The following is a 55,407-nucleotide window of genomic DNA, read 5'->3' as shown; positions in this document are numbered from 1 at the left end:
TAACCCAGAGGTCGCAGGTTCAAATCCTGTCCCCGCTACTGAAGATCTGAGGCCGGAATCCGAAAGGGTTCCGGCCTCAGGTGTTTTCAGGTCCTCTCAGGGGTTTCCGTGGCCCACCGCCTCCTCGTACAAGGCGCGGTTCACCGTCTTCGACTCCGGCAGCGGGGTGCCCTCCGTCACACCCTGGGCGTCGTATGCCGACTGGAGGCGGGTCGTCGTGCCCTCGCGGATCTCCCAGTCCATGCGGAGGGACGGGGTCGAGCTGAGGATCTGCTCGTCTGCCTTGAGGAGTTCGGCCAGGTATGCGACGAAGGTCGCGTTCTGTTTGTAGTCCGGCGGGAAGTACGTGTTCAGCGTCCGGATGTACGCACGGAGGAGTGCCACCCCCGCGTCCACGTCGTCGGCCAGCAGCGTGCGGCCGTACAGCATGCCGCCCAAGGGCTCGCCCAGCGGCTGGCCGCCCAGGAAGGCGTAGCCAGGCTCGCCGTCCACCTTGCGCCAGACCGGGTCCAGGAGCCAGGCCGAGTCGACACCGCCGTTCTGGAGAGCCGTGAGGACGTCGGCCGAGCCCAGTTGCTGGTACTGGATGTCGGCCAGGCCACCGTCGTGGGTTTCCAGGGCCTTTTCCATGGGGTACGCGATGACCGAGCCCTTGCCGATCATCGTGCCGAGCTTGCGGCCGGCCATCGGGGCCCGGCCCGCGGTTTCGCCGTTCCGCAGCTTCACCCACAGGCCGCTCTTCGACTTCGGGTCGGGTGAGAAGTTCCCCGCGACCCACTTGATGTCGAAGCCGCCCTTGATGCCGTTCATGACGGCCGCCTCGGGGGCCGCCCACAGGGCGTCCATGTCGCCCTTGGCGAGGAGGGGGAGGGCGTCCGGGGTGGGGAGGACCTTGAGAGTGACGTCCAGGCCCTCCTTCTTGAACTCGCCCTTGTCGAGGGCCACTTGGAGAGGGGCCACGTACTCCGCGCTCAGTGTGCCCGTCGCGATCGTCAGTTCGCGGGGCTCGGAGAGGGGCAGTGGAGCCGGGGCGCCGGGGGAGCAGCGGGCCGGGGTGCGAGTGGGGGACAGGTCCGCCGGGTTCGTCCAGGAGCGGGCGTCGCAGCCGGCCACCGGGCGGACCGTGCGTTTCTCCGCCGCCGCCTTCGACGTCGTATCGCCGTCCTGGGGTGACGAGCAGGCCGCCGACGTCAGGAGGGCGGCCGCTACGGCGTATCCGAGGCTTCTTCTCATGACTGGCCCCTTCCTCGGTCCCTCGGGGCCCAGGGGGTGAGCACGCGGCCCAGCAGGCGGACCAGTTCGGAGAAGATCACCCCTAGGGCGGCCACGCAGACGATGCCCACGAACATCACGTCGTTCTGGAACAGGGCGCGCGAGTCGAAGATCAGGTGGCCCAGACCGTTCGTCGCGGCGATCTGTTCCGAGGCGACGATCACCAGGACCGCCACGCCCGCGGCTATCCGCGCGCCCACCAGGACCTGCGGCAGCGACGCCGGCAGCAGCACGTGGTGGAACATCTGCCACGGTGAGGCGCCGAAGACCCGGCCCGCGTCCCGGTGGCCGTCGGGGACGGACATCACCGCCGACATCGTCGAGATCCAGACGAAGAAGAAGACCGTCGCCGCCACCAGCGCCACCTGCGGGCCCTCGCCCAGGCCGAACATGTTCAGGAAGATCGGCAGCAGGGCCAGTTTCGGTACGACGTACAGGGCGTCCAGGAGCGGTTCCAGGGCCGCTCGTACCAGGGACAGGGAGCCCATCAGGAGGCCCAGGGCGTAGCCCGTCGCCGTGCCGATCGCGTAGCCCGCCAGGACGCGTTTCAGCGTGGCCCACACGTCCGGCCACAGGTCGCCCGCCGCCGCCCGGTCCCAGCCGTCGGCGAGGATCGTGGAGGGGGCCGGGTAGACACGGTCGTCGATCCAGGCCCGGGTCGCGGCCAGTTGCCAGAGGAGGACCAGGGCAACGGGGACCGCTGCCGCGAGGGTCAGCTCCAGGGCTCGGCGGCGGCGGTGGTGGGTGCGGGCGGGGTGGAGTTCCTGGGGGCCCGGGCGCCGGATCAGGAGGGTCTCGGGCGGGGGTTCGGAGAGGGTGGTCATGCTGGTGCCGCCTCCTTCCTGAGCAGGTCCCACAACTCGCTCTTCAGGGACGTGAACGCGGGGGTGGCGCGGATGTCGCCGGTGCGTGGGCGGGGGAACGGCGGGTGGTGTTCGGCGATGATGCGGCCCGGGCGGGCGGACATCACGAGGACCCGGTCGCCGAGGACGATCGCCTCTTCCAGGCTGTGGGTGATGAACAGGGTGGTCGTGCGGGTCGTCTGGGTGAGGTCCAGCAGCTCGTCCTGGAGGATCGTGCGGAGCTGGGCGTCCAGGGCCGCGAACGGCTCGTCCATCAGGAGGAGTTCGGGTTCCACCGCCAGGGCTCTGGCTATCGCCACCCGTTGACGCATGCCGCCCGAGAGGGTCGCCGGGTAGGCGTGGGCGAAGTCGGACAGGCCCATGCGGGCCAGCCACTCGTCGGCGCGGGCGTTCGCCGAGCGGCGGGGGACGCGTTGGATGTCCAGGCCGAAGCGGACGTTCGCGCGGACCGTCTTCCAGTCGTAGATGCCGTAGTCCTGGAAGATCATCGCCGCTGGGCGCGCCACGCGGCGGAGCCGCATATCAGGCCGCAGCGACGTACGGATCTCCAGGGTGCCCGTGCTGGGGCGGAGCAGGCCCGCCGCTATGCGCAGGAGCGTGGACTTGCCGCAGCCCGAGGGGCCTACCAGGCAGACGAACTCGCCCGGGGCGACGCTGAGATCCAGGGGGCCGAGGGCGTCGACCGTGTGGGGGGTTCGGCCGAAGACGCGGGTCAGGTCGTGGGCCTTGAGTTTCGGGTACGGCTCTCCAGGTGCCGGTGCTGGCTCTCCCACGGGGCTCCTCGCGGAGTGCGGAACGGACGGACTGGTGGGTGCCGTTGACCATATGACGGTCTGTCAGATTCAGGAAGCCCGCAGACAGCACGAAGCCCCGGCGCCCATGCAAGAGGGGCCGGGGCTAGGGGGAACGCTTACGCCGCCGCACAGTTCGGGCAGACGCCGCGGTATGTCACCTCGACGTCCGAGACCGTGAAGCCGAAGCGCTCGCTGTCGGGGAGGTCGGCCAGCGGGTTGCCCGTCGGGTGGACGTCGCGGATCGCGCCGCACTGGGCGCAGACCAGGTGGTGGTGCGGAGTGTGGGCGTTCGGGTCGTAGCGCTTCGCGCGCTTGTCCGTGGCGACCTCGAGCACCTCGCCGAGGGAGACCAGCTCACCCAGCGTGTTGTAGACGGTCGCCCGGGAGATCTCGGGCAGCTTGGCGACAGCCCGCGAGTGGACCTCGTCGGCCGTCAGGTGGACGTGCTCGCCGTCGAGGACCTCGGCCACGACGCGCCGCTGCGCGGTCATCCGCCATCCGCGCCCGCGCAGCCGTTCCAGAAGGTCACTCATACGCACCAGCCTAACAGCAAGGGCGACCAGGTCGCGACCAGGTGTTAGATTGGAGCTCTGCTTGACTTAGATGAAGTCTAATATAGGAATGTCGCAGGAGGCGCACGTGGCGGGCTTCATCGCCAAGGTCTCGCGCGATGACATCGCCGAGCGCGCGATCGGCAACTTCCGCCAGGCGGGCGAAGACTTCGGCAAGCGGCTGGGAGGCCGCCGTCCAGGCCCTGCGTGGCTGAATCAGCACTGGATCGCTTGTCGTTGCGGCGGGCCGGACTCCCTCGTCGAGGTCATCAAGGCCATCGAGGGGGTTCGGCCCGCCGGTCTGTTCAGGCGGGCGCGTGCTGACGCATCGGGGCCCAGCAGCGGATGATGTCGCGGACCGAGACGATGCCGACCGGCTCGTCGTGGTCGAGGACGATGAGATGACGGAAGCCGCCGTGCGCCATGGCGTGGGCCGCCTCCTCCAGGGTCCAGGTCGGGGCGGCGAACACGACGTCCGTGGTGGTGTGGGCGTGGGCACGCTCCGTGTCCGGGCTCTGGCCCAGGCCTACGGAGTTGAGGATGTCGCGTTCGGTGAGGATGCCGATGCCGCCGGCGTCGGGGTCGAGGACGACGGCCGCGCCGATTCGGCGGGCGGACATCAGGGCGGCGGACTGGCGGAGGGTGTGGTCGGGGCCGATGGTGAGGACCACCGTGCTCATGGCGTCGCGGACGAGCATGGGATGGAGCCACCTCCTGTAGTAACCCCACCGTTTGTTCATTGTTTCACAAATTCACAAGTGGGGGCACTCTCAGAGTGGCAGGCAAAGAGGTGGCCAACAAGGGGGCGCTCAGTAGCGTTGGTTGAGATACCCCAGGAACTCGTCGTGCAGCAGGCCGTTCGACGCGGCCGCGTTGCCGCTGTGCGGGCCCGGGCGGCCGTCGAGGCCGGTGAAGGTGCCGCCGGCCTCGGTGACGACGATCGCGGTGGCGGCCATGTCCCACAGGGAGAGTTCCGGTTCGGCGCAGAGGTCCACCGAGCCCTCGGCGACCATCATGTACGGCCAGAAGTCGCCGTACGCGCGCGTGCGCCACACCTCGCGGGTCAGGTCCAGGAAGCCGCCGAGGCGGCCCTGGTCGTCCCAGCCGGTGAGCGAGGAGTACGCGAAGGAGGCGTCCGTCAGCTTCGAGACGCCGGAGACGTGCAGGCGGGTCGCGGAGGACAGGCTGCGGCCGGTGAAGGCGCCGTGGCCCTTCGCGGCCCACCAGCGGCGGCTCAGGGCAGGGGCGGAGACGACGCCGACGACGGGCTGGTAGCCGCCCTCGCCCGCCTCCATCAGGGAGATCAGGGTGGCCCAGACGGGGACGCCGCGGACGTAGTTCTTGGTGCCGTCGATCGGGTCGATGACCCAGCGGCGGGGGCCGGTGCCCTCGATGCCGTACTCCTCGCCGAGGATCGCGTCTCTCGGGCGGGCGCGCTGGAGCTGGCCGCGGATGAGTTCCTCGGCGGCCTTGTCCGCCTCGCTCACCGGGGTCATGTCCGGCTTCGTCTCGACCTTGAGGTCGAGGGCCTTGAAGCGGGCCATGGTGACCGCGTCGGCGTTGTCCGCGAGGACGTGGGCGAGGCGGAGGTCGTCGAGGTAGTCGGGCATGTAGGGAACGGTATCTGTCGTGGTTGGGGTGGGGCTACCGGGCCTCGGGATCAAGAGTGTGCGGGGTTGGTGTCGGGGCGGGGTGGGGCGCGCGGCCCGGCGCTGACGGGGTGCCGCCTGCTTTGGGACGGGCGCCGCCCCAAGCGGCACGATTGCCCGCGGCCGGGCGGGTGTGGGGGCGTACGGCTTCAGCGATGCGGCTGCTCGCAACTGGGCGCCCTCCGTGGCCCGGCTGCCCGCAGGCTGACGGCTGTCTGCGGTCGCGGCGGTGCGGATGCCCGGCGCTTGATGGTGGCGTCCCGCGAAGTGGTGTGGCGGCGCGGAGTCCGTGACCAGGCAGGTCAGCGCAGCTGCGTGCCCGGTGCCGCGCGGGATTGGGGCGTAGCCGCCTGTGAGTGGCGCGGACGGCTGGGCGGAGGGCCGGCCGGCGCCTTCCCCCGGCGAGCCGAGCGGAGCCGCGCGGTCCGCATGACCACACCACGCCACGGGACACCACCCGCTTGATGGCCGGCTGCCTGCGGCCTCGCGGCCGTGCCCCCGCGCATCCCTGTCGAAAGGCGCCCCTGTGTGCCCTCGCGAACCCTTGACAGTGCTCGCGCACGCGTCAAATCTGGGCGCAGAGCCGCTCGCCCAGGGAGGCGATGATGCCTGCAGCGCGGGAGTCCCTGCTGGATGCCGCTTATACGGCGCTGGCGCGTCGGCCTTGGTCTGCCGTGCGGATGGTGGATGTCGCCGCGGCGGCCGGGGTGTCCCGGCAGACGCTGTACAACGAGTTCGGGAGCAAGGAGGGGCTGGCCAGGGCGCTGGTCAGGAGAGCGGCCGACGGTTATCTCGCCGGCGTGGAGCGGGCGCTCGGCACGCACAGTGATCCCCGGGAGCGGCTCACCGCCACCGCCGAGTGGACCGCCTCGACCGCCCGCGAGAACGCCCTCGTGCGGGCCATGCTCACCGGCTGCTGGAGCGAGCGCCTGCCCTCACCGACGCTGTCCGCCGTACCGTCCTCCTCGGCGGTGCCGGCGCAGCGGCGGGCGGACGGGCCGTTGCCGTCGCCGGGCGACTTCGTGGCCATCGTGCGGGACCGTGCCGTGACCGCGCTGTCCGGGCCGGGGGCCAACAAGTCCGACAGCGCCGATCTCGCGCGCTCGTGCGAACTCGTCGTACGGCTCGCCCTGTCCTGTGTCGCGGCCCCGCCCGGCGAGGATGGCGTCGCCGATCTCGTACGGGGCGCACTGCACCGCCAGTTGGTGAACTGAGCCCTCAGTGCGCGGAGCCGGAGAGCTGCAGCCCGACGACCCCCACGATCACCAGGCTGATCGAGACGATCTTCAGCGTCGAGACGAGGTCGCCGAGGAAGATCATCCCGTAGATCGCGGTGCCCGCGGCGCCGATCCCCGTCCACACGGCGTACGCCGGGCCCACGTCCAGCTTCCTCAGGGCCAGGGTCAGCAGGCCGAAGCTGCCGAGCGCGAAGACGCAGAAGGCGATGGTGGGCCAGAGTCTCGTGAAACCGTGCGACAGCTTCAGAGAGACCGCGAAGCCGGTTTCGAGCAACCCCGCCATGATGACCAGCAGCCACGCCATGTGCTGTCCTCCCGCATCCCCACGTTCAGTGACCGCTTCGTCTGGCTTTGTTCGGGCCTGGATCCGGCTCGGTGCGATTATGCCCTTACCGGACCCGCACGAAGGCAAACAAGGCGGAGGTCAGTCGCCTTCCCTGCGCTCCCGTGTGGCCAGCAGCCGGCGCAGGGAGTAGAGCCGCGCCGGGTCCGCGTGACCTTCGGCCACCCACTCGTCGAGCGCGCAGTCGGGCTCGTCATGACTGCACGCACGCGGACAGCCTTCGGTTCCCGGTTCCAGGTCCGGGAACGCGTGGATCACCCGGGACGGATCCACATGGTGCAGGCCGAAGGACCGCACGCCCGGGGTGTCGACGACCCAGCTGTCCGGCTCCGCCAGGGGGAGCGCCAGGGCCGACGTGGTGGTGTGGCGGCCGCGGCCCGTCACCGCGTTCACATGGCCGGTCACCCGGCGGCGGTCCTTCGGCACCAGCGCGTTCACCAAGGTCGTCTTGCCGACACCCGAGTGGCCGACGAACGCCGTGATCTTGCCGTCGAGTTGTTCGCGTACGCGGTCCGCCGCGTCGCCGTTCTCCAGCTCCTCACGGCTGGTGACGACGTACGGGATGTCCAGGTGGCCGTACAGCTCCAGCATCTTGTCGGGCTGGGCGAGGTCCGACTTCGTCAGCACCAGCAGTGGGGTGAGGCCGCCGTCGAACGCCGCCACCAGACAGCGGTCGATCAGGCGCGGGCGCGGCTCGGGGTCGGCGAGGGCCGTGACGATCGCCAGCTGGTCGGCGTTGGCGACCACCACGCGCTCGAACGGGTCGTCGTCGTCCGCGGTGCGGCGGAGCACCGACTTCCGCTCCGCGATGCGGACGATCCGGGCGAGGGTGTCCTTGTCGCCGGACAGATCGCCGACGATGGCCACCCGGTCGCCCACGACCGCCGCCTTGCGGCCCAGCTCGCGGGCCTTCATCGCCATCACGATCCGCTCGTCGACGAGGCAGGTGAGGCGGCCGCGGTCGACGGTGAGGACCATGCCCTCGGCGGCGTCCTCGTGCTTGGGCCGGATGTTCGTCCGGGGCCGGTTGCCCTTGCGGTTCGGGCGGGAGCGGATGTCGTCCTCGTCGGTGTGCTTGCCGTAGCGGCGCATGACTGTATCCCCGTGTCTCTACGCCTCGAGCATCCCGGTCCACAGAGCGGGGAAGTCCGGGAGGGTCTTCGCCGTCGTCGCCACGTTCTCGATCTGCACGCCCTCGACCGCGAGGCCGATGATCGCGCCGGCCGTCGCCATACGGTGGTCCTCGTACGTGTGGAAGACGCCGCTGTGCAGTGCGCGCGGGCGGATGTGCAGGCCGTCGGCGGTCTCGGTGACGTCACCGCCGAGTTCGTTGATCTCCTTGGTGAGCGCGGCCAGCCGGTCCGTCTCGTGCAGGCGTAGATGGGAGACGCCGCGGAGCGTGGACGGAGAGTCGGCCAGGGCGGCCACCGCCGCGATGCCGGGGGTCAGCTCGCCGACCTCGCTCAGGTCCACGTCGATGCCGTGGATCGCACCCGAACCGGTGAATTCCAGGCCGTAGTCGGTCAGTTCGCAGGAACCGCCCATCTCGGTGAAGATCTCGCGCAGCCGGTCACCGGGCTGGGTGGTACGGGCCGGCCAGTCCGGGATCAGCACCTTGCCGCTGGTCACCAGGGCCGCCGCCAGGAACGGCTGGGCGTTGGACAGGTCCGGCTCGATCGTCAGGTCCCGGCCCAGCAGGGCGCCCGGCGTCACCCGCCAGACGTTCGGCTCACCGCCCGACTCCGGGGTGTCCACCTGGGCGCCGACCGCGCGCAGCATGTCGACGGTCATCCGGATGTGCGGCATGGAGGGCAGCGCGGAGCCCACGTGGCGGACCTCGACGCCCTGGTTGAAGCGCGGGCCGGAGAGCAGCAGGGCGCTCACGAACTGGGACGAGGACGAGGCGTCGATCTCCACCGGGCCGCCGTCGAGAGCGCCGCCGCCGTGGACCGTCAGCGGCAGCGCACCCCGGCCGTCGTCGTCGATGCGGGCACCCAGGACGCGCAGCGCGTCGATCACGCCGTGCAGGGGACGCTCGTACGACCTCGGGTCGCCGTCGAAGCGGATGGGGCCGTCGGCGAGCGCGGCGACGGGCGGCAGGAAGCGCATCACCGTGCCGGCGTTGCCGACATCGACGGTGGCGGGGCCCCGCAGGCCCGTGGGGAGTACACGCCAGGCCTCGCCGGTGCCGTCGGGGCCGACGCCCTCCTCGATGGCCACACCCATCGCGCGCAGGGCGCCGGCCATCAGGAGGGTGTCGCGGGAGCGGAGGGGGCGGCGCAGCCAGCCGGGCTCGGAGGCGAGGGCTGCGAGGACCAGGGCTCGGTTGGTGACCGACTTGGACCCGGGCACGTGGACCGTCGCGTCGACGGCTCCGCTCGCGTGCGGGGCGGGCCAGAGGGCGGTGTCTGCGGCGGGGTTCGGGGCCATGGGTTCCACTGTATAAGGAGGCTGTGTTTCGGGTGCGGGCCCGTTGTGGCTGGTCGCGCCCACGCGGCGGAGCCGCACGTCGATACGGTCCCGCGACCCTGAAGGGGCGTGATTCAGACCTCCAGCAACCAGCGACCGCCGCCTATCAACGAGCACAGGCTCACCGCGTGAAACAGGAACAGCCACATCCCCGCCGGCACATGCGTCAGCCTTGACAACTGGTCCGCGTCCGAATCGCCCGCCCCTCCCCGCGACCGCTTCGCCTGGAGTTCGAACGCCGGGCGTACCCCGCCGACCAACAGGAACCACACCACCGCGTACGCGAACGCCGCCTGTACCTGGGGGCCGGTCAGCCAGGACACCACCACGAACGTGCCGCCGGTGAGGACCACCGTCAGGGCGCCGTACGCGTTGCGGATCATCACCAGCATCGCCACCAGCAGCGCCGTCGCCAGCCACAGCAGCGCGGTGATGTGGCCGGCGGCCAGCAGGGCGGCGCCGCCCAGGCCGAGGAGCGGGGGAGCGGTGTAACCGGCGGCGGCGGTGAGGATCATGCCGAGGCCGTGCGGCTTGCCGCGGCTCACGGTGAGACCGCTGGTGTCCGAGTGGAGGCGTATGCCGGTGAGCTGGCGGCCGGTGAGCAGCGCGATCAGGCCGTGGCCGCCCTCGTGGGCGATGGTGATGGCGTTGCGGGAGATGCGCCACACGGTGGGCGGGGCGACGACGGCGAGGGAGGCGACGAGGGTCGCGATCACCACCCACAGGTCGGGGTCGGGCTGGCTGCCGAAGACCTCGTCCCAGAGGGAGGCGAGCGAGTCGGATGCGGTGGTGTGCATGTTCGGCAGTGGCTCCCGTAGGTCTCGTCGAATCTGGCAGTGTGGCACGTATGTGCGGACGGTATGCATCGAGTCGTAGGCCCGAGGATCTCGCAGGAATCTTTGGGATCGACAAGTGGGAGCCCGAGGAGGCCCTGGCGCCCGACTACAACGTGGCTCCGACCAAAGAGGTCTACGCGGTCCTCGACCGTCCCCTCAAAGACGCCGACGACCCTCAGCCGGTTCGCCAGCTGCGGAAGCTCAGGTGGGGCCTGGTGCCCAGCTGGTCCAAGACCCCCGAGGGCGCGGCCCGCATGATCAACGCGCGTGCCGAGACCGTCCACGAGAAGCCGTCCTACCGTCGGGCCTTCACCTCCCGGCGCTGCGTCATCCCCGCCGACGGCTACTACGAGTGGGTCACCGGCACGCAGGAGCGGGACCTGGAGGTCGAGGGCAAGAAGAAGAGGCCGCGCAAGCAGCCGTACTTCGTGCTGCCCGCCGACGGGTCGGTGTTCGCGATGGCGGGGCTGTACGAGTTCTGGCGCGACAGGACCCTGCCCGACGACCATCCGCAGGCCTGGTGGGTGACGTGCTCCGTCATCACGACCGAGGCGGAGAAGACGCCGCTGGCGGTCGCGCCGGCAGACGGGCCGCATGTGCTGGCCGACATCCATCCCCGGATGCCGCTGATGCTCACCCCCGACCGCTGGGACTCCTGGCTCGACCCGTCCCGCACGGACCTCGACGACCTGCGCGAGCTGCTCGCCCCGCCGCCGCCCGGGCTGATGCGTGCGTATCCGGTGTCCACGGCGGTCAGCAACGTCCGCAACAACGGCCCGGAGCTGCTGAAGGAGCTGGAGGGCCCCGAAGAGGGCACACTCTTCTGACGTGACGAACGTGATGAAAGTAACGAACGTGACCATCGAGAGCGTCGAGACGGACGCGGGGACCGCTCGCATCACCTGGCACCCCGCCAAGAAGGCCAGGCTGGTCCTTGCTGTCAGCCATGGCGCCGGCGGCGGGATCGAGGTGCGGGACCTCCAGGCGCTCGCCCGGGTGCTGCCGGCACACGGCGTGACCGTCGCCCTCGTCGAGCAGCCCTGGCGGGTGGCCGGGAAGAAGCTGGCGCCCGCGCCGAAGTCCCTGGACGTGGGATGGCGGGGGCTGTGGCCCGCGCTCGCCAAGCCCGGGTTGCCCGTGATCTCCGGCGGTCGGAGTGCCGGGGCCCGCGTCGCCTGCCGCACGGCCGTCGAACTGGGCGCCCGTGCCGTGCTCGCCCTCGGCTTCCCGCTGCATCCGCCGGGCAGGCCCGAGAAGTCACGCGCCGAGGAACTGCTCGGCGCCGGCGTGCCGACGCTCGTCGTGCAGGGCGGCAACGATCCCTTCGGGAAGCCGGAGGAGTTCCCGGACGGGGCGTACGAACTCGTCGAGGTGCCCTACGGTGATCATGGCTTCGCCGTGCCGAAGAGGGCGCCGTTGGATCAGGGTCGGGCGCTCGCGATCATCACCGAGAGTGTTGTCACGTGGGCCGGATCACTCGGGTAAAGGTTCGGGAATGATGCGGCGGTCCCCTCTGTTGTGGCGGACAGAAGTGCTGAACGCGCAGCACCGACGTCGTAGGAGAGGAAGTCCGCCGCATGGGTTCGACCATCTGCCCGAGCCGCAGCAGCAGCACTGACCTGGACTGGACGGTGCTGCACGCGGCCAGGACCGCACCTGTTTGGGCGGCGGGCGGACCGGATCGCCACCACGCCCCGACCGAAGGTCGTCTATTCTCCGATTCAGGTGGCATCGGTCTCGACGCCACCCGGAATCTTGAGGAGGTGGGTCCGGTTCCCGGTACCGACGCAGGGACCGAACACGGCCAGGCGGAGCAGCCCGAGGGCCAGGGCAGCACGAGCACGGAGTCGACCGCCGAGCGCACCGCGCGCTTCGAGAGGGACGCGCTCGAGTTCCTCGACCAGATGTACTCGGCGGCCCTGCGCATGACGCGCAATCCGGCCGACGCCGAGGACCTGGTGCAGGAGACGTACGCCAAGGCGTACGCGTCCTTCCACCAGTTCCGTGAGGGCACCAACCTCAAGGCGTGGCTGTACCGGATCCTCACCAACACCTTCATCAACTCGTACCGCAAGAAGCAGCGCGAACCCCAGCGCTCCGCGGCCGAGGAGATCGAGGACTGGCAGCTGGCGCGCGCCGAGTCGCACATGTCGACGGGTCTGCGCTCCGCCGAGTCGCAGGCGCTCGATCACCTGCCCGACTCGGACGTGAAGGAAGCACTTCAGGCGATCCCCGAGGAATTCCGCATCGCTGTGTACCTCGCCGACGTAGAGGGCTTTGCGTACAAGGAGATCGCGGACATCATGGGGACACCCATCGGTACGGTGATGTCCCGGCTGCACCGGGGCCGCCGTCAACTGCGCGGCATGCTCGAGGACTACGCCCGCGAGCGCGGACTGGTCCCGGCCGGCGCCGGAGAGTCGAACGAAGCGAAAGGCTCGGGCTCATGAGCTGCGGAGAGCCGCACGAGACGGACTGCAGTGAGGTACTCGATCATCTCTACGAGTTCCTCGACAGTGAGATGCCGGACGTCGATCGCGACAAGTACAAGCAGCACTTCCGGGAGTGCTCGCCGTGCCTGGAGAAGTACGGCCTGGAAGAGGCAGTGAAGAAGCTGGTCAAGCGGTGCTGCGGTCACGACGACGTACCGACCGACCTGCGTGCCAAGGTCCTGGGGCGGCTCGACCTGATCCGCTCCGGGCAGACGGTGCCGGAGCACGACGTCACCGCCACGCCGCAGGAGTCCTGAACTTCCTTCCCTGGAACGGGTTGTCGTCACTCGAACGTGCTAAACCGCGGGCCATAAGCCCGCGGGTCCCCCTCCCCTCGCCCTAGGCTCCCGAAAGCCGAGCAGGCAGGGGCGGGAGGGACGTCATGGAGGCGCTACCGGCGCGGGCACGTGTGTACGTCGCCTGTGTCGTCCTCGGGGCCGCGCTCGGTCTGCTGCCCCTGTCCTCGGCCCGTACGCCCTGGTGGGCGGTCGCACTCCTCGCCGCGCTGTATGCCGCGGGCGAGCAGGTCGCCGCCCGGGGGCGGTTCGCCGGCCCCTTCTATCCCGTGCTGCTGGCCGGGGCCTTTCTGCTGCCACCGCCCGCCGCCGTGCTCGTCGCGGTGCTGGGTGCGCTGCTGTCGCCGGTCGGGCAACGGCCGCGCCGGCTACGGCGGTTGTGGCGGGCGGCGCAGCTCGCCGTCGGCGTGTGGGCGGCCTCGCGCGTGCACTGGGCGCTGGACGGGCGGGATGCCGTGGTCGCGTCCGACTTTCCGTACGCGCTGGTGCCGGCCGGGGGTGCGGTGCTGGCGTTCTGCCTGGTGCTGGCCGTGCTCGACGGCGGAATTCTGGCGCTCGCCGTGGGGGCACCTCCCGCGCCTTTGGGACAGCGGGGGAGGGTGCCCGGGCGGCGGGCCCGGCGGGGGCTGTTCGCGCGGTCGCTCGCGCCGGTCGCCGTGCACGGGCTGGCCGGGCTGATGATGGCCGTGCTGTGGCGCAGCCCGTACGGACCCGTCGCCGCGCTGCTCGTGCTGCTGCCGATGTGTGTGTCCTGGTGGGTGTTCGGCCAGTACCACCGGGAACGGGCCGCCCACCAGGCGACCATCCGGGCGCTCGTCCAGGCCGTCGACATCAAGGACGGCTACACCCGCGGGCACAGCGAGCGGGTCGGACAGGCCTCCATGATGATCGCGCGCGAGCTGGGCATGGACGACGAACGCGTCGAGGTGCTGCGGTTCGCCGGGATCCTGCACGACGTGGGAAAACTGGGCGTGCCCACCCGGCTGCTCCGCAAGGACGGGCCGCTGACGCCCGAGGAACGCCGGGTCATCGAGCTGCACCCCGAGTACGGGCACGAGATGGTGCGGGGCATCTCCTTCCTCGGCGAGGCCCGGGCGGCCGTACTGCACCACCACGAGCGGCTGGACGGGACCGGGTACCCGTACGGGCTGCTCGGGGGCCAGATCCCGGAGTCGGCGCGGGTGGTGGCGGTCGCGGACGCGTTCGACGCGATGACGTCGACGCGGTCCTACAGCAGGGCCCGGCCCGTTCCCGCTGCGTTGCAGGAGCTGGAACGGTGCGCGGGGGCGCAGTTCGATCCGCGGATGGTGGCGGCGCTGGTGCGGGTCGTACAGCGGTGCGGGTGGCATCCGGCGGTCACGGCCGACGAGGCACGCCCGCCGGCCCCCGCTGTTCCGAGCCGTCCCGAGGTCCACCGATGAGGGCGTCTCCCATCCGCACCCTCATCCACGCCTCCGCCGCGCTCCTCGCCACCGTCTCCCTCCTCGGCACCCTCTGGAACGGCCTCGACGAACGCGGCGCCGCCCTCGCCTTCGGCGTCCTCGTCACCGTCGGCGAGCTCACCCGGTGGACCGGCGCCCAGGTCAGGGAGGCCGCGCCGCTCGGGGCCGCCGGGGCGCTGTCGTACGCCCTGCTCGGAGCGAACGGCGGGCAGGCCACCCACCACGGCGTCCTCCAGGTCGTCGCCGTCGTCCTCGCCGCCGCGCTGCTCGGCAGCGTGCCGCACCTGGCGCGCGGACGCCCCACGCTCGACCATCTCGCCCGGCGCGTCCTCACCGTCGGCTTCGCCGCCGTCTGCTTCCAGCCCCTCTACAACCAGGGCACGTTCGGCGGCTGGGGCGCCGCCTACGCGCTCCTGCTGCTCGCGATCCTCGCCCTCACCGCCCTGTGCGACGCCGTGCTCGCCGCCGCCCTCGCGCACGCCCGGACCCGGTGGCCCTTCGGACCGCTGCTGCGGGACGAGCTGCGGGCCGTCCTCGGCATCGGGTCGGCCGTCTGCGCGACCGGCGCGGTGATGGCGCTCGCGGTGGCCGTCGTGGGGCTGTGGGCGGTGCCCGTCTTCTCGCTGCCGCTGCTGCTCACCCAGATGTCCTTCCGGCGGTACGCCGCCGTCCGGACCACCTACCGGCAGACCATCGCCTCCCTCGCCCGGGCCACCGAGATCGCCGGATACACCCCGGCCGGGCACGCCCGCCGGGTGGCCGCGCTCAGTCGGGCCGTCGGACGGGACCTGGGGCTGTCCGGGGCCGAACTCACCGTCCTGGAGTACGCCGCCCTCATGCACGACATCGGCCAGCTCAGCCTCGTCGACCCGGTCCCCGCCGGAGCCACCGCCGCCCTGCCCACCGAGGAACAGCGGCGGATCGCGCTGCTCGGCGGCGCCGTCGTACGGCAGACCGGGGTGAACTCACAGGTGGCGGCGGTCGTGGAGCGGCTGGCCGATCCCAGCCGGGAACAGCCCGTGGCCGCACGGATCGTCCGGGCCGTGAACGCCTACGAGGAGAAGGTGCGCGACGCCGGACCCGGCGGGCCCCTCAAGGCACTCGAGGAGCTGCGGCTCGGCACTGCCGGGGACTACGCGCCGGAGGTAGTGGAGTCGCTGGCCAGAGTGCTGTCGAGGGACTGTCTGACCCTGCCTTCGGCTGGGTAACCCATGGGTAATGAGCGCCCCTCCAGGCGTACGTGGTTGGATGCGAGGGAGAGGGTGTCCGGGGGCATGAGCCAGCCCACTCCACGGAACTGGCAGGCGGGAATCGTGAGGATCTTCGGCAAGGGACGGCACCGGCCCTCCGCCTCCTGGCGGCAGGCCACCGACCGTGCGTTCACGCTGATCGGCGACGGTCGGTACGAGGACGCGGGCGCGCTGCTGACGCGGGCCGCCGACCTGGAGCCCTGGCTGTCCGAGTCCTGGTTCAACCTCGCCCTCCTCCACAAGTTCCGGCACGACTGGGAGCAGGCCCGGGCCGCCGGGCTGCGCGCCGTCGCGCTGCTCGACCGGGAGACCGGGGCGCCCGACTGGTGGAACGTCGGGATCGCCGCGACCGCCCTGCAGGACTGGCCGCTGGCCCGGCGGGCCTGGCAGGCCTACGGGCTGCGGGTGCCGGGCGGTGCCACCGAGGCGGGTGAACCCGTCGGGATGGACCTCGGCAGCGCGGCCGTACGGCTGTCCCCGGAGGGGGAGGCCGAGGTCGTGTGGGGGCGCCGGCTGGATCCCGCGCGGATCGAGGTGCTGTCGATTCCGCTGCCGTCGTCCGGGCGGCGCTGGGGTGAGGTCGTCCTGCACGACGGGGTGCCGCACGGTGAGCGGACCACCTCCGCCGGGCACGCCTATCCCGTCTTCGACGAGATCGAGTTGTGGGCTCCGTCGCCGGTGCCGACGTGGGTGGTGCTGTTGGAGGCTGCCACCGAGGCGGACCGGGATGCGTTGGAGCAGCTGGCTGCTGATGCCGGGTTCGCTGCGGAGGACTGGTCTTCGTCGGTGCGGTTGCTGTGCCGGATGTGTTCTGAGTCGCGGATGCCGTCGGACGAGGGTGACGGGGAGCATCTCGATCCGCACGATCACAGTGAGCCGGGGCATCCCGGGCCGCTCGGGCATCGGACCGACGGGCAGCTGTGGGTGCCGGAGCGGGAGTGTGGCGTCGCGGCGCCGGCCTCGCTCGTACGGGGGCTGCTGGACGGATGGGTCGCGGACAGCCCGGACTCCCGGGACTGGCGGGACCTCGAAGAGGTTTGCTGAGCGCTTCCTGCCCGACAGCTCCCTTTAGGCTGTACTCGCAGAATTTCTCATGGTTGCAGGAAGGCATACGTCGGTCATGGCGCAGCAGGACACCGATCAGCAGCACGTGGGCGTGCTCCCCGTGGACGACGAGGGCTTCGTCAACGACACGGAGGAGACGGAGGAGCGCGAGAACGCCTGGCGGGCGCGTGGCGCCTCGCGGCCGATCACGGTCGTCGGGAACCCGGTGCTCCACAGGGAGTGCAAGGACGTCACCGAGTTCGGTGCGGAGCTGGACCAGCTGGTGGCGGACATGTTCGCCTCGCAGCGCACCGCCGAGGGCGTGGGCCTGGCCGCCAACCAGATCGGCGTCGACCTGAAGGTCTTCGTCTACGACTGCATGGACGACCAGGGCGTCCGGCACGTCGGCGTGGTCTGCAACCCCAAGCTGGTCGAGCTGCCCGCCGACGAGCGCCGCCTGGACGACAGCAACGAGGGCTGTCTGTCGGTGCCGACCGCGTACGCGGCCCTGGCTCGTCCGGACTACGCCGAGGTGACCGGGCAGGACGAGAAGGGCAACGCGATCAAGGTGCGCGGCACCGGCTACTTCGCTCGGTGTTTGCAGCACGAGACCGACCACCTGTACGGGTACCTCTACATCGACCGGCTCTCCAAGCGCGAGCGCAAGGACGCGCTGCGGCAGATGGCCGAGAACGAGCCCCGCTACCCCGTGGTCGCCAACGACTGACCCACAAGTCCCGCACGCACGGCGTCTGTTCAGGATCCCCACCCTGACCAGGCGTCGTTCGTCTGTCCGTCGCACATTCGATCGGATATGCGCATCTAGTGATCCATATTCAGTCACGCAGGGGGAGCTTCTCAGCACTGTGGGGGAGTGAATGAAGCAAATCCGTTCCCAGGTCGGTCAGTTGTGGTGCTGAATAGGGAGGGTGGGGATACGCAACGGCGCACGCCCGGTACAGCGGGAGGGGCGCGCGCAACTGGCGGCTGAGAGGGGTTTGTTCGTGCATGCTTTCTCACACAGCACCACAGCGACATCTGCGGCGATCGCGGTTCCACCCTCGCTCGCTCTCCCGGTGATCGAGGCCGCGTTTCCCCGGCAACTCCACCCGTATTGGCCCAGACTCCAGGAGAAGACCCGTACCTGGCTGCGGGATAAACGGCTCATGCCGGCGGACAAGGTGGAGGAATATGCCGACGGCCTGTGCTACACGGACCTCATGGCGGGCTACTACATTGGCGCTACCGACGAGGTCATGCAGGCGATTGCGGACTACAGTGCGTGGTTCTTCGTCTGGGACGACCGGCACGACCGTGACATCGTGCACGGGCGCCCGGTCGCCTGGCGGCGGCTCAGGTTCCGGTTGCACGCGGCCCTCGACTCCCCCGAGGACCACCTGCACCACGAGGATCCGCTGGTCGCCGGGTTCGCGGACAGCATGGTGCGGCTGTACGCGTTCCTGCCGGGGACCTGGAACACCCGGTTCGCCCGGCACTTCCACGCGGTCATCGAGGCGTACGACCAGGAATTCCACAACCGTACCGAGGGAATCGTCCCGACGGTCGAGGAATATCTCGCACTGCGGCGCCTCACTTTCGCGCACTGGATCTGGACCGACCTGCTGGAGCAGAGCGCCGGGCATGAACTCCCGGACGCCGTGCGGAAACACCCGGTATATCGGCGCGCGGCACTCCTGAGTCAGGAGTTCGCCGCCTGGTACAACGACCTCTGTTCACTCCCCAAGGAAATAGCGGGAGACGAGGTTCACAATCTCGGAATCAGCCTCATCAAACACGATGGGCTGACTCTGGAGGAGGCCGTGGCGGAAGTCAGGCGGCGGATCGAGGAATGCATATCCGAATTCCTCGTCGCCGAGCGGGACGCCCTGCAATTCGCCGACGACCTCGCCGACGGCACCCTTCACGGAAAGGAACTGAGTGCCGCCGTGCGGGCCTGTGTCTGCAATATGCGGAACTGGTTCAGCTCCGTCTACTGGTTCCACCACGAGTCCGGCCGGTACATGGTCGACAGCTGGGACGACCGGTCCACGCCCCCGTACGTCAACAACGAAGCGGCAGGTGAGAAATGACCGTCGAGTCCGTGAAGTCCGAAGCCTCGGCCGGCGAGGCTCCGGAGCTGCGTGAGCCACCCCTCGCGGGCGGCGGTGTCCCCGGCCTCGGCCATGGCCTGAAGCTCGTCCGGGACCCACTGGCCTTCATGTCCCGACTCCGCGACCACGGCGACGTCGTCCGGCTGAAGCTCGGCCCGAAGACGGTGTACGCGGTCACCACGCCGGAGCTCACCGGCGCCCTGGCCCTCAACCCGAACTTCAAGATCGACGGCCCACTGTGGGAGTCCCTCGAGGGCCTGGTCGGGAAAGAGGGCGTGGCCACGGCGAACGGGCCCCGGCACCGGCGCCAGCGGCGCACCATCCAGCCCGCCTTCCGGCTCGACGCGATCCCCGCGTACGGCCCGATCATGGAGGAGGAGGCGCACGGGCTGACCGAGCGCTGGCAGCCGGGCGAGACCATCGACTGCACCTCGGAGTCGTTCCGGGTCGCCGTGCGCATCGCGGCCCGCTGTCTGCTGCGCGGCGCCTCCATGGACGAGCACGCGGAGCGGCTGTGCGTCGCCCTCGCCACCGTCTTCCGCGGCATGTACCGGCGGATGGTGGTGCCCCTCGGGCCGCTCTACAACCTGCCGCTGCCGCCCAACCGCAAATTCAACCGGGCGCTGGCCGATTTGCATCTCCTCGTCGACGAGATCGTCGCCGAACGGAGGGCATCTGGTCAAAAGCCGGACGATTTGCTGACGGCATTGCTGGAGGCGAAGGACGAGAATGGCGAGCCGATCGGGGAACAGGAGATCCACGACCAGGTCGTCGCGATACTCACCCCGGGCAGCGAAACGGTCGCGTCCACGATCATGTGGCTGCTGCAAGTCCTCGCGGAACACCCGGAACACGCGGACAAGGTGTGCGCGGAGGTCGCATCCGTCACCGGTGGTGGCCGTCCCGTCGCATTCGGAGACGTCCGCAAGCTCACCCACACGAACAATGTCGTCGTCGAGGCGATGCGTTTGCGCCCCGCCGTCTGGATATTGACGCGGCGGGCGGTGACCGACACGGAGCTCGGCGGGTATCGCATTCCGGCCGGGGCCGACATCATCTACAGCCCGTATGCGATCCAGCGCGATCCGAAGTCGTACGAAGGGAACCTGGAGTTCGACCCCGACCGGTGGCTTCCGGAACGCGCCACGGACGTGCCCAAATACGCCATGAACCCGTTCAGCGTGGGCAACCGCAAGTGTCCGAGCGACCACTTCTCGATGGCGCAGCTGACGCTCGTCACGGCGGCGGTGGCGACGAAGTACCGCTTCGAGCAGGTGTCCGGATCGAACGACACGACCCGGGTGGGCATCACGCTCCGGCCGCACAGGCTGCTGCTGCGGCCGGTGCCGAGGTGAGGGTCAGGCGGCTTCGGGTCCCCTGAACGTCCGCCGGTAGGCGTTCGGGGTCGTCCCCAGCGCCCGTACGAACTGGTGGCGCAGCGCGGCCGCGGTGCCGAACCCTGTTCGGCCCGCGATCGCGTCCACCGTCTCGTCCGACGCCTCCAGCAACTCCTGTGCCAGCAGAACGCGTTGGCGCAGGATCCAGCGGTAGGGAGTGGTGCCGGTCTCCTGCTGGAAGCGGCGGGCGAAGGTGCGCGGGGCCATGTGCGCGCGGGCGGCGAGCTGCTCGACGGTGACCTCCTCGTCGAGGTGCCGCTGCATCCACGCCAGCACCTCGCCGACGGTGTCGCACTCCGAGCGGGGCAGCGGGCGCTCGATGTACTGGGCCTGCCCGCCGTCCCGGTGCGGCGGTACGACCATCCGCCGGGCGATCCTGTTGGCGACCTCCGGACCCTGTTCCTGACGCACGATGTGCAGACAGGCGTCGATGCCGGCGGCGGTGCCGGCCGAGGTGACGACGGGGCCCTCGTCGACGTAGAGCACGTCCGGCTCGATGATCGCCCGCGGGTACCGCCGGAACAGTTCCTCGGCCTGCCGCCAGTGCACACTGCACCGCCGCCCGTCGAGCAGCCCGGCGGCGCCCAGTACGAAGACGCCGGAGCAGACGCTGAGTACCCGGGCGCCGCGGTCGACGGCCCGGAGGAGCGCGTCGAGGAGTTCGGGCGGATAGTCGCGCGACACATAGTCGCTGCCCGCCGGTACCGCGATGAGGTCGGCCTCCTCCAGCCGCTCCAGGCCGTACGGCGTGGTGACGGTCAGTCCGCCGACGTGCGTGCCCAGCGTCGGTCCCTCCGCCGACACCACGGCGAAGTCGTAGGCGGGCAGGCTCTCGTCGCTGCGGTCGATGCCGAACACTTCGCAGACGACGCCGAGTTCGAAGGGGTGCACGCCGTCGAGAAGGACGGCGGCGACGTTCTTCAGCATGCCCCCAGTGTGCCTTGCCGTTGGCAGTAAATCGAGGGTGTGCGGCAGTCCTGCCACTGTTGGTAAGGAGTGTCCAGCGCGAGAGTGATGACATGACTACCGCACAGACAGAAGGACTGACCGGAATGCTCGCCGTCCTCGGAATCCTCGTCCTGCTGGTCCTCCCGTCGCTGATCGGGATCGTGCACGACCGGCGCATCGACCGCCGGATCAGGGAGGCTGAGGGGGCCCGCCGGGAGCCCGGCGACTCCTGCCCCCGGCCGCGGCGCCAGGGCTACTTCACCACCACGGTGACCCACCACTCCTGAAGCCCCTCGCACGAGACCCGGCCGGTCTCGGCGGCGCACAGCGGGCGCGACGAGCTCAGCCGCGCCGTGCCTGCCGAGACTGCCTCGAACGCGGAGCTCGCGTCGCCAGGCAGGAGGACGATGCCGCTGTTGGTGGCCTCGAGGACGCTGCCGTCGGCGGTGACCGGCTTCCACGGGCGGCTCTGGGTTCCGTCCAGGCTGATACGGACCGTGCCCCCCACCGCCAGGCACACCGTGCGGCCGTTGTCGCCGGCGTCGAGCTCCGGCACGGACGTACAGCCAGGCGAGGACGGAGAGGGTGACGAGGACGGTGAGGACGGCGACGACTCCGTGGGCGACGGCGATACGGTGTCGCTGCCGTCGCCCCCGCCGCTGCCGGCCTGGGTGCCGCACCCCGCGAGCAGCAGCGTCAGCGCTGCGAGGGCGAGGGTCCTGTGGCGGGTCGTACGGCGCATGGTGCGGCCTCCTCGCCGATGAGACGTACGACCCACGCACCCGGATCCACGCCGTCGCGGACCGTCAGAAGTCCTCGTCCAGGTCCACGGTGCCCTCCACCGCCACCTGGTACGCCGACGGACGCCGCTCAAAGAAGTTGGTCAGCTCCTGGACGCCCTGCAGCTCCATGAAGGAGAAGGGGTTCTCGGAGCCGTAGACCGGAGCGAAGCCGAGGCGGGTGAGGCGCTGATCGGCCACGCACTCCAGGTACTGGCGCATCGACTCGGTGTTCATGCCCGGCAGGCCGTCACCGCACAGGTCGCGCCCGAACTGCAGCTCGGCCTCGACGGCCTCCAGCAGCATGTCGGTGACCTGCTGTTGGAGCTGGTCGTCGAAGAGGTCCGGCTCCTCCTTGCGGACGGTGTCCACCACGTCGAAGGCGAAGCTCATGTGCATCGTCTCGTCGCGGAACACCCAGTTGGTGCCGGTGGCCAGGCCGTGCAGCAGACCCCGGCTGCGGAACCAGTAGACGTACGCGAAGGCACCGTAGAAGAACAGGCCCTCGATGCACGCGGCGAAGCAGATCAGGTTGAGCAGGAAGCGGCGGCGGTCGGCCTTGGACTCCAGGCGGTCCAGTTTCTCGACCTCGTTGATCCACTTGAAGCAGAACTCCGCCTTCTCGCGGATGGACGGGATGTTCTCGACCGCGGCGAAGGCGGCCGCCCTGTCCTCCGGGTCCGGGAGGTAGGTGTCCAGGAGGGTCAGATAGAACTGGACGTGGACGGCCTCCTCGAAGAGCTGGCGGCTCAGGTACAGCCGTGCCTCGGGGGAGTTGATGTGCTTGTACAGCGTCAGCACGAGATTGTTCGCCACGATCGAGTCGCCCGTCGCGAAGAACGCGACCAGCCGGCCGATCATGTGCTGCTCGCCCTCGGACAGCTTCGCCAGGTCGGCGACGTCCGAGTGGAGGTCGACCTCCTCGACGGTCCAGGTGTTCTTGATGGCGTCCCGGTAGCGCTCGTAGAAGTCGGGGTAGCGCATGGGGCGCAGGGTCAGCTCGAAGCCAGGGTCGAGGAGGTTCTTGTGCTGTTCGGGTGCGGCGGTCATGAGGTGCGAGGGGCGGATTTCCCAGAGGTCATGTCTGGGGGCGCCCTGTCTCCTTCTCTGTGGTGTAGGTGTATCCGTCAGCTCGTTGGAGGAGGCGGACGTGCCGGTGATGGATGCTCTGCACAGTTCCGTGCCGGGTGGTGATGTTGAAGCTGCCTTTGGTGCGGACTGCGACCCGACCTGTATGCGTCCCGGCCTTCTTGCCCGTGGGAACTACGGCCCGGACGAAGTCTCCGGTCTGGAATCCGTGCACGGTTTTCTTCCTGGGCAGGCGCAAGCGGGGGAAGCCGTGCTTGTCGGTGCGGGTGCGGGTGTACGTGCCTCGTCCGGTGCAGCCGGCTGTCAGCACCTGTAGCGGATGTCGGGTGATGGCATCGACCGTGCCGACGGCGAGGGCATCCAGAGCGTGAGTCTTAGGCAGGAAGTTGCGGATGCGATTCCATTTGGTGCGTCCGCCGGAGGAAACGTGGGTTCGCCAACGGGCATCGAGGCCACGCCACAACGCCCATCTGGTGCTGTTCACAGCAGCAGCGTCTGTCAGTGGTGCCTTCGCTTCAGCGAGGATCTTCGCGAGTCGCTGAGGGCTATGAGCCAGAAACTCTTCGACCGGGGCATTCCCCTTGGCTTGGTTGCAGGGAATGCAGGCCAACGTGAGGTTGGAGATGCGATCAGTGCCGCCTCGCGAGCGAGGGCGGATGTGATCGATGTTCAAAGGCACGCCGGTGGCTCCACAGTAGGCGCACGCATGACGCCACTTGGTGAGCAGGTACTCACGGGCCTCGTAGCCGACGAGGGTTCCCTGCTGATACTCGATCCCGTCCAGGGACTCCTTCCCTTGAGTCAGTGCATGGGTGTCGAACACCGCACGTTCCATGTGCACCGTTCTCACCGGAGCCCAACTAGTGAGCCTTTCCATCCAGGCGAGACTCGTGTCCACCCGGTGGCGAAGCGAGGGTGGGAGCCAACCGGGCGTGACAGCACGGTTGTTGAAGCGTGGGGCGCGGTAGCGCAGGTTTGCGACGCGTCGGCGACGTCGGAAAGCAGCACGCCGGAGCATGTTCTTGTGGACAGTCGCGCCACGGTGATCGAGCTGAAGCGCAAATCGCCCTCGTCGCTCACCTTTGACTGCGGTGAACACCGCGATCCCCGTGTGCCTGCTGCCAGGATCGATGCCGATCTCCACTCCGTCCACCACGGATTCGGCGACGGTGCGGTCCTTAAGACGGATCACGAACGGCGTGTGCCGGTGTACAACCGCACGCCCCGCGCGCAGCAGTTTCCGAGCGCGCGCCGAGCTGCACGGTTGCAACGGCGCGCCATGCTTGTCGAGTACGAACACGTACGGATGGGCCTCACGACCCTTCTCTCGGACCGAACGGTCCGAGGTGACGCGCTCAGCAGCAGGTGAACTGCCAAGCGTCTCCCCTCGCACATGTCCCGTACCGGCTGCCGTGTTGTGGCGCCCGGCTCCCGTTTCGTCCATGCTCCCGAGGTTGTCTGCTGAGCCGGGTTCCAGAGCCGACTGCTGAGGAAGCACAGTCGGGTGGGTCTGCTGCCCTGTACGGAACGTAGCCATCAAGGTCACCTCCTTCTTGGTGATGGCTGGTGCTGGTCACAGCAAGCGCCGACCACAAAGGCCGACGCCCCCACTCTTCGAGTGGTGGAGCCTGTGACTACTGACAGGCCTCGCAGCTCTCCGGGTTCTCCAGAGAACAGGCGACCGCATCGGTCGTACTGTCCAACTGTTGTGCGGGAATCGAAGTTACGGACGCCGCGCGGGCGATCCTCGTCGCCGGGCGGGAGCGCAGGTAGTACGTCGTCTTCAGGCCCGACTTCCAGGCGTACGCGTACATCGAGGAGAGCTTGCCGATGGTCGGCGTCTCCAGGAAGAGGTTCAGGGACTGGGCCTGGTCGAGGAAGGGGGTCCTCGCCGCTGCCATGTCGATCAGGCCGCGCTGCGGGATCTCCCACGCCGTGCGGTACAGAGCCCGTACATCCGCCGGGATCCAGGCGAAGTCCTGCACCGAGCCGTTGGAGTCGCGCAGCGCCTCGCGGGTACGGGCGTCCCAGACGCCGAGCTTCTTCAACTCGGCCACCAGGTACGAGTTGACCTGGAGGAACTCGCCGGACAGCGTCTCGCGCTTGAACAGGTTGGAGACCTGCGGCTCGATGCACTCGTAGACGCCGGCGATCGACGCGATGGTGGCCGTCGGCGCGATGGCGAGGAGGAGCGAGTTGCGCATGCCGACCGCGGCGACACGTTCCCGCAGGGCCGCCCAGCGCTCCGGCCAGGTGAGGTCCACGTCGTAGTGGTCGGGGTGCAGGACGCCCCGGGCGGTACGGGTCTTCTCCCAGGCCGGAAGCGGGCCGTTGCGCTCGGCGAGGTCGGCGGAGGCCTCGTACGCGGCGAGCATGATCCGCTCGGCGATACGGGTGGAGAGGGCCTTGGCCTCGGGCGAGTCGAAGGGCAGGCGCAGCTTGAAGAAGACGTCCTGGAGGCCCATCGCGCCCAGGCCGACCGGGCGCCACCTGGTGTTGGAGCGGCCCGCCTGCTCGGTCGGGTAGAAGTTGATGTCGACGACGCGGTCGAGGAAGGTGACGGCGGTGCGGACCGTCTCGTCCAGCCGCTCCCAGTCGATGTCGTTCTCGACCACGAACGCGCCGAGGTTCACCGACCCCAGGTTGCAGACCGCCGTCTCCCCGTCGTCCGTGACCTCCAGGATCTCCGTGCAGAGGTTGGAGGAGTGGACGACATGGCCCGGCTCGGCCGTCTGGTTGGCGGTGCGGTTGGCGGCGTCCTTGAAGGTCATCCAGCCGTTGCCGGTCTGCGCGAGGGTGCGCATCATGCGGCCGTACAGGTCACGGGCCGGGATGGTCTTCCTGGCGAGACCGTCCGCCTCCGCCTTGCGGTACGCGGCGTCGAACCCGTCACCCCACAGGTCGACCAGCTCCGGCACGTCGGAGGGGGAGAAGAGGGACCACTGCTCGTCGGCGTTCACGCGGCGCATGAACTCGTCCGGGATCCAGTGCGCGAGGTTCAGGTTGTGCGTACGGCGGGCGTCCTCGCCGGTGTTGTCGCGCAGCTCCAGGAACTCCTCGATGTCGGAGTGCCAGGTCTCCAGGTAGACCGCGGCGGCACCCTTGCGCCGGCCGCCCTGGTTCACGGCGGCGACGGAGGCGTCGAGGGTCTTCAGGAACGGGACGATGCCGTTGGAGTGCCCGTTGGTGCCGCGGATGAGGGAGCCGCGGGAACGGATCCGGCTGTACGACAGTCCGATGCCGCCGGCGTGCTTCGAGAGGCGGGCGACCTGGTGGTAGCGGTCGTAGAGGGAGTCCAGCTCGTCCAGCGGGGAGTCGAGGAGGTAGCAGGACGACATCTGGGGGTGCCGGGTGCCGGAGTTGAAGAGGGTGGGGGAGGAGGGGAGGTAGTCGAGGCGGCTCATCAGGCCGTAGAGCGCGGCGACTTCGTCGACGGACCGGGGGGTGTCGTCCTCGGCGAGACCGGCGGCGACGCGCAGCATGAAGTGCTGGGGCGTCTCGATGACCTTGCGGGTGATGGGGTGCCGCAGGAGGTACCGGCTGTACAGGGTGCGCAGGCCGAAGTAGCCGAAGCGGTCGTCCCCCTGGAGATCGATCAGCGCGTCGAGGCGGGCCGCGTGCACGCGCACGAACTCCGCCGTACGGTCCGCGATGAGGCCCTCGCGGTGGCCGACCGCGACCGACTCGGTGAACCACGTGACGCCCTGCGAGGCGGCCTCGGCGGCGATGCTGACGGTCAGCAGCCGGGCGGCCAGGCGCGAGTAGGCGGGGTCCTCGGAGATGAGTCCGGCGGCGGCCTCGGTAGCCAGCTCGCGCAGCTCCGATTCGTCGGCCCGGGCGGACCGGCCGCGCAGCGCCGCGGCGGCGACCCGGCCGGGGTCGGCGTCGGGGAGGTCGGCGGTCAGCTCGGTCAGGGTCCGCAGCAGCGCGGTTCCGGGGCCGTCTTCGTCCACAGGGGCGGTCGCTGAAACCGGATCGGCTGGCGCGATGGTCACGTGGGGCTCTCCCTCGCTCGGCACGGGGGCCTCGGCGGGAGGGCAGGGGGCAGCACACGAGCGCACGCGGCGTCGCGCCCACCGGCCCATTCCGCGAGGCCCGGACGTCAGGGCACCCGGACCGGACGGCCGGGCGCGCTGTCGGCAGGTCCTCGGACTGAACATGCGTGCAGATACACGCAAGTACACCGTTGCGGGACAGTTCCGGATTCGCACCGGATTCCCCTGCGGCGACAGCGAGCATGAGCATACATCTTGTGCCGGGTCTCGGTGACACCCCTAGATGTTGTGTCGCGGCGACTTTACAGCGTCAACTCATAGGTGAGAAGCGTGAACTCGTCGCCCGGGATCGGGTTCCAGTCGCGCTCGGGGGAGCGGACGAACCCGAGGCGTTCGTAGATGCGGTGGGCGGCGTGCATGGTGCGCTGGGTCGACAGGATGATGCCGGTGCAGCCGTCTGCGACCCTCGCGCGGTTGATGCAGGCGCGTACGAGGGCTTCTCCGGCACCTCTGCCCCGGGCCGCTCGGCTGACGGCCAGCATCCGGATCTCGGCCTCTCCTGGGCGGGCGAGGTCGGCCATGGGGCCGCCGGAGGGGACGTAGGTGACGGTGCCGAGGAGCTGGCCGTTCTGGGCGGCGACCAGTACGTCTGCGGCGGATGCTCGCTTGGCGACGTCTCTCAGTTCGCCGAGGTACCAGTCGCTCTCGCCGAAAGAGAGGAGGCCGTCCTGGAGGTAGGCCTGGGCTGTGATCTCGCCGAGCGTTTCGTATTCGGTGGGTTTCGCTGCCCGAATCGCTATGTCCATGCAGGTGAGTGTGCACGAAAGCGGGCCGCCGCAGGTCTTGCTCCTCGGCGGCCCGCTGCGGGTTGTGTGTGGTTGCTCGCGCCCACGCGGCGGAGCCACATATCGACACAGCCCCGCGCCCCTTGAGGGGCGCGTTTCAGTGGCCGGCGCCCACCTTGGGAAGCTCCGTCTTCACCCCCGCGTCGCCCGCGTCCGCCGTGTAGTCCTCCGGGCTTGTCTCGTCCACGCCCTCGGGGGCCTTCGCCGCCTTCAGGACGAAGGTCAGGATCACCGTGACGACCACGTTCAGGACGAACGCCGTGAGGCCGATGTAGCCGATCTCGCCGATGCCGGGGATCTCCTTGGAGGAGCCGCCGAAGTGCTTCTGGGTCGGGGAGGCGACGCCGTACGCGGCGATCGTGCCGTAGAGCATGCCGACCGCCCAGCCGGCGAGCAGCGCCCAGCGGTGGAACCAACGTGTGAACAGGCCGCCGACCAGGGCCGGGAAGGTCTGCAGGATCCAGATGCCGCCCAGGAGCTGGAAGTTGATGGCGACCGTCTTGTCCATCGTGAGGACGAAGACCAGGGCGCCCACCTTCACCAGGAGGGAGACCAGCTTGGAGACCTTGGTCTCCTGCTCCGGTGTGGCGTCCGGCTTGATGAAGTCCTTGTAGATGTTGCGGGTGAAGAGGTTCGCCGCCGCGATCGACATGATGGCCGCGGGGACGAGGGCACCGATGCCGATCGCCGCGAAGGCCACGCCCGCGAACCATGCCGGGAACATGTTCTCGAACAGCTGCGGGATCGCCAACTGGCCGTTGGCGACCTGGACTCCGGCCGCGATCGCCATGAAGCCCAGCAGCGCCAGCAGACCCAGCATCAGGGAGTACAGCGGCAGGATCGTGGTGTTGCGGCGGATCACCTCACGGCTCTTCGAGGAGAGCGTCGCGGTGATGGAGTGCGGGTACATGAAGAGCGCGAGCGCGGAGCCCAACGCCAGCGTCGCGTACGTCCACTGGCCGGCCTCGGCCGGCACCAGCGCACCGCGCGGCGCGCCCGTCGCGGGGTTGGGCTGGCTGTAGGCCTCGCTCGCCTTGGCGAAGATCTCGTCGAACCCGCCCAGCTTGATCGGGATGTAGATGATCGCCACCGCGATGACGATGTAGATCAGCGTGTCCTTCACGAACGCGATCAGCGCGGGTGCGCGGAGGCCGGAGGAGTACGTGTACGCCGCCAGCACGCCGAAGGCGATCAGGAGCGGGAGGTCCTTGATGAACCAGTTGGTGTTCTCGCCGCCGCCGACGCCCATCACGTCCAGCACCGCCTGGATGCCGACGAGTTGCAGCGCGATGTACGGCATCGTCGCGAGGATGCCGGTCACCGCGACGGCCAGCGACAGGCTCTTCGAGCCCCACCGGCCGCGCACGAAGTCCGACGTCGTCACGTACCCGTGCTTGTGCGAGACCGACCACAGGCGGGGCAGGAACGTGAAGATCAGCGGGTAGATCAGGATGGTGTACGGCACCGCGAAGAAGCCCATCGCGCCCGCCGCGTAGATCGCCGCCGGGACCGCCACGAAGGTGTACGCCGTGTAGAGGTCGCCGCCGAGCAGGAACCAGGTGACCCAGGTGCCGAACGACCGGCCGCCCAGACCCCATTCGTCGAGGGTCTGCTCGTTCTCGGCCTTGCGCCAGCGCGCGGCCAGGAAGCCCATGACCGTGACGGCCAGGAAGAAGAAGATGAAGACGCCGAGTGCGACGCCGTTCACACCGTCGTTCATCGGCCCGGACCTTCCCGACGGGCGCGCTGGTCACGCTGCCACAGCTTGTACGCGATCATGGTCAGCGCCGTGGCGATGACCACCCACAGCATCTGGTACCAGTAGAAGAACGGAATACCGGCGAACTCCGGGTCGGTCTTGGCGTACGAACCGACCCACAGCATCGCCACGAAGGGCGCGACAAGACAGAGGGCGATGACGACACGCACGGGTGTCACCGTCCCTCTGCCCGCTTCTGGGACTTGTGACATCTGGCGGCTCCGTTTCCCTCATTGATCACCGGCGTAATTGCGCAGGCAATCTAGGTCACGGTGTCGCAGATGCGGAACCCCTCGTCCGTATTCCGGTCCAGGTCGGAGAGGTCAGCAGCAGCGGAACCCCTGGCGCGGGTCCGATTCCTGACGGTCCGTACGCATCCGTTCGAAGGCCCGCCGGGACGGTACGTCGGCGTCCGGGTGTTCGCCGCGTACGTGCGCGACATAGCGGTCGTAGGCCGACTCGTCGGTCAGCTCCCGTACGTACCAGCGCACCCCCCTAACCGCCCGCCGGGCCCGCCGGAGTGCCGATCGCATCGCGTGCCTCCTCCTTCTCCTCCCGGGTCGGGAACAGCCCGGCCGGGGCGGTGATCTTCGACTCCACGTACCGCGCCTCGCTGAGCGTGGAGAGCGCGGGACGGCGGATGTGCCGGACGCAGACCCGGCCGGCGTCCACGATCACTACGACGATCAGCAGGGCCAGGACCGCCGAAAGGGCACCGTCCACCGTGGAGTTGGTGACGATGGTGTGCATGTCGTCCATGGACTTGGCGGGGGCGATGACCTCGCCCCGGTCGATGCCGTCCTGGTAGACGCTGCGCTGTTTGAAGAAGCCGACGCGCGGGTCGCTGGAGAACACCTTCTGGTAGCTGGCGGTCAGCGTGACCGTGGCGTCCCAGGCGAGCGGGATCCCGGTGATCCAGGCCCACTTGAGGCGTCCGGATTTCACCAGCAGGGTCGTGCAGACGGCCAGGGCGACCGCGGCCAGCAGCTGGTTGGAGATGCCGAAGATCGGGAACAGCTGGTTGATGCCGCCGAGCGGCTCGTGGACGCCCACCCAGAGGAAGTACCCCCACAGTCCGCACACCAGCGCGCTCGTGATGACCAGGCCCGGCTTCCAGCTGACGTTCTTGAGTTGCGCTACACCGCGTGCAGTACTCCTGCGGAGGCTTTGCCGATAGGGCGTCCGCTACTCCTGAGGCCGCTTCAGGCGGGCCACGAACTTGTAGCGGTCGCCGCGGTACACCGACCGCACCCACTCCACCGGCTGCCCGTCCCGGTCCAGTGAGTGCCGGGACAGCATCAGCATCGGCAGGCCCACGTCCGTGCCGAGCAGACCGGCCTCGCGCGGGGTGGCCAGCGAGGTCTCGATGGTCTCCTCGGCCTCGGCGAGATGGACGTCGTAGACCTCGGCGAGGGCGGTGTAGAGGGACGTGTACTTGACGAGCGACCTGCGCAGGGCCGGGAAGCGCTTCGCGCTCAGGTGGGTCGTCTCGATGGCCATCGGCTCGCCGTTGGCCATGCGGAGCCGCTCGATGCGCAGTACGCGCCCACCTGCCGTGATGTCGAGGAGCTCGGCGAGGCGGTCGTCGGCGGTGACGTAGCCGATGTCGAGGAGCTGCGAGGTGGGTTCGAGGCCCTGGGCGCGCATGTCCTCGGTGTACGAGGTGAGTTGGAGCGCCTGCGAGACCTTCGGCTTGGCGACGAACGTGCCCTTGCCCTGGATGCGCTCCAGGCGTCCCTCGACGACCAGCTCCTGGAGGGCCTGGCGCACGGTCGTGCGGGAGGTGTCGAACTCCGCCGCCAGCGTCCGCTCGGGCGGTACCGGCGTGCCCGGTGCCTGTGTCTCGGTCATGTCGAGCAGATGCTTCTTCAAGCGGTAGTACTTGGGCACGCGCGCGGTACGGACGGTCGCCCCACCCTCGTTCTCCGCACTGCTGACGTCGGTGCTCATGCTCTGCCTTCCCGGCTGCGGATGCGGCTCACATCGTGGCACGGCAGCGTACCGGGATGTCCCCCGCATGCTCCGTGATCCCTTCTGTATACCCTCGGCGGCTCCGTTGGTCTAGTCCACCAAGTGGTCTACCGGGGGTGTGCCCTCCGGGGTCGGTGTTTTCGCTGGCTTCTTACTTAAAGGTTCCTTCATATGTAGGTCGCATAACGGCTGGTCAGAGCCCATTCTCCGCCCTTGACAGGCTCGCTGGTCTGGTTCAAGCTCCCGGTACTGGTCTACACCATTGGTCCAGGTCCCGGCCCCACGGTCACCGCGGGGAGCAGGGGGGTTTGTGGCATCCCTGAGGAGGGTGTGGCGTGAAGCGCAAGCTGATATCCGCGATCGGTATCGCGGGCATGATGGTCTCCATCGCGGCGTGCGGGGGCGGCGAGGACACCAACGACAAGGCCGGGGCGGACGGCTACGCGGGCCAGACGCTCACGGTGTGGGTGATGGACGGCTCGTCACCCGACCAGTGGCAGAAGGACGTGACCGCCGCCTTCGAGAAGAAGACCAAGGCCAAGGTCAAGTTCGAGATCCAGCAGTGGAACGGCATCCAGCAGAAGCTGACCACCGCCCTGTCCGAGGAGAACCCGCCGGACGTCTTCGAGATCGGCAACACCCAGACCCCGGCGTACGCCAAGACCGGCGGCCTCGCCGACCTCGCCGGCCTGAAGTCGGAGATCGGCGCGGACTGGACCGACTCCCTGAACAACTCCTCGGTCTTCGACGGCAAGCAGTACGCGGCGCCCTGGTACTTCGCCAACCGCGTCGTCATCTACAACAAGAAGGTCTGGGCCGACGCCGGCATCAAGGAACTCCCCAAGACCCGCGACGAGTTCTACGCCGACCTGAAGCAGATCGGCGAGAAGACCGACGCCGAGCCGATCTACCTGCCGGGCCAGAACTGGTACCACTTCGTCGGCCTGACTGTCGGTGAGGGCACCGAGCTGGTGAAGAAGGACGGCGACAAGTACGTCTCCAACCTCGCCGACCCGAAGGTCGCCGCCGCCATGCAGACGTACAAGAAGTTCCAGGCGCTGTCCAAGGCGCCCAAGGACAAGGACGAGTCCACCCCGCAGCAGAGCGAGGTCTTCGCCAAGGGCAGGACGGGCGCCTTCATCGGTATGGGCTGGGAGGCCGGTACGGCGATCCAGGCCAACCCGGAGATCGAGAAGGAGATCGGCTACTTCACCATCCCGGGTGCCACGGCCGACAAGCCCGAGGGCGTCTTCCTCGGCGGCTCCAACCTCGCGGTCGCGGCCGGCAGCAAGAAGCAGGAGCTGGCCCAGGAGTTCCTGAAGATCGCGCTGTCCGACCAGTTCGAGGGCCAGCTCGCCAAGCTCAACGGCGTCATCCCGAACAAGGAGTCGCTGCAGACCAACCTGACGGGCAACGCCGCCGCCGAGGCCGCCGCGCCGGCCGCCGCGGGCGGTGGCACCACGCCGCTGATCCCGGAGTGGGCCGCCGTGGAGAACGCGCCCAACCCGATCAAGACGTACATGACCGCCGTCCTGAACGGTAAGTCCCCGGCCGCGGCCGCCGAGCAGGTCGAGGACGAGTTCAACAAGCGCCTGGCACAGCAGCAGTAGCAGCGCCTGCGCAGCCGTGGAAGCCCGCTGGTGAGCTTCCGCGGCGGGGCGGGGGCCGTCCGCCCGAGACGGCCCCGCCCCCGGCGACATCCCGGTCGAGAGAAGAGATGGCGAGCATGACCGTGCAGACCGAACGGCCGCCCTCCGGCCCGGCGGACGTCCGCAAGACGGCGGGTGCCGGGGAACCCGGCGGCCCCACCCCGCGAGCCGCGTCCCGTGCCGGCGCGTTCGCCCCGTACCTCCTGCTGCTGCCGGCCTGCGCGGCCACCGTGCTGCTGCTCGGCTGGCCGCTGCTGAAGGACGTCCTGCTGTCGTTCCAGAACCTCAACATGGCGCAGCTGATCCAGCACGTCACCGAGTGGAACGGCGTCGACAACTACAAGGACGTCCTCACCGGCGAGGACTTCTGGCGTGTCACCCTGCGCTCGATCCTGTTCACGGCGGCCAACGTCGTCCTGATCATGATCCTGGGTGCCCTGGTCGGCCTGCTGCTGGCCCGCCTCGGCCGGCGGATGCGGGTCACGCTGCTGGTCGGTCTGGTGCTGGCCTGGGCGATGCCCGTGGTCGCCGCGACCACCGTCTACCAGTGGCTGTTCGCGCAGCGGTTCGGCGTCGTCAACTGGGTCCTCGACAAGCTGGGCTGGCACTCCATGGCCGACTACAGCTGGACCAGCAGCCAGCTGTCGACGTTCTTCGTGGTCACGGTCCTGATCGTCTGGCAGTCGATCCCGTTCGTCGCCATCAACCTCTACGCGGCCACCACGACCATCCCCGACGAGCTCTACGAGGCCGCGGCCCTCGACGGCGCGGGCGCCTGGCAGAGCTTCACCACGGTCACCCTCCCCTTCCTGCGGCCCTTCCTCTACGCCACGACCTTCCTGGAGATCATCTGGGTCTTCAAGGCGTTCGTGCAGGTCTTCACCATCAACGGCGGCGGCCCCGACCGGCTCACCGAGATCCTGCCCGTCTACGCCTACATCGAGGGCGTCGGCAACCAGCACTACGGCATGGGCGCGGCGATCGCGGTCCTGACCATCCTGATCCTGCTCGTCATCAGCGCGTACTACCTGCGGATCGTGCTCAAGCAAGAGAACGAAGAGGAGGCCGGGCTGTGAACCGCTCGCTCTTTGGCCGCCTGTGGCCCAACGTCACGGCCGTCGTCCTGTTCATCGGCTTCGTCTTCCCCGTGTACTGGATGTTCGCCACGGCCTTCAAACCGACCGGCGACATCATCTCCGAGGACCCCGTCTGGTTCCCGACGGACATCACCTTCGAGCACTTCGGGACCGCGATCGACGTCGACCACTTCTGGACGTACGTCACCAACTCACTGGTCGTCACCTTCTGCGCGGTCGGCCTCGCCCTGGTCGTGGCCCTGGCGGGTTCCTTCGCCCTGGCCCGGATGCGGTTCAAGGGGCGGCGCGGGTTCATCATCGGCTTCATGCTGGCCCAGATGGCGCCCTGGGAGGTCATGATCATCGCGATGTACATGATCGTGCGGGACGCCTCGATGCTGAACAGCCTCGTCCCGCTGACGATCTTCTACATGATGATGATCCTGCCGTTCACGATCCTGACGCTGCGGGGCTTCGTGGCCGCCGTGCCCAGGGAACTGGAGGAGGCGGCGATGGTCGACGGCTGCACCCGGTCGCAGGCCTTCCGCAAGGTGATCCTTCCGCTGCTCGCGCCGGGCCTGATGGCCACGTCCCTGTTCGGCTTCATCACGGCGTGGAACGAGTTCCCGCTGGTCCTGGTTCTCAACAAGGAGGCCGGGTCCCAGACCCTGCCGCTGTGGCTGTCCAGCTTCCAGACCGCCTTCGGCGACGACTGGGGCGCCACCATGGCCGCCTCGTCCCTGTTCGCCGTCCCGATCCTGATCCTCTTCGTCTTCCTGCAGCGCAGGGCCGTCAGCGGCCTGACCGCCGGCGCCGTGAAGGGATAACGCCACCCGATGACGACTTTCGCCGGCCCCGACACTCTGACGCGCGACGCGCTGACGGTCCTCCAGCCCGGCTTCACCGGCACCACCGCCCCCGACTGGCTGCTCCGCCGCCTCGGTGAGGGCCTCGCCTCGGTCGGCCTGTTCGGCCGCAACATCGCCTCCGCAGAGCAAGTCGCCGCCCTGACCGCCCAGTTGCGCGCCGAGCGGGACGACATCCTGGTCGCGATCGACGAGGAGGGGGGTGATGTGACGCGGCTGGAGGTGCGGACCGGTTCCTCCTTCCCCGGCAACCACGCCCTGGGCGCGGTGGACGACGTGGAGCTCACCCGGCAGGTGGCCTCGGAACTCGGCCGCCGCCTCGCGGCCTGCGGCGTGAACCTCAACTGGGCCCCGTCGGCCGACGTCAACTCGAACCCCTCGAACCCGGTGATCGGCGTACGCTCCTTCGGCGCCGACACCACCCTGGTCGCCCGCCACACCGCGGCCTACGTCACCGGCCTCCAGTCGGCGGGCGTCGCGGCCTGCACCAAGCACTTCCCGGGCCACGGCGACACGGCCGTCGACTCCCACCACGCGCTGCCGCGCATCGACGCGGACCGGTCGGTGCTGTCGGAACGCGAACTGTCCCCGTTCCGTGCCGCGTTCGCCGCCGGCACCCGCGCGATGATGACCGCCCACATCCTGGTGCCGGCCCTGGACCCGGACCGCCCGGCAACGTTGTCCCGGCGTATCCTCACCGACCTCCTCCGCGGCGAACTCGGCTACGACGGCCTGATCGTCACCGACGGCATGGAGATGCAGGCCATCTCGGGCACCTACGGCATCGAACGGGGCAGCGTCCTCGCCATCGCGGCCGGCGCGGACGCGATCTGCGTGGGCGGCGGCCTCGCCGACGACGAGACCGTACGCCGCCTGCGGGACGCCCTGGTCGCGGCGGTGCGCTCGGGCGAACTCCCCGAGGAACGCCTGGCCCAGGCGGCGGAACGGGTCCGGGCGCTGGCTCGCTGGACGGCCGCCACCGCTCCCGCGGCCGCGGACGGGGTCCCGGCGGACATCGGGCTCGTCGCGGCCCGCCGCGCCCTGACGGTGACCGGCGGCCCGGTGCCCTTCACCCCGCTCACCGAAGCGCCCTACGTCGCCGCCCTCACCCCGGTCGCGAACATCGCCGTCGGCGACGAGACTCCCTGGGGTCTCGCCGCGGAACTGGCCCGCCTGCTCCCGGGCACGGAGACGGGCAGCTTCGCCGGGGACGACGCGGCGACGGAGGCCCTGCGCGCGGCGGGCGCCCGCCGTGTCGTCGCCGTCGTCCGCGACGAACACCGCCACCCCTGGATGGCGGCGGCCCTGGACGCCTTGCTGGCGGCCCGCCCCGACACGATCGTCGTCGAGATGGGCGTCCCCCAGGCGCCCCCGCGCGGCGCCCTGCACATCGCCACCCACGGCGCGGCCCGCGTCTGCGGCCGTGCGGCGGCGGAGGTCATCGCGGGGGAGTAGCCGCTACGACGACGAAGGCGCCGGACCCTTTTGGGATCCGGCGCCTTCGCACGTTCGCGCCAAGGGCGGTAGTGGTCGGTCGTGGTGGGCGAAGTGCCGTCCATCAGAGCCGCGTTGCAGACCGCCCGTTCGTGATGCGCCTGCGCGCGCCGCGCTTGCTCACGCCGAGTTCGACCACCCTCGTTCCCCCGTTTCGTGTTCCTGTTCGTGTGAGTGACACACACCTGAGCACGAGGACAGATCGCGGCCGTCCTGCGGAGTCAGATCCCTTGCCACTCCGGCTTGTTGACGTACGTGTGCCGGAAGTAGTCGGCCAGCTTCAGCTTGCCCGCGGCGGCCTCGTCGACCACGACGGTCGCATGCGGGTGGAGCTGCAGCGCCGACGCCGGGCACACGGCCGCGACCGGCCCCTCGGCGGTCGCGGCGACCGCGTCCGCCTTGCCCTCGCCCGTCGCGAGCAGCACCAGGTGCCGCGCCTCCAGGATGGTGCCGATGCCCTGGGTGATGACGTGGTGCGGGACCTGGTCGATGTCGCCGTCGAAGAACCGCGCGTTGTCCACCCGGGTCTGCTGGGTCAGCGTCTTGATCCGGGTCCGCGAGGCGAGCGACGAACACGGCTCGTTGAACCCGATGTGCCCGTCGGTCCCGATCCCGAGCAGCTGCAGATCCACCCCGCCGGCCTCGGCCAGCGCCCTGTCGTACGCCTCGCACGCCGCGGGGATGTCCTCGGCGGTGCCGTCCGGCCCCATGAACGCGTCCATCCCGATCCCGAGCGGCTCCAGCACCTCGCGGCGGACCACCGAACGGTACGACTCCGGGTGCTCGGCGGGCAGCCCCACATACTCGTCGAGCTGCGCGATCCGCGCCCGCGAGGCGTCCACTGCACCGGAGCGCACCTGGTCCGCCAGCGCCGCGTAGACGGGCAGCGGCGTCGAGCCGGTGGCCACGCCGAGCAGGGCGTCGGGCTTGCGCCGCAGGAGCCGCGCCATGGTTTCGGCGATGAGCACGCCGCCCGCCTTGGCGTCCGGAACGATGACAACTTCCACGCTGGGCCTGCCGATCTGAAGAGAGGGACTCAACCGGTTCCCGGAGGGGCTATGTGGTTTAGACCAATCTAACAGAGTCGGGCTCCGCCTCCCAGGCGACGGCGGCGTGCGGCGGCCGCCCGGCCGACGGCCCCTCCTGCGTCGGCTCCTCCGTCGGTTCCTATGTCAGTGAACCCCCCGTCGCGTCCACCCAGCTCCCCGTGACCCATCGCCCCGCGTCCGACGCCAGGAACGCCACCACGTCCGCGACGTCGGCCGGTGTCCCCACCTGCCCCAGCGCCGATATCGCCGCGGCCTGCGCCCAGCCTTCGTCGGTCCCGTACAGCAGCTCGGCGGTGTTGTCGGTGTCGATGATGCCGGGTGCCACCGAGTTGACCCTGATGCCCCGGGGGCCCAGCACCTTCGACAGGTCCCGGGAGAAGACGTCCAGCGCGCCCTTCGTCATCGCGTACGCCATGTAGTTCGGCATCACCGCGGTCCGGGCCAGCCCTGAGGAGATGTTGATGACCCGGCCCCCGTCGTGCAGCCGTGCCATGCCGTGCTTGGCGATGAAGAACGGTGCTTTCACGTTCACCGCGAAGAGCCGGTCGTAGTCCCACTCCTCGATCTCCTCGACCGGCCGGGCGTTCCCTATCCCGGCGTTGTTCACCAGGACGTCCAGTCCGTCCGCGTGCCGGTCGAACTCCGCCCACAGCGCCTCGGCGTCCCCCGGCCGCCCCAGCTCGACCCCGATCGTGAACGCCGATCCGCCCGCCGCCTCGATCGCGGCGACCGTCCCCTTCGCTGCCGCCTCGTTCCTGCCGTAGTGCACCGCGACCCGTGCCCCGTCGCGCCCCAGCCGCTCGGCGATGCCCCGCCCGATCCCCCTGCTCGCCCCCGTGACGAGAGCCGTCCTGCCCGTGAGTACGCCCATGTCGGCGCCGCCTCCATATTTGTCTAGCGGTCGATACAGAAATGACCATAGATCACGAGGCTGCCATTTCTCTAGTCCCCGCTATAAAATCCACCCCATGGTGGAGACCCGGGCGACAGAAGCGCACGACGACGGGGGTAAGCAGGCGTCCAGGCGCCGCGGCCGCCCCCGCTCCTTCGACCGCGAGACCGCGCTGGAGAAGGCGATCCTCGCCTTCTGGGAGCGCGGCTACGAGGCGACCTCCGTCTCCGACCTCACCCGCGTCATGGACATCGGCGCCCCGAGCCTGTATGCGGCCTTCGGCGACAAGCGGTCGCTCTTCGAGGAGGTCGTGAGGGAGTACGGTGCGCGGTACGGCTCCTTCAGTGACCGCGCCCTCGCCGAGGAGCCCACCGCCCGGGCCGCCGTCGAACGGATGCTGCGCGAGGCCGCCGTCCGGTACACGGACCCGGCCCGCCCGCACGGGTGTCTCGTCGTCCACGCGGCCACCAACTGTTCGACCCCCGAAGTCGAGGAGTCCCTGCGCGAGCGGCGCAATGCCAACATCGCCGCCTTCGAGCGCCGTATCCGAGCGGGCATCGCCGCAGGTGAGCTGCCGGCCGGCACCGATGCCGCCGCGCTCGCCCGGCACGTCGGCGCGATGATCCAGGGCATGTCCCAGCAGGCGCGCGACGGCGCACGTCGTGAGGAGTTGGAGGCACTCGTGGAAATTGCCCTGTCCATCTGGCCCCGCACATGAACCCACAAGGGTTAGGCTGCGTGATGCTTGCTAGGGCGTCCGATTAGTTAGAAGCCCCGCACGAAGCGCCAACAACAAACATCCTCCAACGCATAGACACACCGGAGTGGTCTAGTCCACAATTGCGAAGGAGAGCAGTAAAACGCACAGACTTCCGTCTTCCCCGCACAGGAAGGCGGACGGAGGAACCGGAGCTCTCTGCCCTGACTGCCCCGGCTCCTCATCCTTCGGCCGACCGGGACCGCACACCCCGCGGCCGATATTGCTCCGGGCTGCGGTGCCGGGAGGGTTGAGGGTCCCTCCCAGGCGCCGCGGCCCGCGGGTGTTTTCCGGGCCGCCGACGGCCCCCGGCCGTTTTTAGGGCCTGCACAGACCGCCGGGTACGCTCGCAACCGTGCCCTCCATGAACGAACTCGTACGCCAGCACACCGCACTCGACGACTCCGACCTCGAGTGGCTCCACCTGCTGGTCTCGGAGTGGCAGCTGCTCTCCGACCTCTCCTTCGCCGACCTCGTCCTGTGGGTCCCCACCCGCGACGGCACCCGCTATGTCTCCGTGGCGCAGATGCGGCCCAACACCGGCCCCACCTCGTACCAGGACGACATGGTCGGCCACCTCGTCCCGCGCGGCCGCCGCCCCATGCTGGACGCCGCGCTCGACGAGGGCCGGATCGTGCGGGAGGGCGATCCCGAGTGGCGCGAGGAGGTCCCCGTCCGTATCGAGTCGATTCCCGTACGACGGGAGGGCCGCGTCCTCGGGGTCATCGCGCGCAACACCAACCTGCTCACCGTGCGCACCCCGAGCCGCCTGGAGCTGACGTACCTCCAGAGCGCCTCGGACCTCGCGCAGATGATCGCGGCCGGTGCCTTCCCGTTCGCGAACCAGCAGGTCGACATGGACGCCTCGCCGCGCGTCGGCGACGGCCTGATCCGCCTCGACGCGGAGGGCGTCGTTCAGTACGCCTCCCCGAACGCGCTGTCCGCCTACCACCGTCTCGGCCTCGCCGCCGACCTGGTCGGCCACCACCTCGGCATGACCACCGCTGAACTCGCCCCGACCCACGGGCCGGTGGACGAGGCGCTCGCCAAGGTCGCCAGCGGATGGGCGCCGCGCGAGTTCGAGATCGAGTCGGCGGACGGGGTGATCCAGTTCCGGGCGATCCCGCTCAAGCCCAAGGGCACCCGCATCGGTTCCCTGGTCCTGCTCCGGGACGTCACCGAACTGCGTCGCCGCGAGCGCGAGTTGATCACCAAGGACGCGACCATCCGGGAGATTCACCACCGGGTGAAGAACAACCTCCAGACGGTCGCCGCCCTGCTCCGTCTGCAGGCCCGGCGCATCGAGTCCGACCGCGGCCGGGAGGCCCTCGAAGAGGCGGTACGGCGGGTCGGCTCAATCGCGATCGTACATGAGACGCTGTCCCAGAATCTGGACGAGCGGGTGGAGTTCGACGAGATCGCCGACCGCGTCCTCGCGATGGTCGCCGAGATCTCCCCGGGCAAGGTCGCCGGCCGGCGCACCGGCCGCTTCGGCATCCTCGACGCCGAGGTCGCCACCCCGCTGTCGATGGTCCTGACCGAGATTCTCCAGAACGCCCTGGAGCACGGCTTCCGCGAGGGCGACACTGGCACGGTCGAGGTCTCCGCGGTCCGCGGCGGCACCACGAAGGAGGCCCGTCTCCTGGTCACCGTCCAGGACGACGGCGTGGGCCTGCCCGAGGGCTTCGACCCGCACACCGCGGGCAACCTCGGCCTGCAGATCGTGCGGACCCTGGTGGAGGGCGAGTTGGGCGGCACGTTCGACATGGTGCCGGCACCGGAGCGGGGAACGCGGGTGATCCTGGACATTCCGGTGCGGGCGCACAAGTAGGGGGCCGCGCGGCACGGCACAGCAAAGAGCCCCGGACCATGTGGTCCAGGGCTAGTGCTCGTTGCTGCTCTGCAATCGCTAAGCGCATCGGGGGTACTGCGCGCTGCGGCTCGGGGGCGGGAGATGCGTACTCGCTGTACGCGCCGCCAAGCTCAGGCTGTTTGCGGGGCGGGGTGTGTCAGGCGGTTGCCTGACGGGCCCGGTTGCGGGCGGCGCGACGCTTCATGGCGCGGCGCTCGTCCTCGCTGAGACCACCCCAGACGCCGGAGTCCTGACCGGACTCGAGCGCCCACTGCAGGCACTGCTCGATAACCGGGCAGCGACGGCAGACGGCCTTGGCTTCCTCGATCTGCAGCAGCGCAGGACCGGTGTTGCCGATGGGGAAGAAGAGCTCGGGGTCTTCCTCGCGGCAAACGGCGTTGTGACGCCAGTCCATGGCTGCTACCTCTCCTTGGTATTACATGCAAGTTGCTTGTGAATGTGAACGCTTTCACGAATCCCTCAACAAGTGAAGGGCCGACCGCCAGGTTTGCCGACGTGGTCCTGTGATGTGAAGAGGGGTTCCGGTGATCAGTGGGAGGCCGGTGTTGCGGGCCGTCCCGATCGCCACGTAGAGACTCGCAAACCTCAGCGGCGGATACAACCCCTTCCGGAAAGTTTTTTTTGATTCCTCGGTGTCGACTAGGTCACAGCCGTACTTCCATGGGGTGGACCCTGGCCTAAACGTTCGAGTGAAAGGACTTTAGCCCCTTCTGCTCACACAATCACACGCAGTGCACGGCGTACGCCTGTGAACGTCACGCTCGTACGCAGCCCCAGGTGGTCGCCGTCCATCTGAAGGGGCAACGGGACCTTCGAATGCAAGGTGAACTGGTCCAGGTCGTGCAGAGAGGCAGCGTGCTTGCCGTGAGGGCCGCGCTCGGGGGACGAAGTGAGCAACTGGGTGCCATATCGGGCGACGGCGGGTGTCGTCATGCGGCTGAGGCCGAGTACGTCGAGGCCTTTATCGAACGACGCCTTAGGTGACGTGTACATCGGACGATTGCCGAGATACGTCCACGGACACGTGTTCGAAACTATCGCCACGACCAGATCGGTGACCGGGTCCTCGCCCTGCTGCTCCAGCGTGATCGTCCCGTGCCGGCGGTGGGTCTCGCCGAGGAACTGGCGTACGACCTGGCGCACGTACAGGGCGTGCGTCGACTTCCTGCCGCGTTCGCGCTGCTGCTCCACCCGGCCGACGACGCCGGCGTCGAAGCCGAGCCCCGCGTTGAAGGTGAACCAGCGCTCCGGCACCGCCTCGTCGTCCGTGCCCGGTGTGCCCGAGGTCAGACCCAGGCTGATCGTGCGCTCCCGGTTCTCCCGCAGCGCGTCCAGCAGGGCGCCGGTCGCCTCCACGGCGTCGTTGGGCAGGCCCAGGGCGCGGGCGAAGACGTTGGTGGAGCCGCCGGGGACCACCGCGAGGCCGGGGAGGCGCTCCGGGGCGGGGCCGGCGTGCAACAGCCCGTTGACGACCTCGTTGACCGTGCCGTCGCCACCGAGGGCGACCACCATGTCGACGTTCCCACCCTCAGCCGCCTGCCGCCCGAGGTCCCGCGCGTGGCCGCGGTACTCCGTGGTGACCACCTCGAGCTTCATCTCACTCGCGAGCGCGTGGATCAGGACATCGCGCGTACGTGCGCTTGTGGTGGTTGCCGCCGGATTGACCACGAGGAGTGCACGCATGAGTTGCAGCGTACCTACTGGGTGGTACCGGGCACAGGTCGCGCCAGGGATCAAGTAAGAGATACGGGCGTGAACCTTGCCACGGGGCGTGTGAGCGGGGGTGGGGAAACAGGCCTGTGCCTCGGATCCGGTGGGCCGGGGTGTGCGGGCTAACCTGCTGGGGTGAGTAATGAGCAGAGCCCAGTCGTTTCCGAAACCGCCGGTCCGCGTCCGCGGCGTCTGATGTATGCGGCCGGGCTGGCCGCGTTGGAGGGGCTCGCGCTGGTTGGCGGAGGGGCCTGGATGCTCGTGGCAGGGCTTGCGGGGGATCCGGACGACCGGCAGTCCGCCGTCACCGGCGGCATCACGCTGATCGTGCTGGCGCTGCTGCCGCTGCTCGCCGCCCGTGGGCTGATGGGGCAGCGGAGCTGGAGCCGGGGGCCGGCCGTCGTCACTCAGATCATGGCGCTGCCGGTGGCCTACAACCTGCTCCAGACCGACAGCATCGCGATCCCGGCGGGCATCGCCCTCGCCGTCGTCGCGGTCACCGCGCTGGTGCTGCTGATCAACCCCGCGACGACCCAGGCCCTCGGGATCCGAGGGCCTGGAAACGTGCAGAAGAGCGACGGGCAGGACGGCAAGAGGTAGCCATTACGCCGTCCTCCGCCGCCCGCCTACTCCTCGACCAGCAGTTTCTCCCGCAGCTGCGCCAGCGTCCGCGCCAGCAGTCGCGAGACGTGCATCTGGGAGATGCCGACCTCCTGTGCGATCTGTGACTGGGTCATGTTGCCGAAGAAGCGGAGGAGCAGGATCCGCTTCTCTCGCGGCGGAAGATCCTCCAGCAGCGGCTTGAGTGATTCGCGGTACTCGACGCCCTCCAGCGCCTCGTCCTCCGCCCCCAGCGTGTCCGCCACCGCCGGGGACTCGTCGTCCGTGTCGGGGACGTCCAGGGAGAGCGTGGAGTACGCGTTGGCCGACTCCAGGCCCTCCAGGACCTCCTCCTCCGAGATCGCCAGCTTCTCGGCGAGCTCGTGGACCGTGGGGGAGCGGCCGTGCTGCTGGGACAGTTCCGCCGTGGCCGTCGTCAGCGCCAGCCGGAGTTCCTGGAGCCTGCGCGGGACGCGGACCGCCCAGCCCTTGTCACGGAAGTGCCGCTTGATCTCGCCGACGACCGTCGGAGTCGCGTACGTCGAGAACTCGACGCCGCGGTCCGGGTCGAAGCGGTCGACCGACTTGATCAGGCCGATGGTGGCGACCTGCGTGAGGTCGTCCAGCGGCTCACCGCGGTTGCGGAAGCGGCGCGCGAGGTGCTCGACGAGCGGCAGATGCATCCGGACCAGCTGATTGCGCAGCTCCGCGTACTCCGCGCTGCCCTCCTTCAGCTCGCGCAGCTTGACGAACAGGGCACGCGCCCCACTGCGGTCCTGAAGGTCGTGCTGCGTGGCCTGCACGCTGTGCGTACCCACCGCGCCGTCCTCTGCGTTTCGCTCGTGCTCGCCCATCGTCCCGCCCGTTGCCCTTCCCCGAGCCCTCGCCTCGGCTCGGACAGGGGAGACCTCGATCCGCCCCGCCGGAGGCGCGCCCTGCACGGCACCTTCCTCATCCCGCTGCCCGTCGACCGGGAAGCCGGCCGCCGAGGAGTCGTCCTCGGGATGCGGCCGGGCCTGCTCGGGGATGCCGGCCATGCCTTCGACGACGTCCCCTGGGCGCCGGGTGTCGCTCGGACCGCCTGTGCCCTCGGCCGGCAGCTCCCGTGTGCCGCGCTCTTCGTCCCGCACCGGCCCGTCCCCGTTCCTCACGCCGGCCCGGGTCCCGCGCCGCGCTGTTTGTAGAGGCTGATCGAAACGGTTTTGTCCTCGTCCACGGCGGAGGAGACCTTGCCCGCGAGGGCGGACAGCACGGTCCAGGCGAAGGTGTCCCTGGAGGGGGCATGGCCATCCGTGGTCGGGGCCGAGACGGTGACTTCGAGTGAGTCGTCGACAAGGCGGAAGACGCAGCTCAGCACTGAGCCGGGCACGGCCTGCTGAAGCAGGATCGCGCAGGCCTCGTCCACCGCGATGCGCAGGTCCTCGATCTCGTCGAGGGTGAAGTCCAAACGGGCTGCGAGGCCGGCAGTAGCCGTACGCAGCACCGACAGGTAGGCACCCGCAGCCGGTAGCCGGACTTCCACGAAGTCCTGGGTCGCGGGCTCGCCTGCGATCTGGGACACCCTCACCTCCAAGGTGGTACAAGCATTTCGGGGCCGAGGGTCGCCCCCCGGTGTAACGCGATGTGTGGTTCAGCGGTGACGCTATCGCGCTCTTGACTTTCCTGTCCCCAGGACCCCAACCCCGTGCCGTCACTCACAGTAAACCTGCGGATACGCTCCGTGTCTAGGGGTCTGCGGCTCCAATTGGGAAGAGCGCGCGCCGGTTTGACGTACCCAGGCGTCAGACGGTCGAACCGTCCGGAACCCGAGTCGTCCGCCGACATCCAGGGTCACACGAGTACGTGGTCGACGAAGCACCAGCGCCAGTTCTCGCCGGGTTCGAAGGTCCGCATCACAGGATGCCCGGAGTCCGCGTGGTGCGTGGACGCGTGCCGGCCCGGCGAGGTGTCGCAGCAGCCGACGTGACCGCAGGTGAGACACAGCCGCAGCTGTACCGGGTGGGTACCGTCCGCCAGGCACTCCGGACAGGTCGCGGTCAGCGGCCCGGGTTCGGGGTGCGGCAGCGCGTCGGCATGCGTGCACTGTTTCATGATTGCCAGGTTACGACGGGCGCGCGGAAGGCCGCGCGAAAAAAGAGGGTGGGCGAGGGTATGGGCGTGATGCCGCTGCTTCTGCTGGTGGCGGGCAGCGCGGTGGTGGCCGCGGTGGCCCGGCGTACGCCCGTACCGGCGCCGCTGCTGCTGGTCGCGGCCGGCCTGGTGGTGTCGTACGTCCCCGGGGTGCCCGACTACACCCTCGACCCGCACATCGTCCTGCCGCTGATCCTCCCGCCGCTGCTGCACTCTGCGGCCACGGACAGCTCGTACCTCGATCTGCGCGCACAGCTGCGGCCCGTCGCGCTGCTGTCGGTGGGCTACGTCCTCTTCGCGACCGTCGCCGTCGGCTGGGCGGCGTATCTGATCGTGCCGGATCTGCCGCTGACCGCCGCACTGGTGCTGGGCGCGGTGGTGGCGCCGCCGGACGCGGTCGCGGCGACGGCGGTCGCGCGCCGGGTGGGGCTGCCGTCCCGGATCACCACGATCCTGCAGGGTGAGTCCCTGGTGAACGACGCCACCGCGATCACCGCGTACCGGGTCGCGCTCGCGGCCGCCGTCGGGGAGGGCGCCACCTGGGCCGGCGGGATCGGCGAGTTCCTGCTGGCCGCGGCCGGCGGGATCGGCTTCGGGCTGGTGCTGATGGTGCCGATCCACTGGCTGCGCACGCACCTCAAGGAGGCGTTGCTGCAGAACACGCTTTCGCTGCTGATCCCGTTCGTCGCGTACGCGGCCGCCGAGCAGGTGCACGCCTCCGGAGTGCTGGCCGTCGTGGTCGTCGCGCTGTTCCTGGGGCACCGCGCGTGGGAGGTCGACTTCGCGACCCGGCTCCAGGAGGAGGCGGTGTGGAAGATGGTCGCCTTCGTGCTGGAGTCGGCGGTGTTCGCACTGATCGGACTGCAGCTGCCGGTGGTCCTCAAGGGCCTCGGCGAGTACGAGGGTGTCCGCGCCGCCTGGTACGCGCTGGCCGTCTTCCTGGTGGTTGTCGTGTCCCGGTTCGTGTGGGTGTATCCGGCGATATTCCTGCCGCGCATGCTGTCGGCGCGGGTCCGCGAACGCGAGGAGAACCCCACCTGGAAGGGGCCGTTCATCATCTCCTGGGCCGCGATGAGGGGCGTGGTCTCGCTGGCCATCGCCTTCTCGATCCCGCTCACCGTGCACGGCGGCGAGGAGTTCCCCGGACGCAACCTCGTCCTCTTCCTGACCTTCACGACCGTCATCGGCACCCTGGTCGTCCAGGGCGTGACGCTGCCCACGCTGATCCGCGCGCTGAAGCTCCCCGGCCGGGACGTGCAGGCCGAGACACTCGCCGAGGCCAACGCCCAGGCGCAGGCCTCCCGGGTCGCCGAACAGCACCTCGAGGAACTCCTCTCCGACGAGCGCAACGCCCTGCCGCCGCCACTGGCCGACCGCCTCCGCACCGTCCTGGAACGCCGCCGCAACGCCGTCTGGGAACGCCTCGGCCAGGTCAACCCCATCACCGGCGAGAGCGTCGACGACACCTACCGGCGGCTGTCCCGGGAGATGATCGGCGCCGAGCGCGCGGTGTTCGTGAAGCTGCGGGACGGGCGGTACATCGACGACGAGATGCTGCGGACGCTGCTGCGCAGGCTGGACCTGGAGGAGGCGGCGGCCTACCGGGAGGCGGCGTGAGGCCGGGGCTGCGTTTCCGTACTCCCTGCCACGTCTGACGGGGGATCATAGACGGGACACGATCGGCACAGGGTGACTCGGGGGGGCTCGATGACCGGCGCCGCACAGCGGTTCTTCATCAGTTACGCGGGCGTGGACCGGCTGTGGGCCGAGTGGGTGGGGTGGCATCTCGAGCAGGACGGCCACCGGGTGCACCTCGACGTGTGGGACTGGCAGACCGGCGACGACTTCGTCAAGCGCATGGACGAAGGGCTGGAGGAGCCCGACGCGGTGGTCGCGGTGTTCTCCCCGGCGTACTTCGAACCAGGGCGCTGGACGCAGGAGGAACGGTCGGCGGTGGTCGCGCGGCGGGACCGGCTGATACCGCTGGCCATCGAGCCGCTGACCAACAACGACGTCCCCGCGACGCTCGCGGCGAAGGTACGCACGAATCTGCACGGCCTGGGCGAGGCGGACGCCGTCGAGGCGCTGCGCAGGGCGGTCGGCGGTGGCGGCCGCCCGACGGTCCCGCCGGCGTTCCCGGGCGCCCCGGCGCCGGGCGCGGCGGCGCTGCCGGACAGCCCGAAACCCCCGTTGCCCGGCGACGCCGGCGAGCCCGAGGTGTGGAACGTACGCCGCCGCAACCGCGACTTCTCCGGCCGTGAGGCGCAGATCGTCCAGCTCCGTGACGGTCTGCTCAGCGGACGGCACTCCGTCGTGTACGCCCTGCACGGGATGGGCGGCATCGGCAAGACGCAGATCGCCCTGGAGTACGCGCACCGGTTCGCCGGCCAGTACGACCTGGTGTGGTGGGTCGACGCGGAACAGGCCGACCAGATCCCGGTCCGCTACGGCGAGCTGGCCGACCGGATCGGCATCGCCGTCGCGGAGGCCGGGGCCGAGCACAACGCCCGGATGCTGCTGCAGCATCTGCGCAAGCGGTCGCGGTGGCTGATCATTCTGGACAACGCCGAGGATCCGGACCCGGTCGAACGCTGGCTGCCCGAGGGGCCCGGGCACGTCCTCATCACCTCGCGCAATCCCAACTGGCGCCGCCTCGCCCGCCCGACGGCGCTCGACGTGTTCACGCGGGCGGACTCGCTCGCGTACCTGCGGAGCCGGGTCCCGGGCATCGCCGAGGAACAGGCCGAGACGCTCGCCAAGGAACTCGGCGACCTCCCGTTGGCGCTTGCCCAGGCCGCGGGTGTGATCGAGAACGGCATGACCGTCGAACGGTACCGGCGGCTGCTGAACGACAGCACGGGCCGGATCCTGCGCGAGGGCGGGGTGCCGGACTACCCGGCGCCGCTGGCCGCCGCGGTCGGCATCGCCACCGAAGGCCTCGGCGACGCACACCCCGACGCCGCCGCCCTGCTCCGGCTCGCCGCGTTCCTCGGGCCCGAGCCGATCCCCACGGAGTGGCTGGAGACGGCGCGCCCACGGCTGTCCACGATTCCGGGCGACCCCGAGGACCTGATGCGGACGCGGGCGGCGCTCGAGCCGCTGCGGCGTTACGGCCTCGCCCGTATCGACGGCGAGGCCTTCCAGATCCACCGTCTGACGCAGGCGGTCGTACGCGACAACGTCGACCCGGGGCAGGCCGAGGCGATCCATGACGACGTGGCCGCCATCGTGGCAGCCGTCGAGCCGGGAGATCCTTACTCGCCGGGCAACTGGCCTGCCTGGGCCAGCTTGACCTCGCACCTCGTCTCACAGCACATCGATCCGACCCACCGGGCGGAGCTGCGCCCCATGCTCCGGGACGCCGTGCACTTTCTGATCCGCAGTGGCCAGCCTCGGATCGCCGCTGAGGTCGCAGTCACCCTTCGTGACGCGTGGACCGCGCAGCTGGGGCCTGATCATCCCGATGTGCTGACCTGCACGCAGTACCTCGGCCACGCGACGTCGGACCTCGGCGACATGCGGGGCGCCCGGCCGATCATCGAGGATGCCTTCACGCGTCGCCGGAGGACACTGGGCGACGACCATCCCGACACCCTGCAGTCCGCCAACGATCTCGCCGCGATCCTCGGCAATCTCGGTGACCGCGAGGAACCGCTGCGCGGAGCTCGGGACACCCTGGCTCGGCGGCGTCGGGTCCTTGGGGACGACCACCTCGACACACTTCGGTCCGCAAGCAACCTGGCGATGTCCCTCAGCATGACGGGGGAGCACGTCGCATCCCGCGCACTGGACGAGGACACCCTGGCCAGGCGCCGTCGTGTGCTCGGGGACGACCACCCCGACACGCTGCAGTCCGCGATCAATCTCGGCGATACCCTGACCGAACTGGGCGAGACGGCCGAGGCTCTTCGCCTGCACGAGGAGACCCGGGCCCGCTGCCGGAGCACGCTCGGCGACGATCACCCGATCACCCTCAGCTCGGCCCAGAACCTCGCTGGCACCCTGCACAAGACGGGCAAGTACCGCGAAGCCCGCGAGCTGCTCGAGGACACCCTCGCCCGGCGCCGCCGTGTCCTCGGCGAAGATCACCCCAACACCCTCAGGACCATGCAGAGCCTCGCCGTGAACCTGTCGAACCTCGGCAATGTGGTGGAGTCCCGGCGCCTGCTGGAGGACTCCTGTGCCCGGCGTCGCCGAATCCTCGGCGAGGACCATCCCGCGACACTCCAGGGCACGCACGAACTCGCCGTCGCCCTGCACAGGCTGCGTGAATTCGAACAAGCCCGCCGTGTGCTCGACGACACGGTGGCCCGCCGTCGCCGTGTCCTCGGTGAGGATGACCCCGCCACCCTCAGCTCGGCCCAGCACCTCGCCGTCACGATGTGCAAGCTGCGCTCCTTGCCGGCGGGCGTGGCCTTGCTCGAAGACGTACGCGCCCGTCAGCTCCGCACCCTCGGTGTCGACCACGAGGACACCCAAACCACCACCCGGTCCCTCATCGCGGCCTACAAAGAGCTGGGTCTGCACCGCAAAGCCCAGAAGCTGACCCCCAAGAAGGCGACGAAGCGCCGGTTCGGCAGGAAGGGCCGGTAGTCACCCGGCGAACGGGGCCCCGGTGATCACGGCGACCACCGTGGCCCCCGCCCCGAACGCCCCCTCCTCCGCCAGTGCCACAAGTCCGTACAGCAATTTGGCGACATAGAGACGCTCTACGGGCAGACCGTGCCGCCCCTCGAAGTCCGCGGCGAACGCATCCAGCTCGGGGGTCACCCGCCCGTACCCCCCGAAATGGAAACGCTCGTCGAGCGACCAGTCCTCGCGTCGGCCGCCGAAGGCCCGCTCCTGGAGCCCCCGTATGTCGTCCGTCAGAAAGCCGCCCTTCAGGACCGGAACCCCCAACGCCCGCTGCCCGGGCCCCAACCCCGCCGCCAGCCCCGCCAGCGTCCCGCCCGTCCCGCAGGCCAGCGCGACCACGTCGGCATGCCCGCGCAACTCCTCGCCGAGCGCCCGGCACCCCCGTACGGCAAGCGCGTTGCTGCCGCCCTCGGGGACGACGTACGCCCCCTCGGCGCCGGCCGCGTGCATCAGGCTCGCCAGCACCTCCGGCTCGCCCTTGCATCGATATGTCGCCCGGTCGACGAAGTGCAGCCGCATGCCGTCGGCCACGCACCGGGCCAGCGACGGGTTCAGCGGCCGGTCGGCCAGTTCCTGACCCCGTACGACGCCCACCGTGGGCAGGCCGAGCAGGCGGCCTGCCGCGGCCGTGGCGCGCAGGTGGTTGGAGTACGCGCCGCCGAACGTGAGGATCGGGCGGCCGGCCGCGGCGGCGAGGTTGGGGGCGAGTTTGCGCCACTTGTTGCCGATGAGGTCCGGGTGGATCAGGTCGTCGCGCTTGAGGAGCAGACGGACACCCCGGCGGGTGAAGCGCTCGTCGGTGACCTCCTGCACCGGCGACGGGAGCCGGGGGCGGAGGGTGGCGAGGTCGGGGACGTTGTCGGGGCTGGTCACGGCTCCATTGTCGCCGCCGGTGAGCCGGCATCGGCCCTCACTTCAGGCGGTCGCGGATCCGCTGCCGCATCGACGCCATCGTGAAGCCCCGCGGATCCACCTTTCCCGGCTGCCACTCCAGGTGGCCGATAACCGACCGCTCTGTCCAGCCGTGATGGCGGCAGATCGCCGCCGCGACCCGTTCGATCGCGTCCAGCTGCTCGTCCGGCCAGGGATCCTTGCCGTTGCCGAGGTTCTCGCACTCGAAGCCGTAGAAGTGGCGGTTCCCGTCGGTGTTGGCCTCGTTGTCGGGCGGCAGCGCCTTCTCCGCGATCACCGCGCGCAGGACGTCGTCGTCGCCGGGGCCGGCGTGGTTGGCGCGGCCGTAGCCGACCAGGTGGACGGTGCCGTCCTTGGTGATGACGCCGTGACAGAGCGGGCCCGGGAGGGATGCGTAGCCCCTGCGGCACAGTTCGACCGTGTGCTCGCTGCCCTTCGTCACCGTGTGGTGGATCATCACGCCGTGGACCGGGCCCCACGGCCCCTTGTGATTGCGGTTGTGGTGCTCCCAGTCGCCGACCTCGACGACGGTCGCGCCCTCCGCCCGGAGTCTCGTCAGGAACCTGCTCGCGGACATGGGTGAGGCCATGCCGCCTCCTTCGTGCCGTACGCCGGCCGCCCTCCGCGGCCGTCTCGTACCGCTGCTTGTACCGAAAACGGGCAGACAGGACTACTTGATCGCACAGTGTGCGAGTCGATTCGGACAGGGAGGTCTCAGGCGTACGACTGGACAGGATTCCCTGCGTGCCCAGTCGGCGATGATCCATTCCCGCTCTTTCGGGTAATACCATCAGCACCTTCTGTGAGGAAGGCTCGGTCATGCAGATCGATGCCCGGCGCAGTCGGCGCCGCGGCAGACCGGGAGGGCAATTCTCATATGTCGGTAGGCGAAGAGATCCGCACCGAGCAGGCCAAGCCGCAGCAGAGTCTCGACACGGCAGCCGCGCGGAACCTGGCCACCACGACCAAGTCCGCACCGCAGATGCAGGAGATCAGCTCCCGCTGGCTGCTGCGAACGCTGCCATGGGTGAACGTGCAGGGCGGTACGTACCGCGTGAACCGGCGTCTGACCTACGCCGTGGACGACGGCCGCATCACGTTCGTGAAGACCGGTGATCGCGTCGAGGTCATCCCGGCGGAGCTGACCGAACTGCCGGCGCTGCGGTCGTACGACGACGAGGACGTGCTCGCCGAGCTCGCCCAGCGCTGCCAGCAGCGGGAGTTCTCCGCGGGGTCGGTGATCGCGTCCTTCGGCAACCCGACCGACGAGGTGTATCTGCTGGCGCACGGCAGGGTCGAGAAGATCGGCACCGGTCCCTACGGGGACGATGCCGTCCTCGGCGTGCTCGCCGACGGGGCCTATTTCGGCGAGGACGCGCTGCTCGACCCCGACGCCATCTGGGAGTACACCGCCCGCGCGCACACCGCCTGCACCGTGCTCGTGCTGCCCCGCCAGGACTTCGAGCAGGTCGCGGAGCGCGCCGACTCCCTGGGCGAACACCTCCAGCAGCAGCGCTCGATCCCCGACCAGCGCACCAACAAGTACGGCGAGAAGGAGATCGACCTCGCCGCCGGCCACAGCGGCGAGCCGGACATCCCGCACACCTTCGTCGACTACGAGGCCAGGCCCCGTGAGTACGAACTGAGCGTCGCCCAGACCGTGCTGCGCATCCACACGCGCGTGGCCGACCTCTACAACCAGCCCATGAACCAGACCGAGCAGCAGCTGAGGCTGACGGTCGAGGCGCTGAAGGAGCGCCAGGAGCACGAGCTCATCAATAACCGCGAGTTCGGGCTGCTGAACAACTGCGAGTACGACCAGCGGCTCCAGCCGCACGACGGCGTGCCCAGCCCCGACGACATGGACGAGCTGCTCAGCCGGCGGCGCGGCACCAAGCTGTTCCTCGCCCACCCGCGCGCGATCTCCGCGTTCGGCCGCGAGCTCAACAAGCGTGGACTGGTCCCGGAGACCATCGAGATCGGCGGCAACCGCATCCCGACCTGGCGCGGTGTGCCGATCTACCCGTGCAACAAGATCCCGGTCAGCGCGGAGCGTACGACCTCGATCATCGCCATGCGTACGGGCGAGGCGGAGCAGGGCGTCATCGGCCTCCAGCAGGCCGGCATCCCGGACGAGATCGAGCCGAGCCTGTCCGTGCGCTTCATGGGCATCAACGAACAGGCGATCATCAAGTACCTCGTCACGGCCTACTACTCGGCCGCGGTGCTGGTGCCGGACGCGCTCGGCGTGCTGGAAGGCGTCGAGATCGGGCGCTGGCGGTGATCTCTCCCCGCCCGGCGCCGTGTCCCGTGACGGAGACGCAGCAACACCCCATGAAGGGAGGGTGGTTGACCGAGACGCGCGAAAGGCGGAGCCCTATCGGGACCCAGACGGACGGCGGCCCGGGGCCGCTCGACGGACACGAGGCGGCGACGATCCTCGAGCGCTCACGGGCCGTGGTCGACCCCGAACTGCGCGCGGCCATCGACTCGTTACCCGGTTCCATGCGCCGGGTCGCCCTGTACCACTTCGGCTGGGAGCACCCGGACGGCACCCCGGCGGCCGGCCACGCGGGCAAGGCGATCCGGCCCGCCCTCGTCCTCACCGCAGCCGCCGCGCTCGGCGGACCGGGGGCACGGACGGCGGCCGTACGGGCGGCCGCGGCGGTGGAGCTGGTGCACAACTTCACGTTGCTGCACGACGACGTGATGGACCGCGACACCACCCGCCGGCACCGGCCCACCGCATGGACCGTGTTCGGCGACCCCGACGCGATCCTCGCCGGGGACGCCCTCCAGGCACTCGCCCTGCGGCTGCTCGCCGAGGACCCGCACCCGGCGGCAGCGGCGGCCGGCGTCCGGCTCGCGAACTGCGTGATCGAGCTGTGCGCGGGCCAGCACGCGGACACGGCCATGGAGCAGCGGGCCCCCGCCGAGGTCACCCTCGACGAGACGCTCGCCATGGCCGAGGCCAAGACCGGCGCACTGCTGGGGTGCGCCTGCGCCCTGGGCGGGCTGTACGCGGGGGCGGCGGCGGAGGACGTGGCGGCGCTGGACGCGTTCGGCCGGGAGGCCGGGCTCGCCTTCCAGCTCATCGACGACGTGATCGGCATATGGGGCGACCCGAGCCGCACGGGCAAACCGGCCGGCGCGGACCTCGCCGCCCGCAAGAAGTCCCTGCCGGTGGTCGCCGCGCTCGCCTCGGGCACTCCGGCGGCGGCCGAGCTGGCCGAGCTGTACCGGGCACCGTACGAGAAGGAGGACCTGGAGCGTACGGTGCTGGCCGTCGAGCGGGCCGGCGGGCGGGACTGGGCGCAGGTCCAGGCCGCCGACCGGATGGCCCGCGCGATGCAGGAACTGGCCCGCGCGGTGCCCGAACCGGAGGCGGCGGGCGGGCTGCTGGCGCTGGCCGAGTTCGTCACCCGGCGCAGCAGTTGACGGTCGTCGAGGCCCCGGAGCCGTCGGGGCCGCGCGGCTCCTGACCCCGCACGGCCGCATCGTGCGACTCCGGCAAGGCGGGTCCCGCACATCCCCACGGTGTGCGGGGCCCGCCCCTTCGCACCGTCCTCGCGTACCGTCCGGATCCCGTCAAACTCCGTTCCCCGCCCGGTGCCTGTGCCCCAACCGCCCTACGATCAAGGCCGGTTGAGACGAAGGGGCGGGACACACATGGGCGTGGCGATCCGGACGGCGGGCGAGGGGGACCGGGAGCTGGTGGCGCGGCTCCTGGACGCGGCGTTCCAGGACGATCCGGTCAGCGGCTGGGTCTTCCCCGGCGACGAGCATCGCCGTACGACCCATCCCGGGCTGATGGCGGCCTTCGTCGACGTCGTGCTGGCCGAGGGCCGCATCGACCTCACCGAGGACGGCACGGCCTGCGCGCTGTGGCTGTCGGTGCCGGCGGACGCCCACGAGGCCGACGACGACGGCCCGGCCCTGCTGCGGGAGGCCGTCGACCCGGACAACGAACGCGTCGAGCTGATCGGCCGGCTGACGGCCGGCATCCACCCGGCCGGCCGCGCCCACGAGTACCTGTGGATGATCGCCGTGAGCCCCGAACGCCAGGGCGAGGGCCTCGGCACGGCGCTCATCACCTCGGTCCTGGACCGTTGCGACCGCGAGGGCCTGCCCGCGTATCTGGAGGCCAGCAACACCCGCAGCCGCACGCTGTACGAACGGCTCGGCTTCAAGCTGAGGGACCGCCCGCTGGACCTGCCGGACGGCCCTCAGATGTGGCCGATGTGGCGCGAGCCGCGCGGCTGAGTCACACCTCCGGGGCCGTCCGTTCCGCATCCGCGTCGATTGTCCGGGGGCGCTCCGCTCCCACGCCT

The 55,407-nt window shown here is 69.8% G+C and carries 54 protein-coding genes, 1 tRNA gene, 1 pseudogene and 1 riboswitch (1 of these 57 running past the window's edge); of the genes and pseudogenes, 26 read left to right on the top strand and 30 right to left on the bottom strand.

Annotated elements, in window-relative coordinates:
- Window positions 1-38, top strand: a tRNA-Met gene (locus AQJ91_RS32590) (it extends 36 nt beyond the left edge of the window).
- Between the two features lie 58 nt (window positions 39-96).
- On the opposite strand, the gene AQJ91_RS32585 is transcribed toward AQJ91_RS32590, so the two are convergent.
- The 4 genes from AQJ91_RS32585 to AQJ91_RS32570 all read right to left on the bottom strand — a co-directional run bounded on the left by AQJ91_RS32585 (window position 97) and on the right by AQJ91_RS32570 (window position 3,462).
- The gene (locus AQJ91_RS32585) at window positions 97-1,233 is read right to left on the bottom strand and encodes an ABC transporter substrate-binding protein (protein ID WP_067028753.1); all 1,137 of its coding nucleotides are present in this window, start codon (window positions 1,231-1,233) and stop codon (window positions 97-99) included.
- Window positions 1,230-2,096, bottom strand: coding sequence for an ABC transporter permease (locus AQJ91_RS32580; protein WP_067028750.1), 867 nt, complete (start codon window positions 2,094-2,096; stop codon window positions 1,230-1,232). The genes AQJ91_RS32585 and AQJ91_RS32580 overlap by 4 nt, the downstream gene beginning before the upstream one ends.
- On the bottom strand, window positions 2,093-2,908 hold the full coding sequence (locus tag AQJ91_RS32575; protein WP_067028747.1) for an ABC transporter ATP-binding protein: 816 nt from the start codon (window positions 2,906-2,908) through the stop codon (window positions 2,093-2,095). The genes AQJ91_RS32580 and AQJ91_RS32575 overlap by 4 nt, the downstream gene beginning before the upstream one ends.
- A 137-nt stretch (window positions 2,909-3,045) precedes the next feature.
- Window positions 3,046-3,462: a Fur family transcriptional regulator gene (locus AQJ91_RS32570; protein WP_067028743.1), complete on the bottom strand. Its 417-nt coding sequence runs from the start codon at window positions 3,460-3,462 to the stop codon at window positions 3,046-3,048.
- Between the two features lie 106 nt (window positions 3,463-3,568).
- On the opposite strand from AQJ91_RS32570, the gene AQJ91_RS54670 reads away from it, so the two are divergent.
- A complete protein-coding gene (locus tag AQJ91_RS54670; RefSeq protein ID WP_199848080.1) occupies window positions 3,569-3,829 on the top strand; it encodes a hypothetical protein in 261 nt (86 codons plus the stop codon).
- On the opposite strand, the gene AQJ91_RS32560 is transcribed toward AQJ91_RS54670, so the two are convergent.
- Together AQJ91_RS32560 and hisN are read right to left on the bottom strand one after the other, a co-directional pair.
- A complete protein-coding gene (locus tag AQJ91_RS32560; RefSeq protein ID WP_067028737.1) occupies window positions 3,786-4,178 on the bottom strand; it encodes a CBS domain-containing protein in 393 nt (130 codons plus the stop codon). The genes AQJ91_RS54670 and AQJ91_RS32560 overlap by 44 nt on opposite strands.
- A gap of 111 nt (window positions 4,179-4,289) precedes the next feature.
- The gene (gene hisN / locus AQJ91_RS32555) at window positions 4,290-5,090 is read right to left on the bottom strand and encodes a histidinol-phosphatase (protein WP_067028735.1); all 801 of its coding nucleotides are present in this window, start codon (window positions 5,088-5,090) and stop codon (window positions 4,290-4,292) included.
- Window positions 5,091-5,731: 641 nt separating this feature from the next.
- On the opposite strand from hisN, the gene AQJ91_RS32550 reads away from it, so the two are divergent.
- A complete protein-coding gene (locus AQJ91_RS32550; RefSeq protein WP_067028733.1) occupies window positions 5,732-6,343 on the top strand; it encodes a TetR/AcrR family transcriptional regulator in 612 nt (203 codons plus the stop codon).
- 4 nt (window positions 6,344-6,347) lie between these two features.
- Here AQJ91_RS32550 and AQJ91_RS32545 read toward each other — a convergent pair whose 3' ends face one another.
- The 4 genes from AQJ91_RS32545 to AQJ91_RS32530 form a co-directional block, all read right to left on the bottom strand.
- Complete coding sequence (locus AQJ91_RS32545; RefSeq protein ID WP_067028730.1) at window positions 6,348-6,671, bottom strand: DMT family transporter; 324 nt, start codon at window positions 6,669-6,671, stop codon at window positions 6,348-6,350.
- A gap of 120 nt (window positions 6,672-6,791) precedes the next feature.
- Window positions 6,792-7,802 carry a ribosome small subunit-dependent GTPase A gene (rsgA, locus tag AQJ91_RS32540; protein ID WP_067028728.1) on the bottom strand — a complete coding sequence of 337 codons (1,011 nt, stop codon included), beginning with the start codon at window positions 7,800-7,802 and terminating at the stop codon, window positions 6,792-6,794.
- An 18-nt stretch (window positions 7,803-7,820) separates the two neighbouring features.
- A complete protein-coding gene (gene aroA / locus AQJ91_RS32535) occupies window positions 7,821-9,140 on the bottom strand; it encodes a 3-phosphoshikimate 1-carboxyvinyltransferase (protein ID WP_067028725.1) in 1,320 nt (439 codons plus the stop codon).
- Between the two features lie 113 nt (window positions 9,141-9,253).
- The gene (locus AQJ91_RS32530) at window positions 9,254-9,976 is read right to left on the bottom strand and encodes a M50 family metallopeptidase (protein WP_067028722.1); all 723 of its coding nucleotides are present in this window, start codon (window positions 9,974-9,976) and stop codon (window positions 9,254-9,256) included.
- Between the two features lie 50 nt (window positions 9,977-10,026).
- Here AQJ91_RS32530 and AQJ91_RS32525 point away from each other — a divergent pair, with 50 nt between their 5' ends.
- From AQJ91_RS32525 to AQJ91_RS32480, 10 genes are all read left to right on the top strand, one after another.
- Complete coding sequence (locus AQJ91_RS32525) at window positions 10,027-10,842, top strand: SOS response-associated peptidase (protein ID WP_079085374.1); 816 nt, start codon at window positions 10,027-10,029, stop codon at window positions 10,840-10,842.
- Between the two features lie 13 nt (window positions 10,843-10,855).
- Window positions 10,856-11,500, top strand: a complete 645-nt coding sequence (locus AQJ91_RS32520) for an alpha/beta hydrolase family protein (protein ID WP_067028918.1) — start codon at window positions 10,856-10,858, stop codon at window positions 11,498-11,500.
- A 278-nt stretch (window positions 11,501-11,778) separates the two neighbouring features.
- On the top strand, window positions 11,779-12,465 hold the full coding sequence (gene sigR / locus AQJ91_RS32515; protein WP_067028716.1) for an RNA polymerase sigma factor SigR: 687 nt from the start codon (window positions 11,779-11,781) through the stop codon (window positions 12,463-12,465).
- The gene (rsrA, locus tag AQJ91_RS32510; RefSeq protein ID WP_067028713.1) at window positions 12,462-12,764 is read left to right on the top strand and encodes a mycothiol system anti-sigma-R factor; all 303 of its coding nucleotides are present in this window, start codon (window positions 12,462-12,464) and stop codon (window positions 12,762-12,764) included. Before sigR ends, rsrA begins: the two co-directional genes overlap by 4 nt.
- A 125-nt stretch (window positions 12,765-12,889) precedes the next feature.
- On the top strand, window positions 12,890-14,224 hold the full coding sequence (locus AQJ91_RS32505; RefSeq protein WP_067028710.1) for an HD-GYP domain-containing protein: 1,335 nt from the start codon (window positions 12,890-12,892) through the stop codon (window positions 14,222-14,224).
- Window positions 14,221-15,453: an HD-GYP domain-containing protein gene (locus tag AQJ91_RS32500; protein WP_067028707.1), complete on the top strand. Its 1,233-nt coding sequence runs from the start codon at window positions 14,221-14,223 to the stop codon at window positions 15,451-15,453. The genes AQJ91_RS32505 and AQJ91_RS32500 overlap by 4 nt, the downstream gene beginning before the upstream one ends.
- Before the next feature lie 105 nt (window positions 15,454-15,558).
- Window positions 15,559-16,539 carry a tetratricopeptide repeat protein gene (locus AQJ91_RS32495; RefSeq protein WP_067028704.1) on the top strand — a complete coding sequence of 327 codons (981 nt, stop codon included), beginning with the start codon at window positions 15,559-15,561 and terminating at the stop codon, window positions 16,537-16,539.
- Between the two features lie 76 nt (window positions 16,540-16,615).
- Window positions 16,616-17,266 (top strand): peptide deformylase, encoded by a 651-nt coding sequence (def, locus tag AQJ91_RS32490; protein WP_067028701.1) that lies wholly within the window; start codon window positions 16,616-16,618, stop codon window positions 17,264-17,266.
- A gap of 277 nt (window positions 17,267-17,543) precedes the next feature.
- Window positions 17,544-18,629: an epi-isozizaene synthase gene (gene cyc1 / locus AQJ91_RS32485; RefSeq protein ID WP_107122594.1), complete on the top strand. Its 1,086-nt coding sequence runs from the start codon at window positions 17,544-17,546 to the stop codon at window positions 18,627-18,629.
- Entirely contained in the window at window positions 18,626-20,005 is a 1,380-nt protein-coding gene (locus AQJ91_RS32480) for a bifunctional albaflavenone monooxygenase/terpene synthase (protein ID WP_067028695.1), read from the top strand. Before cyc1 ends, AQJ91_RS32480 begins: the two co-directional genes overlap by 4 nt.
- 3 nt (window positions 20,006-20,008) lie before the next feature.
- Here the strand turns inward: AQJ91_RS32480 and AQJ91_RS32475 are convergent, their stop codons facing one another.
- A complete protein-coding gene (locus AQJ91_RS32475) occupies window positions 20,009-20,974 on the bottom strand; it encodes a helix-turn-helix domain-containing protein (RefSeq protein WP_067028692.1) in 966 nt (321 codons plus the stop codon).
- A 92-nt stretch (window positions 20,975-21,066) separates the two neighbouring features.
- Between AQJ91_RS32475 and AQJ91_RS32470 the strand changes: the two genes are divergently transcribed.
- Window positions 21,067-21,282 (top strand): hypothetical protein, encoded by a 216-nt coding sequence (locus tag AQJ91_RS32470; protein ID WP_067028689.1) that lies wholly within the window; start codon window positions 21,067-21,069, stop codon window positions 21,280-21,282.
- Here the strand turns inward: AQJ91_RS32470 and AQJ91_RS32465 are convergent.
- The 10 genes and pseudogenes from AQJ91_RS32465 to AQJ91_RS32425 all read right to left on the bottom strand — a co-directional run bounded on the left by AQJ91_RS32465 (window position 21,249) and on the right by AQJ91_RS32425 (window position 31,412).
- Window positions 21,249-21,737 (bottom strand): hypothetical protein, encoded by a 489-nt coding sequence (locus tag AQJ91_RS32465; RefSeq protein ID WP_067028686.1) that lies wholly within the window; start codon window positions 21,735-21,737, stop codon window positions 21,249-21,251. The genes AQJ91_RS32470 and AQJ91_RS32465 overlap by 34 nt on opposite strands.
- Window positions 21,738-21,801: 64 nt before the next feature.
- Window positions 21,802-22,824: a ribonucleotide-diphosphate reductase subunit beta gene (locus tag AQJ91_RS32460; RefSeq protein WP_067028683.1), complete on the bottom strand. Its 1,023-nt coding sequence runs from the start codon at window positions 22,822-22,824 to the stop codon at window positions 21,802-21,804.
- A gap of 28 nt (window positions 22,825-22,852) precedes the next feature.
- Window positions 22,853-24,307 carry an RNA-guided endonuclease IscB gene (gene iscB, locus AQJ91_RS50395; RefSeq protein ID WP_234383145.1) on the bottom strand — a complete coding sequence of 485 codons (1,455 nt, stop codon included), beginning with the start codon at window positions 24,305-24,307 and terminating at the stop codon, window positions 22,853-22,855.
- 190 nt (window positions 24,308-24,497) lie between these two features.
- Window positions 24,498-26,858, bottom strand: coding sequence for a ribonucleoside-diphosphate reductase subunit alpha (locus tag AQJ91_RS32455; RefSeq protein WP_067028680.1), 2,361 nt, complete (start codon window positions 26,856-26,858; stop codon window positions 24,498-24,500).
- Window positions 26,859-26,984: 126 nt separating this feature from the next.
- A riboswitch (cobalamin riboswitch) is annotated at window positions 26,985-27,108 on the bottom strand.
- Window positions 27,109-27,160: 52 nt separating this feature from the next.
- Window positions 27,161-27,664 carry a GNAT family N-acetyltransferase gene (locus AQJ91_RS32450; protein ID WP_067028677.1) on the bottom strand — a complete coding sequence of 168 codons (504 nt, stop codon included), beginning with the start codon at window positions 27,662-27,664 and terminating at the stop codon, window positions 27,161-27,163.
- A 136-nt stretch (window positions 27,665-27,800) separates the two neighbouring features.
- A complete protein-coding gene (mctP, locus tag AQJ91_RS32445; protein ID WP_067028674.1) occupies window positions 27,801-29,423 on the bottom strand; it encodes a monocarboxylate uptake permease MctP in 1,623 nt (540 codons plus the stop codon).
- Window positions 29,420-29,674 carry a DUF3311 domain-containing protein gene (locus AQJ91_RS32440; RefSeq protein WP_067028671.1) on the bottom strand — a complete coding sequence of 85 codons (255 nt, stop codon included), beginning with the start codon at window positions 29,672-29,674 and terminating at the stop codon, window positions 29,420-29,422. Before AQJ91_RS32440 ends, mctP begins: the two co-directional genes overlap by 4 nt.
- A gap of 111 nt (window positions 29,675-29,785) precedes the next feature.
- Complete coding sequence (locus AQJ91_RS32435) at window positions 29,786-29,995, bottom strand: YbdD/YjiX family protein (RefSeq protein WP_067028668.1); 210 nt, start codon at window positions 29,993-29,995, stop codon at window positions 29,786-29,788.
- Window positions 29,958-30,635, bottom strand: a pseudogene (locus tag AQJ91_RS32430) (carbon starvation CstA family protein); the annotation flags it as partial. The gene AQJ91_RS32435 and the pseudogene AQJ91_RS32430, both read right to left, overlap by 38 nt.
- Window positions 30,636-30,647: 12 nt before the next feature.
- A complete protein-coding gene (locus tag AQJ91_RS32425) occupies window positions 30,648-31,412 on the bottom strand; it encodes a GntR family transcriptional regulator (RefSeq protein ID WP_067028662.1) in 765 nt (254 codons plus the stop codon).
- Between the two features lie 356 nt (window positions 31,413-31,768).
- Here AQJ91_RS32425 and AQJ91_RS32420 point away from each other — a divergent pair, with 356 nt between their 5' ends.
- The 4 genes from AQJ91_RS32420 to AQJ91_RS32405 all read left to right on the top strand — a co-directional run bounded on the left by AQJ91_RS32420 (window position 31,769) and on the right by AQJ91_RS32405 (window position 36,479).
- Window positions 31,769-33,043 carry an extracellular solute-binding protein gene (locus AQJ91_RS32420; RefSeq protein ID WP_067028659.1) on the top strand — a complete coding sequence of 425 codons (1,275 nt, stop codon included), beginning with the start codon at window positions 31,769-31,771 and terminating at the stop codon, window positions 33,041-33,043.
- A gap of 116 nt (window positions 33,044-33,159) precedes the next feature.
- Entirely contained in the window at window positions 33,160-34,158 is a 999-nt protein-coding gene (locus tag AQJ91_RS32415; protein ID WP_067028916.1) for a carbohydrate ABC transporter permease, read from the top strand.
- A complete protein-coding gene (locus tag AQJ91_RS32410; RefSeq protein ID WP_067028656.1) occupies window positions 34,155-34,985 on the top strand; it encodes a carbohydrate ABC transporter permease in 831 nt (276 codons plus the stop codon). The genes AQJ91_RS32415 and AQJ91_RS32410 overlap by 4 nt, the downstream gene beginning before the upstream one ends.
- 9 nt (window positions 34,986-34,994) lie before the next feature.
- Complete coding sequence (locus tag AQJ91_RS32405; protein WP_067028653.1) at window positions 34,995-36,479, top strand: glycoside hydrolase family 3 protein; 1,485 nt, start codon at window positions 34,995-34,997, stop codon at window positions 36,477-36,479.
- 260 nt (window positions 36,480-36,739) lie between these two features.
- Here the strand turns inward: AQJ91_RS32405 and nagB are convergent, their stop codons facing one another.
- Both nagB and AQJ91_RS32395 read right to left on the bottom strand, forming a co-directional pair.
- Window positions 36,740-37,525 carry a glucosamine-6-phosphate deaminase gene (gene nagB / locus AQJ91_RS32400; RefSeq protein ID WP_067028650.1) on the bottom strand — a complete coding sequence of 262 codons (786 nt, stop codon included), beginning with the start codon at window positions 37,523-37,525 and terminating at the stop codon, window positions 36,740-36,742.
- 160 nt (window positions 37,526-37,685) lie between these two features.
- Complete coding sequence (locus AQJ91_RS32395; protein WP_067028647.1) at window positions 37,686-38,438, bottom strand: SDR family oxidoreductase; 753 nt, start codon at window positions 38,436-38,438, stop codon at window positions 37,686-37,688.
- Window positions 38,439-38,535: 97 nt separating this feature from the next.
- Between AQJ91_RS32395 and AQJ91_RS32390 the strand changes: the two genes are divergently transcribed.
- Window positions 38,536-39,177, top strand: coding sequence for a TetR/AcrR family transcriptional regulator (locus AQJ91_RS32390; RefSeq protein ID WP_067028644.1), 642 nt, complete (start codon window positions 38,536-38,538; stop codon window positions 39,175-39,177).
- Between the two features lie 403 nt (window positions 39,178-39,580).
- Window positions 39,581-41,047, top strand: coding sequence for a sensor histidine kinase (locus AQJ91_RS32385; protein ID WP_067028641.1), 1,467 nt, complete (start codon window positions 39,581-39,583; stop codon window positions 41,045-41,047).
- Between the two features lie 178 nt (window positions 41,048-41,225).
- Here the strand turns inward: AQJ91_RS32385 and AQJ91_RS32380 are convergent, their stop codons facing one another.
- Both AQJ91_RS32380 and AQJ91_RS32375 read right to left on the bottom strand, forming a co-directional pair.
- Window positions 41,226-41,483 (bottom strand): WhiB family transcriptional regulator, encoded by a 258-nt coding sequence (locus AQJ91_RS32380; RefSeq protein WP_007491230.1) that lies wholly within the window; start codon window positions 41,481-41,483, stop codon window positions 41,226-41,228.
- 320 nt (window positions 41,484-41,803) lie between these two features.
- Window positions 41,804-42,772 (bottom strand): diacylglycerol/lipid kinase family protein, encoded by a 969-nt coding sequence (locus AQJ91_RS32375; protein ID WP_067028639.1) that lies wholly within the window; start codon window positions 42,770-42,772, stop codon window positions 41,804-41,806.
- Between the two features lie 162 nt (window positions 42,773-42,934).
- Here AQJ91_RS32375 and AQJ91_RS32370 point away from each other — a divergent pair, with 162 nt between their 5' ends.
- Window positions 42,935-43,399 (top strand): hypothetical protein, encoded by a 465-nt coding sequence (locus AQJ91_RS32370; protein ID WP_067028636.1) that lies wholly within the window; start codon window positions 42,935-42,937, stop codon window positions 43,397-43,399.
- 26 nt (window positions 43,400-43,425) lie between these two features.
- Here the strand turns inward: AQJ91_RS32370 and AQJ91_RS32365 are convergent, their stop codons facing one another.
- From AQJ91_RS32365 to AQJ91_RS32355, 3 genes are all read right to left on the bottom strand, one after another.
- Complete coding sequence (locus tag AQJ91_RS32365) at window positions 43,426-44,550, bottom strand: RNA polymerase sigma factor SigF (protein ID WP_107122590.1); 1,125 nt, start codon at window positions 44,548-44,550, stop codon at window positions 43,426-43,428.
- Entirely contained in the window at window positions 44,547-44,960 is a 414-nt protein-coding gene (locus AQJ91_RS32360; protein ID WP_004925829.1) for an ATP-binding protein, read from the bottom strand. Before AQJ91_RS32360 ends, AQJ91_RS32365 begins: the two co-directional genes overlap by 4 nt.
- A 269-nt stretch (window positions 44,961-45,229) precedes the next feature.
- Window positions 45,230-45,490, bottom strand: coding sequence for a UBP-type zinc finger domain-containing protein (locus AQJ91_RS32355; protein WP_067028633.1), 261 nt, complete (start codon window positions 45,488-45,490; stop codon window positions 45,230-45,232).
- 60 nt (window positions 45,491-45,550) lie between these two features.
- Here AQJ91_RS32355 and AQJ91_RS32350 point away from each other — a divergent pair, with 60 nt between their 5' ends.
- Both AQJ91_RS32350 and fxsT read left to right on the top strand, forming a co-directional pair.
- Window positions 45,551-47,146, top strand: coding sequence for a Na+/H+ antiporter (locus AQJ91_RS32350; protein ID WP_067028630.1), 1,596 nt, complete (start codon window positions 45,551-45,553; stop codon window positions 47,144-47,146).
- A gap of 90 nt (window positions 47,147-47,236) precedes the next feature.
- The gene (fxsT, locus tag AQJ91_RS32345; protein WP_067028626.1) at window positions 47,237-50,122 is read left to right on the top strand and encodes an FxSxx-COOH system tetratricopeptide repeat protein; all 2,886 of its coding nucleotides are present in this window, start codon (window positions 47,237-47,239) and stop codon (window positions 50,120-50,122) included.
- Here the strand turns inward: fxsT and AQJ91_RS32340 are convergent, their stop codons facing one another.
- Window positions 50,123-51,037, bottom strand: coding sequence for a 1-aminocyclopropane-1-carboxylate deaminase/D-cysteine desulfhydrase (locus AQJ91_RS32340; RefSeq protein ID WP_067028623.1), 915 nt, complete (start codon window positions 51,035-51,037; stop codon window positions 50,123-50,125).
- 37 nt (window positions 51,038-51,074) lie between these two features.
- A complete protein-coding gene (locus tag AQJ91_RS32335) occupies window positions 51,075-51,665 on the bottom strand; it encodes an N-acetylmuramoyl-L-alanine amidase (RefSeq protein WP_067028620.1) in 591 nt (196 codons plus the stop codon).
- Between the two features lie 288 nt (window positions 51,666-51,953).
- Here AQJ91_RS32335 and AQJ91_RS32330 point away from each other — a divergent pair, with 288 nt between their 5' ends.
- The 3 genes from AQJ91_RS32330 (at window position 51,954) to AQJ91_RS32320 (ending at window position 55,339) form a co-directional block, all read left to right on the top strand.
- Complete coding sequence (locus AQJ91_RS32330; protein ID WP_067028617.1) at window positions 51,954-53,360, top strand: family 2B encapsulin nanocompartment shell protein; 1,407 nt, start codon at window positions 51,954-51,956, stop codon at window positions 53,358-53,360.
- A gap of 50 nt (window positions 53,361-53,410) precedes the next feature.
- Window positions 53,411-54,514, top strand: coding sequence for a family 2 encapsulin nanocompartment cargo protein polyprenyl transferase (locus AQJ91_RS32325; RefSeq protein ID WP_067028614.1), 1,104 nt, complete (start codon window positions 53,411-53,413; stop codon window positions 54,512-54,514).
- A gap of 231 nt (window positions 54,515-54,745) precedes the next feature.
- Window positions 54,746-55,339, top strand: coding sequence for a GNAT family N-acetyltransferase (locus AQJ91_RS32320; RefSeq protein WP_067028611.1), 594 nt, complete (start codon window positions 54,746-54,748; stop codon window positions 55,337-55,339).
- Window positions 55,340-55,407: the final 68 nt, after the last annotated feature.

The sequence above is a fragment of the Streptomyces dysideae genome, from assembly GCF_001514305.1.
GTDB lineage: Bacteria > Actinomycetota > Actinomycetes > Streptomycetales > Streptomycetaceae > Streptomyces > Streptomyces dysideae.
This window is presented reverse-complemented; position numbering and strand designations above follow the sequence as displayed.

Coding starts and splice junctions, on each gene's coding strand:
- AQJ91_RS32570 (WP_067028743.1), bottom strand. CDS start 3,462: ATGAGTGACCTTCTGGAACGGCTGCGCGGGCGCGGATGGCGGATGACC.
- AQJ91_RS32435 (WP_067028668.1), bottom strand. CDS start 29,995: ATGCGATCGGCACTCCGGCGGGCCCGGCGGGCGGTTAGGGGGGTGCGC.
- AQJ91_RS32425 (WP_067028662.1), bottom strand. CDS start 31,412: ATGAGCACCGACGTCAGCAGTGCGGAGAACGAGGGTGGGGCGACCGTC.
- AQJ91_RS32500 (WP_067028707.1), top strand. CDS start 14,221: ATGAGGGCGTCTCCCATCCGCACCCTCATCCACGCCTCCGCCGCGCTC.
- AQJ91_RS32505 (WP_067028710.1), top strand. CDS start 12,890: ATGGAGGCGCTACCGGCGCGGGCACGTGTGTACGTCGCCTGTGTCGTC.
- AQJ91_RS32580 (WP_067028750.1), bottom strand. CDS start 2,096: ATGACCACCCTCTCCGAACCCCCGCCCGAGACCCTCCTGATCCGGCGC.
- AQJ91_RS32380 (WP_007491230.1), bottom strand. CDS start 41,483: ATGGACTGGCGTCACAACGCCGTTTGCCGCGAGGAAGACCCCGAGCTC.
- AQJ91_RS32585 (WP_067028753.1), bottom strand. CDS start 1,233: ATGAGAAGAAGCCTCGGATACGCCGTAGCGGCCGCCCTCCTGACGTCG.
- AQJ91_RS32480 (WP_067028695.1), top strand. CDS start 18,626: ATGACCGTCGAGTCCGTGAAGTCCGAAGCCTCGGCCGGCGAGGCTCCG.
- hisN (WP_067028735.1), bottom strand. CDS start 5,090: ATGCCCGACTACCTCGACGACCTCCGCCTCGCCCACGTCCTCGCGGAC.
- AQJ91_RS32355 (WP_067028633.1), bottom strand. CDS start 45,490: ATGAAACAGTGCACGCATGCCGACGCGCTGCCGCACCCCGAACCCGGG.
- mctP (WP_067028674.1), bottom strand. CDS start 29,423: ATGAACGACGGTGTGAACGGCGTCGCACTCGGCGTCTTCATCTTCTTC.
- AQJ91_RS32375 (WP_067028639.1), bottom strand. CDS start 42,772: ATGCGTGCACTCCTCGTGGTCAATCCGGCGGCAACCACCACAAGCGCA.
- AQJ91_RS32405 (WP_067028653.1), top strand. CDS start 34,995: ATGACGACTTTCGCCGGCCCCGACACTCTGACGCGCGACGCGCTGACG.
- def (WP_067028701.1), top strand. CDS start 16,616: ATGGCGCAGCAGGACACCGATCAGCAGCACGTGGGCGTGCTCCCCGTG.
- AQJ91_RS32325 (WP_067028614.1), top strand. CDS start 53,411: ATGAAGGGAGGGTGGTTGACCGAGACGCGCGAAAGGCGGAGCCCTATC.
- AQJ91_RS32395 (WP_067028647.1), bottom strand. CDS start 38,438: ATGGGCGTACTCACGGGCAGGACGGCTCTCGTCACGGGGGCGAGCAGG.
- rsgA (WP_067028728.1), bottom strand. CDS start 7,802: ATGCGCCGCTACGGCAAGCACACCGACGAGGACGACATCCGCTCCCGC.
- AQJ91_RS32520 (WP_067028918.1), top strand. CDS start 10,856: ATGAAAGTAACGAACGTGACCATCGAGAGCGTCGAGACGGACGCGGGG.
- AQJ91_RS32450 (WP_067028677.1), bottom strand. CDS start 27,664: ATGGACATAGCGATTCGGGCAGCGAAACCCACCGAATACGAAACGCTC.
- AQJ91_RS32350 (WP_067028630.1), top strand. CDS start 45,551: ATGGGCGTGATGCCGCTGCTTCTGCTGGTGGCGGGCAGCGCGGTGGTG.
- AQJ91_RS32560 (WP_067028737.1), bottom strand. CDS start 4,178: ATGCTCGTCCGCGACGCCATGAGCACGGTGGTCCTCACCATCGGCCCC.
- AQJ91_RS32475 (WP_067028692.1), bottom strand. CDS start 20,974: ATGCTGAAGAACGTCGCCGCCGTCCTTCTCGACGGCGTGCACCCCTTC.
- AQJ91_RS32335 (WP_067028620.1), bottom strand. CDS start 51,665: ATGGCCTCACCCATGTCCGCGAGCAGGTTCCTGACGAGACTCCGGGCG.
- iscB (WP_234383145.1), bottom strand. CDS start 24,307: ATGGACGAAACGGGAGCCGGGCGCCACAACACGGCAGCCGGTACGGGA.
- AQJ91_RS32470 (WP_067028689.1), top strand. CDS start 21,067: ATGACTACCGCACAGACAGAAGGACTGACCGGAATGCTCGCCGTCCTC.
- AQJ91_RS32530 (WP_067028722.1), bottom strand. CDS start 9,976: ATGCACACCACCGCATCCGACTCGCTCGCCTCCCTCTGGGACGAGGTC.
- AQJ91_RS32545 (WP_067028730.1), bottom strand. CDS start 6,671: ATGGCGTGGCTGCTGGTCATCATGGCGGGGTTGCTCGAAACCGGCTTC.
- AQJ91_RS32460 (WP_067028683.1), bottom strand. CDS start 22,824: ATGACCGCCGCACCCGAACAGCACAAGAACCTCCTCGACCCTGGCTTC.
- fxsT (WP_067028626.1), top strand. CDS start 47,237: ATGACCGGCGCCGCACAGCGGTTCTTCATCAGTTACGCGGGCGTGGAC.
- AQJ91_RS32440 (WP_067028671.1), bottom strand. CDS start 29,674: ATGTCACAAGTCCCAGAAGCGGGCAGAGGGACGGTGACACCCGTGCGT.
- AQJ91_RS32330 (WP_067028617.1), top strand. CDS start 51,954: ATGTCGGTAGGCGAAGAGATCCGCACCGAGCAGGCCAAGCCGCAGCAG.
- AQJ91_RS32320 (WP_067028611.1), top strand. CDS start 54,746: ATGGGCGTGGCGATCCGGACGGCGGGCGAGGGGGACCGGGAGCTGGTG.
- AQJ91_RS32415 (WP_067028916.1), top strand. CDS start 33,160: ATGACCGTGCAGACCGAACGGCCGCCCTCCGGCCCGGCGGACGTCCGC.
- AQJ91_RS32550 (WP_067028733.1), top strand. CDS start 5,732: ATGATGCCTGCAGCGCGGGAGTCCCTGCTGGATGCCGCTTATACGGCG.
- rsrA (WP_067028713.1), top strand. CDS start 12,462: ATGAGCTGCGGAGAGCCGCACGAGACGGACTGCAGTGAGGTACTCGAT.
- AQJ91_RS32525 (WP_079085374.1), top strand. CDS start 10,027: ATGTGCGGACGGTATGCATCGAGTCGTAGGCCCGAGGATCTCGCAGGA.
- AQJ91_RS32465 (WP_067028686.1), bottom strand. CDS start 21,737: ATGCGCCGTACGACCCGCCACAGGACCCTCGCCCTCGCAGCGCTGACG.
- AQJ91_RS32385 (WP_067028641.1), top strand. CDS start 39,581: ATGAACGAACTCGTACGCCAGCACACCGCACTCGACGACTCCGACCTC.
- AQJ91_RS32390 (WP_067028644.1), top strand. CDS start 38,536: ATGGTGGAGACCCGGGCGACAGAAGCGCACGACGACGGGGGTAAGCAG.
- aroA (WP_067028725.1), bottom strand. CDS start 9,140: ATGGCCCCGAACCCCGCCGCAGACACCGCCCTCTGGCCCGCCCCGCAC.